42 protein-coding genes and 1 riboswitch (1 of these 43 cut by a window edge) are annotated in these 41,547 nt (G+C 40.9%); of the genes, 26 read left to right on the forward strand and 16 right to left on the reverse strand.

All coding sequences use genetic code 11. The features are described 5' to 3' along the window. The 4 genes from WFH04_RS01530 to WFH04_RS01545 form a co-directional block, all read left to right on the forward strand. Positions 1-815: the 3' portion of a carboxylate--amine ligase gene (locus tag WFH04_RS01530; protein ID WP_336822286.1), read on the forward strand. It extends 400 nt beyond the left edge of the window; only the last 815 of its 1,215 coding nucleotides appear in the window; the start codon falls outside the window, past its left edge; it ends in the stop codon at positions 813-815. 268 nt (positions 816-1,083) lie between these two features. Further along, positions 1,084-1,254: a Fur-regulated basic protein FbpA gene (locus WFH04_RS01535; RefSeq protein ID WP_336822287.1), complete on the forward strand. Its 171-nt coding sequence runs from the start codon at positions 1,084-1,086 to the stop codon at positions 1,252-1,254. Positions 1,255-1,283: 29 nt separating this feature from the next. Beyond that, on the forward strand, positions 1,284-2,744 hold the full coding sequence (locus WFH04_RS01540; RefSeq protein WP_336822288.1) for an amidase family protein: 1,461 nt from the start codon (positions 1,284-1,286) through the stop codon (positions 2,742-2,744). Between the two features lie 57 nt (positions 2,745-2,801). Further along, a complete protein-coding gene (locus tag WFH04_RS01545) occupies positions 2,802-3,974 on the forward strand; it encodes a DEAD/DEAH box helicase (protein ID WP_336822325.1) in 1,173 nt (390 codons plus the stop codon). A 319-nt stretch (positions 3,975-4,293) separates the two neighbouring features. Here WFH04_RS01545 and map read toward each other — a convergent pair whose 3' ends face one another. Beyond that, entirely contained in the window at positions 4,294-5,043 is a 750-nt protein-coding gene (map, locus tag WFH04_RS01550; RefSeq protein WP_336822326.1) for a type I methionyl aminopeptidase, read from the reverse strand. Positions 5,044-5,234: 191 nt separating this feature from the next. Then, positions 5,235-5,576 (reverse strand): magnetosome magnetite crystal formation protein family, encoded by a 342-nt coding sequence (locus tag WFH04_RS01555; protein WP_336822289.1) that lies wholly within the window; start codon positions 5,574-5,576, stop codon positions 5,235-5,237. Positions 5,577-5,761: 185 nt separating this feature from the next. After that, positions 5,762-5,862: riboswitch (TPP riboswitch) on the forward strand. 83 nt (positions 5,863-5,945) lie between these two features. Here WFH04_RS01555 and thiT point away from each other — a divergent pair. Next, on the forward strand, positions 5,946-6,503 hold the full coding sequence (thiT, locus tag WFH04_RS01560; RefSeq protein ID WP_336822290.1) for an energy-coupled thiamine transporter ThiT: 558 nt from the start codon (positions 5,946-5,948) through the stop codon (positions 6,501-6,503). Between the two features lie 105 nt (positions 6,504-6,608). Here thiT and WFH04_RS01565 read toward each other — a convergent pair whose 3' ends face one another. Beyond that, positions 6,609-7,340, reverse strand: a complete 732-nt coding sequence (locus WFH04_RS01565; RefSeq protein ID WP_336822291.1) for a tryptophan-rich sensory protein — start codon at positions 7,338-7,340, stop codon at positions 6,609-6,611. A gap of 161 nt (positions 7,341-7,501) precedes the next feature. On the opposite strand from WFH04_RS01565, the gene WFH04_RS01570 reads away from it, so the two are divergent. Further along, entirely contained in the window at positions 7,502-9,304 is a 1,803-nt protein-coding gene (locus tag WFH04_RS01570) for a M3 family oligoendopeptidase (RefSeq protein ID WP_336822292.1), read from the forward strand. A gap of 7 nt (positions 9,305-9,311) precedes the next feature. After that, positions 9,312-9,857: a GNAT family N-acetyltransferase gene (locus WFH04_RS01575; protein ID WP_336822293.1), complete on the forward strand. Its 546-nt coding sequence runs from the start codon at positions 9,312-9,314 to the stop codon at positions 9,855-9,857. Between the two features lie 276 nt (positions 9,858-10,133). Here the strand turns inward: WFH04_RS01575 and WFH04_RS01580 are convergent, their stop codons facing one another. From WFH04_RS01580 to WFH04_RS01590, 3 genes are all read right to left on the reverse strand, one after another. Beyond that, positions 10,134-10,697, reverse strand: a complete 564-nt coding sequence (locus WFH04_RS01580) for a beta-class carbonic anhydrase (protein WP_336822294.1) — start codon at positions 10,695-10,697, stop codon at positions 10,134-10,136. 72 nt (positions 10,698-10,769) lie between these two features. Then, on the reverse strand, positions 10,770-10,907 hold the full coding sequence (locus tag WFH04_RS01585; protein ID WP_336822295.1) for a hypothetical protein: 138 nt from the start codon (positions 10,905-10,907) through the stop codon (positions 10,770-10,772). Between the two features lie 155 nt (positions 10,908-11,062). After that, the gene (locus tag WFH04_RS01590) at positions 11,063-12,295 is read right to left on the reverse strand and encodes an aminopeptidase (RefSeq protein WP_336822296.1); all 1,233 of its coding nucleotides are present in this window, start codon (positions 12,293-12,295) and stop codon (positions 11,063-11,065) included. A 180-nt stretch (positions 12,296-12,475) separates the two neighbouring features. On the opposite strand from WFH04_RS01590, the gene motA reads away from it, so the two are divergent. Beyond that, positions 12,476-13,294, forward strand: a complete 819-nt coding sequence (motA, locus tag WFH04_RS01595; protein WP_336822297.1) for a flagellar motor stator protein MotA — start codon at positions 12,476-12,478, stop codon at positions 13,292-13,294. Continuing rightward, positions 13,272-14,030 carry a flagellar motor protein MotB gene (gene motB / locus WFH04_RS01600; protein ID WP_336822298.1) on the forward strand — a complete coding sequence of 253 codons (759 nt, stop codon included), beginning with the start codon at positions 13,272-13,274 and terminating at the stop codon, positions 14,028-14,030. Before motA ends, motB begins: the two co-directional genes overlap by 23 nt. A gap of 265 nt (positions 14,031-14,295) precedes the next feature. Here motB and WFH04_RS01605 read toward each other — a convergent pair whose 3' ends face one another. Both WFH04_RS01605 and WFH04_RS01610 read right to left on the reverse strand, forming a co-directional pair. After that, positions 14,296-14,517, reverse strand: a complete 222-nt coding sequence (locus tag WFH04_RS01605; protein WP_336822299.1) for a DUF1128 domain-containing protein — start codon at positions 14,515-14,517, stop codon at positions 14,296-14,298. Positions 14,518-14,558: 41 nt separating this feature from the next. Then, entirely contained in the window at positions 14,559-15,947 is a 1,389-nt protein-coding gene (locus WFH04_RS01610) for an alanine/glycine:cation symporter family protein (protein WP_336822327.1), read from the reverse strand. Positions 15,948-16,189: 242 nt separating this feature from the next. Between WFH04_RS01610 and WFH04_RS01615 the strand changes: the two genes are divergently transcribed. Together WFH04_RS01615 and WFH04_RS01620 are read left to right on the forward strand one after the other, a co-directional pair. After that, positions 16,190-16,567 carry a YtxH domain-containing protein gene (locus WFH04_RS01615; protein ID WP_336822300.1) on the forward strand — a complete coding sequence of 126 codons (378 nt, stop codon included), beginning with the start codon at positions 16,190-16,192 and terminating at the stop codon, positions 16,565-16,567. Positions 16,568-16,674: 107 nt separating this feature from the next. Further along, positions 16,675-17,574, forward strand: a complete 900-nt coding sequence (locus tag WFH04_RS01620) for a YihY/virulence factor BrkB family protein (protein WP_408020154.1) — start codon at positions 16,675-16,677, stop codon at positions 17,572-17,574. Positions 17,575-17,717: 143 nt separating this feature from the next. Here WFH04_RS01620 and WFH04_RS01625 read toward each other — a convergent pair whose 3' ends face one another. The 4 genes from WFH04_RS01625 to WFH04_RS01640 form a co-directional block, all read right to left on the reverse strand. Next, positions 17,718-19,625: a heavy metal translocating P-type ATPase gene (locus tag WFH04_RS01625; RefSeq protein WP_336822302.1), complete on the reverse strand. Its 1,908-nt coding sequence runs from the start codon at positions 19,623-19,625 to the stop codon at positions 17,718-17,720. 239 nt (positions 19,626-19,864) lie between these two features. Beyond that, positions 19,865-21,403, reverse strand: a complete 1,539-nt coding sequence (locus tag WFH04_RS01630) for a fumarate hydratase (protein WP_336822303.1) — start codon at positions 21,401-21,403, stop codon at positions 19,865-19,867. Positions 21,404-21,423: 20 nt separating this feature from the next. Beyond that, positions 21,424-21,591: an SE1561 family protein gene (locus WFH04_RS01635; RefSeq protein ID WP_381479914.1), complete on the reverse strand. Its 168-nt coding sequence runs from the start codon at positions 21,589-21,591 to the stop codon at positions 21,424-21,426. Between the two features lie 327 nt (positions 21,592-21,918). Continuing rightward, positions 21,919-22,305 (reverse strand): OsmC family protein, encoded by a 387-nt coding sequence (locus tag WFH04_RS01640; RefSeq protein ID WP_336822305.1) that lies wholly within the window; start codon positions 22,303-22,305, stop codon positions 21,919-21,921. A 79-nt stretch (positions 22,306-22,384) separates the two neighbouring features. On the opposite strand from WFH04_RS01640, the gene WFH04_RS01645 reads away from it, so the two are divergent. Then, complete coding sequence (locus WFH04_RS01645) at positions 22,385-23,548, forward strand: MFS transporter (protein ID WP_336822328.1); 1,164 nt, start codon at positions 22,385-22,387, stop codon at positions 23,546-23,548. Positions 23,549-23,744: 196 nt separating this feature from the next. Here WFH04_RS01645 and WFH04_RS01650 read toward each other — a convergent pair whose 3' ends face one another. Continuing rightward, the gene (locus WFH04_RS01650; RefSeq protein WP_336822306.1) at positions 23,745-24,548 is read right to left on the reverse strand and encodes a polysaccharide deacetylase family protein; all 804 of its coding nucleotides are present in this window, start codon (positions 24,546-24,548) and stop codon (positions 23,745-23,747) included. Positions 24,549-24,708: 160 nt separating this feature from the next. Here WFH04_RS01650 and recX point away from each other — a divergent pair, with 160 nt between their 5' ends. Both recX and WFH04_RS01660 read left to right on the forward strand, forming a co-directional pair. Further along, on the forward strand, positions 24,709-25,521 hold the full coding sequence (gene recX, locus WFH04_RS01655) for a recombination regulator RecX (RefSeq protein ID WP_336822307.1): 813 nt from the start codon (positions 24,709-24,711) through the stop codon (positions 25,519-25,521). Continuing rightward, positions 25,511-25,843 (forward strand): YfhH family protein, encoded by a 333-nt coding sequence (locus WFH04_RS01660; RefSeq protein ID WP_336822308.1) that lies wholly within the window; start codon positions 25,511-25,513, stop codon positions 25,841-25,843. Before recX ends, WFH04_RS01660 begins: the two co-directional genes overlap by 11 nt. Positions 25,844-26,075: 232 nt before the next feature. Here the strand turns inward: WFH04_RS01660 and WFH04_RS01665 are convergent, their stop codons facing one another. Next, positions 26,076-27,059 (reverse strand): metal-dependent hydrolase, encoded by a 984-nt coding sequence (locus tag WFH04_RS01665; RefSeq protein WP_336822309.1) that lies wholly within the window; start codon positions 27,057-27,059, stop codon positions 26,076-26,078. A gap of 117 nt (positions 27,060-27,176) precedes the next feature. Between WFH04_RS01665 and mutY the strand changes: the two genes are divergently transcribed. From mutY to nikC, 9 genes are all read left to right on the forward strand, one after another. Then, positions 27,177-28,226, forward strand: a complete 1,050-nt coding sequence (gene mutY, locus WFH04_RS01670) for an A/G-specific adenine glycosylase (RefSeq protein WP_336822310.1) — start codon at positions 27,177-27,179, stop codon at positions 28,224-28,226. A 68-nt stretch (positions 28,227-28,294) separates the two neighbouring features. Then, positions 28,295-28,498 (forward strand): gamma-type small acid-soluble spore protein, encoded by a 204-nt coding sequence (locus WFH04_RS01675; protein WP_336822311.1) that lies wholly within the window; start codon positions 28,295-28,297, stop codon positions 28,496-28,498. 163 nt (positions 28,499-28,661) lie between these two features. Further along, positions 28,662-29,198, forward strand: a complete 537-nt coding sequence (gene ntdP, locus WFH04_RS01680) for a nucleoside tri-diphosphate phosphatase (protein ID WP_336822312.1) — start codon at positions 28,662-28,664, stop codon at positions 29,196-29,198. Between the two features lie 101 nt (positions 29,199-29,299). Further along, a complete protein-coding gene (locus tag WFH04_RS01685) occupies positions 29,300-31,018 on the forward strand; it encodes an ABC transporter ATP-binding protein (RefSeq protein ID WP_336822329.1) in 1,719 nt (572 codons plus the stop codon). Between the two features lie 121 nt (positions 31,019-31,139). Next, on the forward strand, positions 31,140-32,159 hold the full coding sequence (locus tag WFH04_RS01690) for an ABC transporter ATP-binding protein (RefSeq protein ID WP_336822313.1): 1,020 nt from the start codon (positions 31,140-31,142) through the stop codon (positions 32,157-32,159). Next, a complete protein-coding gene (locus WFH04_RS01695; protein WP_336822314.1) occupies positions 32,131-33,144 on the forward strand; it encodes an ABC transporter ATP-binding protein in 1,014 nt (337 codons plus the stop codon). Before WFH04_RS01690 ends, WFH04_RS01695 begins: the two co-directional genes overlap by 29 nt. Further along, complete coding sequence (locus tag WFH04_RS01700) at positions 33,141-34,727, forward strand: ABC transporter substrate-binding protein (RefSeq protein WP_336822315.1); 1,587 nt, start codon at positions 33,141-33,143, stop codon at positions 34,725-34,727. The genes WFH04_RS01695 and WFH04_RS01700 overlap by 4 nt, the downstream gene beginning before the upstream one ends. Positions 34,728-34,849: 122 nt before the next feature. Next, positions 34,850-35,854 (forward strand): ABC transporter permease, encoded by a 1,005-nt coding sequence (locus tag WFH04_RS01705; protein ID WP_336822316.1) that lies wholly within the window; start codon positions 34,850-34,852, stop codon positions 35,852-35,854. 17 nt (positions 35,855-35,871) lie between these two features. Further along, on the forward strand, positions 35,872-36,768 hold the full coding sequence (gene nikC, locus WFH04_RS01710) for a nickel transporter permease (protein WP_336822317.1): 897 nt from the start codon (positions 35,872-35,874) through the stop codon (positions 36,766-36,768). Between the two features lie 45 nt (positions 36,769-36,813). Here the strand turns inward: nikC and WFH04_RS01715 are convergent, their stop codons facing one another. Together WFH04_RS01715 and WFH04_RS01720 are read right to left on the reverse strand one after the other, a co-directional pair. Then, positions 36,814-37,896 (reverse strand): FUSC family protein, encoded by a 1,083-nt coding sequence (locus tag WFH04_RS01715; RefSeq protein ID WP_336822318.1) that lies wholly within the window; start codon positions 37,894-37,896, stop codon positions 36,814-36,816. Positions 37,897-37,965: 69 nt separating this feature from the next. After that, positions 37,966-39,264 carry a glutamate-1-semialdehyde 2,1-aminomutase gene (locus WFH04_RS01720; RefSeq protein ID WP_336822319.1) on the reverse strand — a complete coding sequence of 433 codons (1,299 nt, stop codon included), beginning with the start codon at positions 39,262-39,264 and terminating at the stop codon, positions 37,966-37,968. A gap of 127 nt (positions 39,265-39,391) precedes the next feature. On the opposite strand from WFH04_RS01720, the gene bcp reads away from it, so the two are divergent. The 3 genes from bcp (at position 39,392) to perR (ending at position 41,407) form a co-directional block, all read left to right on the forward strand. Beyond that, on the forward strand, positions 39,392-39,868 hold the full coding sequence (gene bcp / locus WFH04_RS01725) for a thioredoxin-dependent thiol peroxidase (protein WP_336822320.1): 477 nt from the start codon (positions 39,392-39,394) through the stop codon (positions 39,866-39,868). A gap of 16 nt (positions 39,869-39,884) precedes the next feature. Continuing rightward, on the forward strand, positions 39,885-40,829 hold the full coding sequence (locus WFH04_RS01730; RefSeq protein WP_336822321.1) for a D-2-hydroxyacid dehydrogenase: 945 nt from the start codon (positions 39,885-39,887) through the stop codon (positions 40,827-40,829). A gap of 134 nt (positions 40,830-40,963) precedes the next feature. Beyond that, the gene (perR, locus tag WFH04_RS01735) at positions 40,964-41,407 is read left to right on the forward strand and encodes a peroxide-responsive transcriptional repressor PerR (RefSeq protein WP_336822322.1); all 444 of its coding nucleotides are present in this window, start codon (positions 40,964-40,966) and stop codon (positions 41,405-41,407) included. The last annotated feature ends 140 nt before the right edge of the window (positions 41,408-41,547 follow it).

The following is a 41,547-nucleotide window of genomic DNA, read 5'->3' on the forward strand; positions in this document are numbered from 1 at the left end:
TCGATGCGCCGACAACACATTTCTACTCTTGCTTAAGTGAAGAACCGTTTGAAGAAGAAATGAAATTTCCTGTCATTATTAAGCCAAGCAACGGCGTGCAATATTACAAGCATCCATTTGAAGGGATGCAGAAAGTGTATAAAGTCGATACGTACGAAGAAATTCAGCAAGTCATCGAAACGATTAAACGAAGCGGTTATACGGATGATTTGATCATACAGGACTTTATTCCGGGCGATGATACGTATATGTGGGACTCCGTCTTTTACATTAATAGCAAGGGAAACACAGAACTAATCACATTTGGACAAGTCGTCCTTCAAGAACATACGGTTACGGCAATCGGAAATTATACTGCTGTTATTACGCGTTACAATGAAGAAATGATGTTAAAGCTGAAAGGTTTCTTAGAAAAGTTGAATTATGTTGGTTATGCGAATTTCGATTTGAAATACGATCATCGTGACGGCAAATTCAAAGTGTTTGAAGTGAATATTAGACAAGGTCGTTCAAGTTATTACATTACTTCATGCGGCCATAATATGGCGAAGAATCTCGTTGATGATTTGATTTATGGAAAAGAGAAGCCATTGACGTTGTTAAAAGAGAAGTTTTTATTCACAGTCGTGCCGAAAATCGTGTTGAAGAAATTTGTTGCAAATCGTGATGTAAATGAAGAGATAAAAGGTTTATTGAAAGATAGGAAATACGCGAATCCGCTCTTTTATAAAAAAGACAAGAGCTTGAAGCGTAAGCTTTATTTGTTTTTAAGGCAAGTCAATTATTACAGGAAATATAAAAATCATCAATGGTAATGGATCGCGACCTTTGAAGCTCAGTAGGCTCTTAGGTCGTTTTTTTCGATGAAATAAGGCTGGTTATGCACAATTCCAAAGCTGTTATCCTCTTGTAGGCAAGGTATGTGTTTTAGTTGACTGTTGTTATACGCTTGTGTTGTTGGAAGCATCTATACCGTTTTCATTGAAGGTCTGTTTTTCATATTATGGCATACATATAGCTATTTACTTAGTTTACACTCCAGAAAAAAAAGGAATAGAAGAGGTGGTCAGGAGGAAAGACATCATGAGAAAATTTGAAGACGAACGATTGACTAATAAAAGAAACCGAATGATTGAAAACTTGGTAGATGCAGGTGTATTTAAAATAAATGAAAAACAATTATATGAATTATCCTTGTATGAATTAACGAAAAATTATATGATGCTGCAAAATGATCATAGAAAAACGATGTAGAAAGCTTAAGGAATGGCGGGGATTGGATTATGGGAGAATTGAATGGATTAGTAACTGATTGGCTTGATGAAATGACAGTTCGGGAAATGATGGAGAGAATGAATGCAGGAGAGCTTACTTCAGAAGAGCTCACCGTTGCTTATTTACAGAACATCGCCGTGAAGAACGCTAGTCATTTCGCGATTCTTGAAGTGAATCCGCAGGCAGTACAAATTGCGAAAATGCTTGATATGGAAAGACGGCAAGGGCTTGTAAGATCGCCGATGCATGGCATCCCTGTGCTGTTGAAAGACAATATGGACACAGGAGATTCCATGCATACGAGCTGTGGTTCATTGGCTTTATCTCATTATTATGCTGCTGATGATGCATTTTTAGTGAAGAAGCTAAGAGCAGCAGGAGCAGTTATTTTAGGAAAAACGAATATGACAGAGTGGGCAAATTTCATGTCGGATCGCATGAGGAACGGATGGAGCTCAAGGGGTGGTCAAGTTATGAACCCTTATGGACCATTTGACGTCGGTGGTTCAAGCTCAGGGGCAGCTGTAGCAGTTGCAGACAATTTAACGGCCGTATCGATTGGGACGGAAACGAGTGGTTCCATTATCAACCCATCTACCCAAAATTCAATCGTCGGAATAAAACCGACTGTTGGCGCAATAAGCCGCACAGGTATAATCCCGCTCTCATTCACACAGGATACGCCGGGACCGATGGCGCGTACAGTGGAGGATGCATTGTTCGCTTTTGAACAAATGATCGGTTTCGATGAAAAAGACCCGGTTTCTTATGGCGCTAACAAGTTTAAGGGGATTGACTGGCAATCCACATTGGATGTTCATGCATTGAAAGGCGTCAAGATCGGTGTTGCCCGGAAAATTTTTGAAAGGGAAGTATCCTCCGAAGAAATGCAGCTTTTCGATGATGCATTGAAAAAAATCGAAGCATTAGGTGGAGAGATTGTCGATCATATTGATTTAGGTACTATGGAAGACGACTTAGGCTATGATGTTTTATTACACGAATTCAAATCGGCATTGAACGGCTACTTAGAAAGGACTGCCGCTTCCAATCCAATTCGAACCTTAAAAGATATTATACAATTTAATAATGACCATGCTGAAGAGACGTTAAAGTATGGACAAGCGATGTTGGAGCGGTCGGAAAGAACGAGCGGAACATTGACAGATCCATCTTATATAGAGGCATTGCTTCGAAATCGTAGATTAGCAGGTGAGTTAGCGCTAGATCGGGCTTTTGATACGTATGGAATACAGGCCATTGTATTTCCGAAAGATCATGGGTGCAGCTTCAGCTCAGCGGTCGGTTATCCAGCGGTTGCAGTGCCAGCTTCTTTTACAAAAGAGGGAGAACCGTTCGGCATCACTTTTTGTGGAAAGGCATATGATGAACCGAAACTGATCGGCTATGCTTACGCTTTTGAGCAATTTACACGAGGTAGAAAAAGCCCTTCTATGAGAAACAGTTGAAATGAAAAGCAATACAGTTCATTATTAAAGGAAGGAAAAGTGAAAGCGGGGATGAGAATGTCCTTTTTAGAGCAAATGGACGAAGTGTTTAAGAGCAAGTGGAAATTTGAACGTGAAATGCCGATTCAATCACAAATGATACCACTATTATTAGAAGGAAAAGATGTAGTAGCTGAATCACCGACAGGGACGGGTAAAACTTTGGCGTATGTGCTGCCGATCCTACAAATGGTACAGGGCAGCAAACAGCAAACACAGGCATTGATCATGTCCCCTTCGCAAGAACTGTCGATGCAAATTGTAAACGTCATCCGTGAATGGATCAACGGAACCGATATTACAGTAACGCAATTAATTGGCGGTGCGAATATGCAAAGACAAATCGAGAAATTGAAAAAGAAACCGACGATTGTCGTTGGAACGCCTGGTAGAATTGTCGAATTAGTTAAGGCAAAACGACTTAAAATGCATGAAATTAAACATATTGTATTAGATGAAGGAGATCAGCTCTTATCGAGAGATTATCGAGTCATCGTCAAAGATTTGATCGATTCGGCTAATCCCGAGCGTCAGGTCGTTGTTGTGTCCGCTACTATTACAGATGAAATTGAGCTTGTAGCGAAGCGTATGATGGACGAGCCGGTACGCTTGAAAGTATCTCTTGATGATATGCCGTTAGTCGGAAATGTGACTCATTCATTCATTAAGACAGAAATTAGAAATAAGACAGATCTATTGCGGGGGCTTTCTCATCTGCCATCCATTAGGGCACTTGCATTCATGAATAACGTCGATCAGCTGCGCATGAAAGAACTAAAATTGCAATATAACGAAGCGCCAATTGCGGTGCTCTACTCAAATATGTCAAAGTTCGAGCGTCAGCAAACACTTGAGGATTTCAGAAAGGGCAAAATTCATATTTTAATTGCAACGGACTTAGCAGCACGAGGGCTTGACATTGAAGGTTTGACACATGTTATCCATGTCGATATTCCTCATACAATCGAGCAGTACTTGCATCGTTCTGGAAGAACGGGACGTGCAGGTCAAGATGGAGAAGTGCTGACATTGTTAACGTATCCTGATGAAAAAACATATCGAAAATTAACGAAAGGGCTTAAGCCTGTCCAGAAGATTTACTATAAGGGTAAGTTGATGGAAGGAAACGCGAAAACAAAAGATAGCAAACCGAATAGCCCGAAATCGAAAAGTAAAAAAGGGCGGAAATAAAAAGGAGGAGCCGTAAATGGCTCCTCCTCAGCTTGTTGACAAACGCTCGCATCCTGCGTTGAGGCCAGCAGGACGCTGGTCATGCAACCGTTGCTGCAGGATGCAGCGGACTTAGGTTGCCTTTCCTTCGCTCGTCCCCTCATGAACCTAAGTTCTATTCGGGTCTTCGCTCGACTTCGCTCCTTGTCTGACAAGCGTTTTCAAGCCAAGCTGGGCAAACACCTATCTCATGACTACAAACCTTAAAAGGACTGTAGACAAAGTATCTTTTTACTTTGTCTACAGTCTGAGGAGGAGCCGTAAATGGCTCCTCCTTTGCTTAATCCAACTGAGTTAAAATGATCGGTTCGTCTTTTGTAACGATGATAGTATGTTCAACTTGTGCAACGAGTGATTTGTCAGGCGTGACGAATGTCCAGCCGTCTCCCAATTCGATAATGTGCTCAGCTTTCTCTGAAATGAACGGCTCCACTGCTAAAACCATTCCTTCTTTCATTAATGTTTTATCCCAAGCATCGTAATAATTGAGGACATGCTGGGGCTCTTCATGTAACGAAGTTCCAATCCCGTGGCCAGTCAAGTTTTTAATTACTTTTAATCCATTGTCTTTTGCTTCACGTTCAACAGCTTTGCCAATTTGGTTTAAGCTTGATCCAGCTTTCACTTTTGTCATTGCCCGGTCGAAAGCGCTTTGTGCCACATCGCACAGCTTTTGTTTCCTTTCATCGGGTGTTCCGACTACAAATGATACGCCTGTATCTGCAAAGTAACCTCCAAATGACCCTGAAACATCTATGTTGACGAGGTCTCCGTCTTTTAACGTTTTGGAACCTGGAATGCCGTGTGCGACTTCATGGTTCACGCTAATGCACGTATAGCCGGGAAAATCGTATTGATCGATTGGGGCCGAGACTGCACCGTGTTCTTTGAATAGTCGCCCGCCTAATTCATCTAACTCTTTTGTCGTAATGCCAGGAACTGCAGCCTCTTTTAACGCTTCACGAATTTCAGCTACAATTTTGCCGATTTTTTTTAACGCTTCAATCTCTTCATTATTCTTTACAATCATTTTGTACTGGTCCCTTCTTTTTTTCAATCACGCATCGGTCTTCCTTTAAGGCAGAAAGCCGTTTTGCGTCAAGCCTTCCGATGATCGAGGATGACCTACTATAACCTGCGTTTTGTTCAGCTTTCTATACTATATCATATTTTTTTCCGATGTATGATGTGTATGCATTGCTCGTTTTAGACTCCTATTTATCACTTCAATACTTTAACGCCTTGATAGACATTCCAAATGACGATCGCTAAAAATAGCACTCCATAAATGAGCATAAATAGGAAAGGCGTAAAACTCCAAAAATTAATATCACCTGTCATCATGCCCATCAGTCTATTTTCGAAAGAGACAATCGAAAACGAAAAGAGCAAGAAGCCTGCCACCATAACGATAACGGGACATAGGTGGGAAATAAGAGATCGCTTCGCATGCGTTTTTACTTCATAATCATCCGTAACAAAGTAGACGATGACCGGTAAAAGCAAGGGAGAGAAAAAAACACTGAAATAACAGAGAGCAGACAATATTTTACTATTTGGCATATAAGAACCTCCTCGTTCACAGTCCACTTATTTATCAATTCCCATCCTATAGACTATCCAAAACGAATAATTTTCATAGGATGTTTGTCCAATAAAACAATATGATACGTATTTTCAATTAAAAAACTTGCCACCTATTGCTTCTAATAATTATTCCATATACAATAGTATCGATAATTGAATTACAAGACCACAAGGGGAGCCTTTTGGCTGAGAGTGGACAATGCGTCCTGACCCTTCGAACCTGTAAGTTCATGCTTGCGTAGGGATGTGGATGGAAACTGGCATACTACGATGTCTCGGTTCTATCCGGGGTGTCGTTTTTTGTTTCCTTATATCCCTCCTATTCCAAAGAAGGAGGAGAACTAGTTGGATCGTAAACGTCTTCAATTTTTGTTAGAGGTTGCTATTTTAGGTGCATTATCTTTTGTTTTGGACTTGTTAGTATTGTTCAAGTTGCCGCAAGGAGGATCGATCACGTTATCAATGCTTCCGATTATCGTCATGGCCTACCGTTGGGGAATTGGCGGAGGGATGTTAACGGGCTTCCTTTCCGGACTGCTGCAGCTTGTCTCAGGAGCTTTTGTGCTAAATGTTTACCAGGCGGCTCTTGATTATTTTGCTGCCTACACATTGGTTGGTGTAGCAGCCATTACAATCGGTTGGTTATTAAACGGTAAAAAATCGAATGATAAGAAAACAATGGGGATGGCAATTGTTGTTGGCACCGTTGTAGGCGGATCGTTACGCTTTTTGATTCATTTCATAGGAGGCATGATTTTCTTCGCAGAATATGCAGGAGACCAGCCTGTTTGGTTATATTCGCTTGTTTACAACGCTTCGTATATGGTTCCGTCCATATTGCTCTGTGCGATTGTAGCGGTGCTTTTATTCACGACTGCTCCAAGATTAATTGAACGTACGTAAACAACTATACTTCGGAAAATTTATAGAGTTCAATCCCTTATTTGATGAAATAAACCTTCGTCCCGATAAGTAGAAAACAGAATAGAAATAAAACGGACTGTTCTTTCATTTTGAAAGGACAGCCCGTTTTTTTGAATGATTTTCTCTGAAGATCATAAATGCTATGAGAACCGCTGTTAAAAATAATGCTGCAGCTGTTACAAAAAGTTCATCAGTTCCGTTTTTAAATGCAATGCCGATAAATGTCCAAATGAACACGAAGTTCATCATAAAATCGTGGTAATGAAACATAAAATGAAGGGCAAATGCTGTAGAAATCGTTAAATAGATGACAGTCCATAATGGAGCACTTAAACCGAAACCAGACCAATCATGCAGCAGTAAGTAATAGCTTACTGTTGAAATGAGAGTAAGAAAATTCCATCCAATTAGCAAACTATATGGCATCCTGCCTGATATATGGTTATCCGTCTTATGATAGCTAAAATACACTGAAAACAAAATGCATAGTAACAGGATTTTAGCGGCGATGCTTAAAGACAGGTAGCCATAGTGCCAACAGAAAATCCATACGATCGATAGTGCAATAGCAGTGAAGAAGCCGTACATCCGTAAATTTATAAATTTTTGTTCTTTTGCAAACGAAGGAATCCAAACAAATAACATTGCGTATATTACTATCCATAATAAAAAGACATAATTTGCTGGAATAAAAAGTAATGGCAGCCTATTTGCGATTTCACTAGTTGTTTGACCGTTCAAAGAGAAAAAAGTCGCGATGACATGTAAAATGATTAGCACTAAAAGTGAAAGAGTCATCATGATAATTCTTGACATAATAAATCCTCCCTTTGAACAGTATACCTATGAAATGCTCTTGGTGCGAAAGAAAGTATGAAATTTACGTCACAAAAACCATTATTTCGAACACCGAAGATTCGTGTTATAATAATATTCGTAGTTAACGAAAATTTTAAAAAAGAGTAGGGGGATTTGTTATGACGAAAGTGGGTTATTCACAAGTATGGGATTTAGATGTTTTTTTTGCAGGGGGTAGTGAATCACAAGAACTTCGGGCACATTTGGATGCTTCAAAAGAGGAGATCAATATCGTTGAAGAGAAAGTTGCGAAGTTCCATACACCTGTTTCCGCGGATGACGGAAAAAAGGTTTTTGAGCTAATAGAAGCGATAAAAGGCACTGCCATTAATTTACGAGAAGCAGGAGCAGTTATCGGCTGTTTTTTAGCTGCAAATACAAAAGATAAAAAGGCATTGATCCTGCAAGGGGAAATGGGAGCTTTATCTGCGAAGTTTGCAAACATTCAACTAAGATTCAAGCAAACACTTGCAAAAACCGATGCAGAGGTTTGGCAATCGTTACTTGAAACGGATGAACTTTCACAGTTTACATTCATTTTGAATGAATGGCGAGAAGAAGTGCAAATGAAGCTTTCCGAAGAAGAAGAAAGCTTGATTACCGCTTTAAGTGTTGATGGTTATCAAGGATGGGGACAATTATATGATCAGCTTGTCGGAGATATTGAAATTCAAATGACTGTTAACGGGGAAGAGAAGTCATTATCAGTAGGACAGGCAAATAATCTTTCATCAAATAAAAATGAAGAAATCCGGAAAGAAGCATTCGAAAAACTTACAGAGGCATGGAAATCGAAAGAAGACTTTTTCGCTTCTGCTTTAAATCACTTGGCAGGATTCAGGCTAGCCGTTTATGATAAGAGAGGCTGGGATTCCGTCCTTCAAGAGCCTCTAATGAGAAATCGCATGAGCCAAGAAACGTTGGATGCGATGTGGAGTGCAATTAGTGCCAACAAAGAACCATTTGTATCTTATTTAAGTGCAAAAGCCAAGATGATAGGCAAGGAAAAGATTGACTGGTATGATTTGGATGCACCCGTGACTGCTTCTACGAAGACGATGGAATATGAGGAAGGCGCTGAATTCATTTTAGAACAATTCGGCAAATTCGGTCCGGAGTTAGAAGCTTTCTCACGCAAAGCTTTCAATGAAAGTTGGATTGAAGCCGAGGATCGTCCGAACAAACGTCCAGGCGGTTTTTGTACGGGTATGCCAAAATCGGAGCAATCCAGAATCTTCATGACATATAGTGGTTCTATGTCGAACGTTGCAACTTTAGCCCATGAATTAGGCCATGCATTTCATTCATACGCGCTGCGCCCTGTACATTATATGAATCGGCAATATGCTATGGGCGTCGCAGAAACTGCATCCACATTTGCCGAAATGATTGTAGCGGATGCTGCGGTGAAAGCAGCGGAGACGAATGAGGAGAAAGTTGCGCTTTTAGAAGATAAAGTTCAGCGCAGCGTCGCATTTTTCATGAATATCCATGCGCGTTTCCTATTTGAAACAAGGTTTTATGAGGAACGAAAACATGGAGTTGTTCCTGCAGCACGTTTGAATGAATTAATGGAGGAAGCGCAAAGAGAAGCTTATGGGGGTGCGCTTAATACAGTCCATCCTCATTTCTGGGCATCTAAGCTGCATTTCTATATTACGAACACACCGTTCTATAACTTCCCGTATACATTTGGATATTTGTTCTCGCTGAGCATTTATGCGAAAGCATTGGCCGAAGGAGAAAACTTCGAACAGAAGTATCTATCTTTATTGCGCGATACTGCAGTTATGTCTGTCGAAGACCTGGCTATGAAGCATTTAGGAGAAGATATAACAAAAGTCGATTTTTGGGAGAAAGGTGTAGCTCTTTGTGTGAAGGACGTAGAAGAGTTTTTGAAAATAGCTTCCAAAGAAGGGTGAACAAGTATTGATTCTGCTTGAAGGAGAAACGATCTATTTACGAATATTGACAGAAGAGGACGCTTCGATTTTCACGGAGATGTTAATCGCCAATAAAGAGTTTTGGACAGTATTCGAGCCTCGTCATGAACCGAGTTATTATACCGTTTCTGTCCAGCGGGATAAAATCAGGGAATCCATCTATCAGATGAGGGACCGCAGGGAGTATAACTTCGGTATATTTGATTCGGAAACAAGCAGATTAGTTGGGCATATTTCATTGTATAGCATTAAAAGATTGCCCTTTTCGAGCGGTTTTATCGGATACTCGGTAGATGAAAGGGAGACGGGAAAAGGGATTGCGACTGAAGCGGTGAAGATTGTAACAAAATTTGCTTTCGAAACGATGTCCCTTCACCGTGTCGAAGCATTTGTTTCTCCTAAAAATACCGGTTCCGTAAAAGTATTGGAGAACGCAGGCTTTACTCAAGAAGGCTTGCTGCGAAAATTGTTGTATATTAACGGTGTTTGGGAAGATCATTACATGTATGCCATAGTGGAAGACGATTTTTGAAAGGGCAAGGCCGCATGGCGGAGATTAATGTCGAAAATAAAGAGCCGATTCCTTTAATAGGAATCGGCTCAGCTTGTTGAAAAACGCTTGCATACTATGAATTAATATTGCCGTATTTACGCGCCCTTTTCGGAAATGTTCTATGTGGCAAGCGATTTCAAGCCAAGATAGGCAAACACCTATTTCATGACTATTAACTATAAAAAGACTGTAGACATAGTAAAATTTACTTTGTCTACAGTCTTTTATGTATTTCCCGGGAAATGTGGAACGTCTTTATTGATCATAACCGTTAACGATAACGTCTAATTTTCCAGTATCTGGTTGTACGACGAGGCCGTGAACTGGCACTTTAGCGTCCATTAATGGATGATTTTTAATACTGTCCACACTTGATTTGACACTTTCTGTTACATCATTAAAACCATGTAGCCAGTCTTTCATATCAATTCCAGAATACTTTAAAGTTGTAAATAGGTTCTTATCGATTCCGCGATCGACCATTTTATTAATGATTTTTTCCGTATCGACTGAACTCATGCCACAATCATGGTGGCCAATGACATATACCTCGTCAGCTTGCAATTCGTATATTGCAACGAGAATGCTTCGCATAATGCCACCGAAAGGATGAGTTACAATTGCACCCGCACTTTTGATTATTTTCGCATCTCCATTTTTCAAGTTCATTGCTTTAGGAAGAAGCTCTGTTAAACGAGTATCCATACAAGTCAGAATGACAATTTTTTTATTTGGAAATTTTGTCGTAGCGTATTGTTCATATTTCTTTTCTTTAACGAACTCTTCATTGAATGTCATAATATCGGTTAAGATAGTCATAAACATGCCCCCAAATGATTTATGTGCTAATTTTACCGAAAAATAAAAGAGTTGCCAACTGGCAACTCTTTTTTATTTAGTTTCTGGCTTTGGATCTATCGTTTCTGCATCAGAAGAATTCAGAGCCTTACCAAGGTAATGCATTGTGAACAATGCTGCAATTAAAAGGACAATTGCATATCCGATTACTGTTGTAAACATCAAGCCCATCATCAAGACCCCTCTCTACATATATATTCTATATTTCGTATGAAATTTGGAAAAAGGTTTGCCCGTTTCTATTTCATATGAATGATTTTGCTATAACCATTATACTATATAACAAACTTTTTTAAAGACCTCATTTGAATTGATTGTGTCAATAATTAGAATGCCCAGTTGCCTTGACGGAAGACCGGTTCTACTTGGCCATCTGCTGTAATGCCATCGATGTCCATTTCAGCGGATCCAATCATGAAGTCAACATGCGTAATGCTTTGATTCAATCCATGTTTTTCAAGCTCTTCTGTCGACATTGTTTTGCCGCCCTCTATGCAGAAAGAGTATGCACTGCCGATCGCTAAATGGTTAGAAGCATTTTCATCGAACAATGTATTGTAAAATAATATTCCTGATTCAGAGATCGGAGATGCGTGAGGCACTAAAGCGACTTCACCTAAATACTTAGCACCTTCGTCGGTGTTGATAAGCTGGTTAAGGACTTCCTCGCCCTGTCCGGCTTCCACCGCTGTAATTTTCCCATCTTTAAACGTAACTTTAAAATCATCAATAATATTGCCGCCGTAGCTTAGCGGTTTTGTATTGGAAACATATCCGTTGACACCCGTTTTATGTGGAACTGTAAATACTTCCTCAGTCGGCATATTTGCCATGAAAGCATTGCCTGCAATATTTACGCTGCCGCCGCCTACCCAAATATGCCCTTCAGGCAGTTCAATCGTTAAATCAGTTCCTGGAGCAGTGTAATGAAGTTTTTTGTATGCTTTTTTATTCAAGTAATCCGCTTTATCATTTAATGTTCGATCGAGGTCCTTCCAAGCACTTACAGGATCCTCTTGATCAGCACGTACTGCTTTGAAGATTGCTTCCCAAAGTGCAGGTACTTGTTCTTCTTCCGGCAGATCAGAAAAAACCTTTGCTGCCCAAGCCTTTGATGGGGCAGCGATGACACACCAGCTGAATTGGTCAGCTTGCATCATTTGGCGATACTTGCTTAAAGCTTTGCCTGCAGCCTTTTGGAAATCAGCAATACGTGAAGTTTCTATCCCTTTTAGTAAGTCGGGGCTTTGTGAAGCGACACTTACGAAAGCCGCCCCTGCTTCTGATAGTTTTTCTTTTTCCATAACCTTCCACTCGGGGAATTCCGAAAAAGAATCAGCTGGTGCCATTTCGTATCGAGTTCTTGAAATTTGGTCGTCTGCCCAGTCAACTAAAACATTGCGTGCACCTGCTTCATATGCTTTTTTAACAACCATCCTAATAAAATCAGCAGTTTCAATGGATGCACTAATACATAAAATTTGATTCGGCTGAATATTGGCCCCTACTTTAACGACCAATTCCGCATAATTTTCCAACTTCTTTTCGAATGTAGACATACGATCTACTCCTTTCAACGTATGTATTCATACTACTTCAATCGCATTCCTCAGGCAATTAGAAAAAATGAAATATAAATTTCTGTCACATCGAATTCTTATTTTATTTACAATATAACTCTAAAGAAATGCCTATTTCTGTCGAAATAAAAAGAAGTAGACTGACATGGAGGTAGTCAAATGGATTTATCAACGGTTTTTGGGCTTATCCTTGGCGTTGTCGCATTGTTTGTCGGTATGGTCATGAAAGGCGTATCGCCGGATGCTCTTTGGAATATCGCTGCAATCCTCATCATTATCGTTGGAACGGTAGCAGCTGTTGTCATTGCGTTTCCAATGAAAGAACTGAAACGCGTGCCGAAATTGTTCGGAATCATTTTCCGTGAACAAAAATTGACATCTGATGCAGACTTGATTCGTATGTTTTCAGGTTGGGCAGATATCGCGAGACGAGAAGGATTGTTATCGCTGGAAGCAAAGGCGGATGAAATTGATGATCCATTTTTGAAAAATGGATTAGGTTTGGCGATAGATGGACAAAACGCCGATTACATCCGTGATGTACTAACTGAAGAAGTCGATGCTATGGAAGATCGGCACTCATCAGGAGCCCTAATCTTTTCACAAGCAGGGACATATGCTCCGACTTTAGGGGTATTGGGTGCGGTTGTTGGTTTAATAGCAGCACTTGGAGATATGAATGATATTGAGGCATTGGGGCATGCAATTTCTGCCGCATTCGTCGCAACGTTATTAGGAATTTTTACAGGGTACGTGTTATGGCATCCGTTCGCAAATAAGCTGAAAAGGAAGTCAAAAGAAGAATCACGTCAAAAGATGATGATGATCGAAGGCATTTTATCCGTCTTAGAAGGTGAAGCGCCACGAGTGATAGAACAGAAATTATCTTCTTACTTGTCAATGGAAGAACGTCGTAAGCTCGCAAATGCTGGCGGAGGCAAGGAGGCGGGACAGGTTGTCGAGGAAACGCAAGCGTAAAAAAGATGACGGGCATATTGACGAATCATGGCTATTGCCGTATTCTGATTTGCTCACGTTACTATTAGCATTATTTATCGTTTTATTCGCATCAAGTTCATTGGATGAGGCGAAATTTAGTCAAATTTCCTCTGTTTTCAACCAAATCTTTGACGGGGGAAAAGGGGTAATGGATGACGCTGCGCCGACTTCTGTTCCTGTACCGAAAGATTCGTCAGGGGAAGAAAATGAAAACTCATCCTATCTTGAGGATCAGAAGTCATTAGAAGGCATCCAAGAAAAATTGGATGACTATATTGCGGTCCATGAGTTGGAAAATCAATTCGAGACACAATTGACAGACGAAGGATTGCTTGTAACGATTCGTGATAGCATCCTTTTTGAAACAGGGAAGGCGACAATCAGTCCGCAATATGAAAACATGGCAAAGGATATTGCAAATCTTCTAATATTCGAGAAGCCACGGCAAATAGTAATTACCGGACATACGGATAACGTCCCGATCCATAATGCGGAGTTTGAGGATAACTGGGAACTTAGTGCGAAACGTGCTTTAAATTTCTTAAAGATTATTATTAGCAGCAACGGGCTAGACCCTAAGTTGTTCAGCGTAAAAGGCTATGGAGATACGGAGCCGATTGCATCGAATGATACTTCGGAAGGCAGAAGTAAAAACCGTCGTGTCGAAGTGTTAATACAACCGTTAGTTATGAAAGATGGAACAATGGTAGAATAAAAAAGCCAGCTTGTTGACAAACGCTCGCATACTGCGTTTACAAGCCAAGCCAAGCTGAGCAATCATCTAATTCATGACTAAAAACCTTAAAAAGACTGTAGACAAAGTGAAAAGATGCTATGTCTACAGTCTGAGGCTAATTAAAGGAAAAATCCTTTAATTAGCCTTTTTATTTTGTTTTATCTATCCGAATTAAAGAAAAGGCGCCTAAACCTTAAACCGATCAAAGAAGATCGATTGGTGAGGCACCTTTTCCTGCATAGGATCAATTGCGCAATGAACCCAATTCCGCTGCAATCGCTTGCATTTCATTAGGACTGATCGTTTCTCTTTTCATGACCATCTCATAAATGTAAACCAAATCCTCATAATGAGAAGTATTGAAGCTTTCTGCCTTCATTGCATCGACATTGACCATGCGAAGCTTGTCTTTAATTTTATCAATCATATACGCCACGTTTTCTGTGGATGGTTGAGTTAAATCCATTGATTCGTCCGCCTTTCGTTAACATAGAAACTATCATTTCATTATTTGGCGGATGTGTCAACTGAAGTTTGCTTGCCCAATCGTTCCGCTTCTTTTTCTTCTTGGACTTTCGCTTGGAAACGCTTTGTTTCCATTATAATTATACCGGACAGCCCTAACAGTCCAATCAAGTTTGGAATCGCCATTAAGCCGTTCAGTACGTCAGCAAGTGCCCAGACAACATCGAGGGAAGCAACTGCTCCAACAAAAATAAATGCTACGAAGATGATTCGATAAGCTAAGACAAAACCGTGTTTTGGGAATAAATATTGGAAACATTTTTCCCCGTAATAGCTCCATCCTAAGATCGTTGATGTAGCGAAGAAAATTAATCCGATTGCTACGATAAGTGGACCTGCTGAACCAAGGAATGATCCGAATGCTTCTGCAGTCAGTGCACCTGCGTCAATTGATTTGTCTTGCCATTTACCAGACATGACAATCGTAACTCCTGTAATGGAGCAAATGATTAACGTGTCGAATAATACTTGCGTCATGGAAATTAACGCTTGCCGTCCAGGATAATCCGTTTTAGCTGCAGCTGCGGCAATCGGTGCAGATCCTAACCCGGCTTCATTCGAGAACAATCCACGTGCGACCCCAAATCGGATGACGGCACCGATTGCTCCTCCGGCAGCAGCTTGTCCAGTAAAGGCATCTTTGAAGATGAGAGCGAATGCTTCAGGAACTAAATTTAAGTTCATAATAACGACAATCGCTCCTGCAATGAAATAAAAAAGTGCCATGATCGGAACGAAAAATGCGGTAACCCGGCCAATTGATTTTATGCCCCCTAAGATAACGAGTGCACCGAAAACGACAAGTGCAATTCCCGTAATGTAGTGCGGCACGTTGAACGTGTTATTCATAACGTCAGCGACAGCTTTGGATTGAGTACCGTTACCGATACCAAAAGCAGCTAATGCGCCGAAAACAGCAAATAACACACCGAGCCATTTCTGTTTCAAGCCATGCTCCAAATAATACATCGGCCCCCCAGCCATTTTACCTTTGGAATCTTTGACCCGATACTTAACAGCAAGAATGGCTTCCCCGTATTTTGTTGCCATTCCAAAAAATCCGGCTAGCCACATCCAGAAGATTGCTCCCGGTCCGCCCATAAATACAGCAGTCGCAACTCCGACAATATTACCTACTCCAACAGTAGCAGCCATAGCAGTCATCAGCGCCTGGAATTGGGAGATGTCACCATCGGCTTTTTTATCATGCTTTCTTGTAAAAATCTGCTTTAAAGAATAGGGCAATAAACGGACTTGTATAAATGACAAACGAAAAGTAAGAAAAATCCCGGTCCCTACAAGCAGGACTAATAGCGGTACTCCCCAAACAAAACCGCTTACCTTGTCCAAAAACTTTGCAATTGCATCCATATCCATACTTTTCCCCCCTAATTAATTTGTCGAATAAGACTTCTTTTCATCCCTTTGCAAACAACACTCCTTCCACAACACTATATAGCTACTGATTTTAAAAGATAAATAGTGTTATTGTTAATATTCCGAAACTTAAACAGTTTAGTCAAGTACTTTTTTCATTTTCGTCATGATTGTTTGTTTTTCACTGTTAAGGGTATAATATGGTATGCAAATTAGATGATATTGGAGGGTTTAGAGTGGGAAATAGCAAATTTGGAAGATTTATTATTTTGGGGGCGATTGCTGGCGGGCTTTTAAGTATGTTGGATAGAAGTACACGGCAACATGTCGTGAAAAAGTCGAATGATCTTGCAGCGCAAATCAGTCATTATTCAAAAAATCCCGATGACTTAAAACAAAAAATTATGGAAACGAAAGATAAGTATATGTCCTTATATGAACAAGTAGCTGGAGACGCTACCTATATTAAAAGTCAAGTGGATGAATTGAAAACGTTAACTCCACAAGTAAAGGATATTGTCGTCAACACGAAAGAAGCTTTTGTCGATTCTAAGGAAGAGATCAAGGATATTGTCTCTGAAAGTGACAATTCGCCATCGGCAAAAAAGTTGTAATTTCCGAAAGGAGTGAGTCAAATGTGAATAAGGATAAGCAATTGACTCCAAAAATGAAACAACGAAAAAATGAAGGCAAAGATGGCTTTTTGAAGGATAGCAGGTTAATGAATTTCTTTGAGGATGTCAAAGAAGGTGATTTGGAAAAGTTTGATGTTACGACAGCTAATGGGTTTTGGAAAGAGCTATTAGTTAGAATAAAGAAAGTCGATATAACGGGATTAGGATCCCAATTGGCCTTCTTTTTTCTAATGTCTCTTTTCCCGCTATTAATCTTTATAATAACCCTTTTACCTTATTTGCATTTAGACCAATCGCAAATCTTTCTCTTCATACGTGATTACGCTCCTGAAAGTGTATATAACTTAATTCATGATACATTAGGTGAAATATTGGAAAATCGCAATGGGGGATTGTTGTCTATTGGAATACTGGCAACAATATGGTCTGCTTCTAAAGGGATGAATGCCTTAACAAAAGCGTTGAACAGGTCGTATTTTGTCGATGAAACAAGATCGTTTCTCGTTGCCCGAGGGATGTCGATTGTCTTCACTGTCGCACTTATCGCTGTTTTGATAGTTGCTTTACTACTACCTGTCTTCGGTCAACAGATTGGTAGTCTTGCTTTTTCATATTTTGGTTTGGAAGAAGGCTTTTTGAAACTTTGGGGCAGTTTACGATGGCTGTTGCCCCCAATACTCATATTTGTTGTATTTTCAGCAATTTATTGGGTAGTGCCCAACTTGAAAATCCAATTGAGGAGTGTTCTCGGAGGGGCTTTATTCGCCACTGTAGGGTGGATATTGACTTCATTGGCATTTTCGTATTATGTCGGTAATTTTGGGAACTATTCAAAAACGTATGGCAGTATTGGTGCAATTATTGTTTTAATGCTTTGGCTTTATTTTTCCGCTATCATTCTAATGTTGGGCGGACAGTTAAATGCAGTAATGACGGAAAGAAAACAAGCTAAATTGGCGAAAGAAAAGAGCAATGCCGTTTCATAGGCATTGCTCAGCTTGTTGATAAACGTACGGCCATTCGAGCTCTTCGTGGTTCGATTGGCTCATCGCCCGCTTCCCGGAAAGTTTGCACCTATAACGGAAAGAGGCGTTTCAAGGATGATACCATTACTAATTCCCATACAATCTCAATCGATTTTATTTAACATCCTTAAGCCGTTTAAAATGACGAGTATTGTGCTTCCTTCATGGCCAATTACTCCGAATGGCAAATCAACTGCTTGTAGGAAGTTTAAAATGATTAAAAGTACAATCACTGATATTGAGAAGATCATGTTTTGTTTTACGATTCTCTGCATTTTTCTTGATACTTTGATAGCATAGGAAATTTTCGTTAGATCATTTTGCATAAGCACAACGTCAGCAGTTTCAAGGGCTACATCCGTCCCTTTTCCCATTGCGATGCCCGAAGTCGCCGTTGCTAAAGCGGGTGCGTCATTTATGCCATCCCCGACCATTCCAACCGCATCTTTTTCGTTCATTAACTTCTTCAATTGATTCACTTTCATTTCAGGGAGACATTCCGCAACATACCGATCCATTCCTGCTTCCCCTGCAATGACATTCGCAGTTTTTTCATTATCGCCCGTCAGCATGATGGATTGGATTCCTAATTTTCGCAAGTCCATTATTGCGCGAGCCGCTTCCGGTCGCAGGCTGTCTTTCAAGGCAATTAATGAGTGAATGCCTTTATCATCTTTCATGAATACGACTGTTTTCCCATCCAATACGAGTTCTCCTGCAATGCCGTCTGCAAAATGATCAACCAATTCCTTGCCTACGAATTTCGGGCTGCCTATATAGATGACGCCTTTTTCTGTTGTTGCACGAATTCCATGGCCAGGTATATCTTCAATTAAAGGAATTTCTGACGATATGACATTTTTGCTTTTTGCAAAATCTACAATTGAAACCGCAAGTGGATGGTTGGACTGGCTTTCAATTGCAGTCCACATAGCCAATGCTTCATTTTCATCCACGCCTTCTCGAACAAGAAAATCTGTCACGACTGGTTGACCTGTCGTTAAAGTACCTGTTTTGTCAAAAGCGATAGCTTTTAATGTAGCCAAATGTTCGAGATGAACGCCACCTTTAAATAGAATGCCGTTTTTCGCACCATTTGAAACGGCTGATAGAGTTGCCGGCATAATAGATGCAACGAGAGCACATGGAGAGGCGACGACTAATAACACGATTGCACGATAAAAAGTAGTAGTCCAATCCCAGCCCAAAAGGAAGTGAGGGAGAAACATCATAGCAAGTACTGTAAAAATTACAACTTTCACGTAAGTTCCTTCAAATTTTTCAATAAATTGTTGGGAAGGGGACTTTTCACTTTGTGCAGTTTGAACGAGAGCGATAATTTTTTGGAACAGCGTTTCTGAAATAGGCTTTGTCATTTTCATACGAATGGCGCCGGTCAAGTTGACTGTACCAGCATACAACTCATCGTTAATATGTTTTTCAGCAGGAATTGACTCTCCATTAATGGCTGACATGTCTACGGAAGTAGAGCCATGTATAATTACGCCATCAGCGGGAATCCTTTCGCCGGGTTTTACTAAAAGCTCGGCTCCGACCTTTAATGAAGAAGTGGCAACTCGAATTGTGGAACCGTCAGCTTGGATGACAAATGCTTCTTCAGGCTGTAGTTCCATAAGTGCAGATATTTCTTTATGGCTTTTATTGAGCGTATACGTTTCTAAAGCACCGCTAATTGCGAATATAAAAATAAGAATAGCTCCTTCCGCCCAGTAGCCAATAATGGCGGAGCCAATTGCAGCGAAAATCATAAGCATTTCAACGTTCAATCTTCTATCTTTTATCGTTTCTTCGATTCCTTCTTTCGCTTTAGCGAATCCACCGATTAGGAAAGCAGTGATATATAGAAAAATGGATATTGCTTCAATTCCATCTCTTCCTAACCACCAGGCAACTGCGATCAGTATTCCTGACAAAAGGGCAGCGATCAATTCATAATGCTCTTGAAGAGAAAACTTTTTAGATGGTGAGAATTCTTTCGAAAAAGTTGTCATTTATATCCCTCCTAAATGATAATGAATCTCAAAATCAATAAGATTACAATTCCTCATCGAATTAAATTATGTTGATAAGACACATTTTGTTCTCCTTTACAATATTAATTACTAAGTAATAATTATTATTGTTTGTATTATAGCATCCAAAATGAAAAGGTGTTACTAAAAAACACTTAAAATAGAAAAAACCTTGGATAATTGTTATCCAAGGGTAGTTTTCTTGATAAGCTATGAACTTAGTTAAATACTTTTTCTTTGAATTGAGACAGTTTTTCCAGAGAGGATTTATCAACATCTGCATGAAGGCTATTGCCGTGCGAGTCCATTGTTACGACTGCGGTGAAATCTTCAACCCGTAAATGCCACATAGCTTCGGGAATGCCGAATTGAAGCAAATCGACACCTTCAACAGCTTTTATGCAATCTGCATAATATTGGGCTGCACCACCGATTGCGTTTAAATAAACGCCACCATGTTCTTGTAATGCTTCAAGCGTTTTCGGTCCCATTCCGCCTTTTCCGATGACAGCGCGAATGCCAAACTTTTTCATAATATCGCCTTGATAAGGCTCTTCGCGAATGGATGTTGTCGGTCCTGCAGCTTTAATTTCATAGCTGCCGTCTTCATTTTTCAATACGACGGGTCCACAATGATAAATGATGTGGCCATCAAGATCGACAGGGGCATCGTTTTCGGTCAAATATTTATGGATCGCATCACGGCCAGTATACATGCGACCGCTAATTTTCACGACATCTCCGACCTTTAATTCACGAATTTGCTCCTCTGTTATTGGGGCTTGCAATTCAACTGTACGAGAAGTTTGGACAGCTGTTCCCTTTTCTTCTGACTGTTCAAAGGATAATTTATCGCCATCATTATAATGCCATCTTATCACTTCTCCTGTATTTGAATCGATGTCTATTGCCATCCGGCGGTAAGCCCAGCAATTGTATGCAACGGAAACATAGAAGCTTGCAGGGATACGGTGCATGACTCCAATTTTACAGCCTAATAGAGTTGCTTCTCCGCCGAACCCCATTGTGCCAATCCCTAATTTGTTTGCATTTTCCATAATGTAGCTTTCTAATTTTGCGAGATCGGCATTCGGGTTTACGTCATCAACTTCCCGGAACAATTGCTCTTTCGCAAGATCGTATCCCGAAGAACGGTCGCCTCCTATACCTACCCCGATGAACCCAGCAGAGCAACCTTGTCCTTGCGCTTGGTAAACTGCATGCAGTATGCATTTGCGAATCCCATCTAAGTCTCGGCCTGCGCGTCCTAACCCTTCAAGCTCTGTAGGCAAGCTGTATTGAATGTTTTTATTTTCGCAACCGCCGCCTTTTAGAATTAGTTTAACTTCGATATGGTTTTCTTCCCACTGATCAAATTTTACAACGGGCAATCCTATTCCTAAATTATCGCCACTGTTTTCCCCGGTAAGGGAGTCAACTGAATTCGGTCGTAGCTTGCCGTCTTTCGTCGCTTGGGCAATTGCACGTTTAATTGCGGCTTTAATTTCAAGCTGATTTACTCCGACAGGCGTTTTAATTTTGAAGGTGGGCAAACCTGTATCTTGGCAAATAGGAGACAGCTTATCATCTGCCATATTAATATTTTTTGCGATCGTATCAAGGCTCATTGCTGCACGAGTGCCTGCGTCCTCTTGCTCACGTGCCGCTTTAACTGCGCGGCGGACATCTTTCGGCAGGTTTGTGGAAGTTTCGCAAATGAGATCGTACATGCTTTTCTCAAGTTGTTCTATGTACATTTTATTTCCCCCTACAAGAATCATCTTTCTTCTTTTAAATTGTTCATTTGATTTTCCAGTTCATCGATCAATTCGATGAGCTGATCAATTTCTTGCAAATCTGCTGTTTCTGGTTCGATCGATTCCAATCTTTCAAGGAATTGATGCAAACGAATTTTTAAATCTTCTACTTGTTGTCTTTTCTCCAAGACGCACACCTCTTTTCATCATTGTAATCGTATAGTATAAAGTGCATTATTTCAATGTCTTCCATACCTTTACAATTTAAATGAATATTCCATGAAACAAAATATTTGCAATTGATAAATATCATGCTATAATGACAATAACCTATTCGCAAAGGAGGCCGTAGAGTAGTGACGAATCACATCCTGAAATGAAGGAGGGGATCCGTGAACGTTTAACGGCGAACGCCGAAAGACGCCTACGACTTATATGCAAATGGAAAGTGAAAGTTCATTTTATACGTAAAGGGCCCAGCCATTCTCTTAAGACAGATATGGACTGGGCCTTTTTTAATTTTGTAATTCATATGTTTTTACGATTTCGATCGAACCTGCTACCGATTGTACCATTGAACAGTTATTGCTCGTCAACTCCATCACTTTATCCATGACCGTCTCTTTTGCTTGGATGCCGTCGATCAGAAAATGAAGATGAATCTTTTCAACCCGATCTGCGATTTCAGGATTCCGTTTCACTTCTCTTACTTCAATTGAAATATGTTTTGCAGGCATCCTTTTTTTGTCCAATATTTTCCTCAGTACGCCACCGCTACATACAGCGATAGAAGACACGAGTAGTTGATATGGCCTGAAGCCATATGCTTCATCGGAGGATACTTCCAACTTGCCAAACGAAGTGCTCGTTACAAAACCGTTTTCAGTCATTTCGAAAATCATTCGTTAATCGCCTCCTTATGCTACTATATATATTGAATTTTAGCAGAAAATCTGAGGTGTTTGTGTGAACAAGGTTAATATGAATGAACGGAAGCGTTTTTGGATACTCGTTATCATTGTTTCGATTTCAGGGTTTTCACAGGGAATGTTATTGCCGCTCATCTCAGCCATCTTCGAAAAAGATGGCGTGTCGAGTGCGTTGAACGGCTTAAATGCGACTGGATTATACATAGGAACGCTTCTGATTTCACCTTTCATGGAAGCTCCCCTGCGGAAGTATGGTTATAAGCCGGTTATTATTACAGGAGGCATTTTAGTATTTTCTTCATTATTGCTTTTCCCTTTATGGAAACATGTGCTTTTTTGGTTTATCCTTCGATTGCTCATAGGCATAGGAGACCATGCATTGCATTTTTCAACACAAACATGGATTACGAGCACTTCGCCACAACATCGTTTAGGTCGCAACATTGCCATTTACGGCCTGTCCTTTAGTTTAGGGTTTGCAGTCGGTCCATTATTTACTCCACTTATCAAAATATTTATGGGATTGCCTTTTATTATTTCGGGTCTGCTATGCATGTCTGCATGGCTCTTAGTTTTTTTATTGAAAAATGAATTTCCGGATCTTCCGCAAAGTACGAAAACCGATGGCAATTTCATGAAGCGTGCCAAAGTGACGATTGCCATTTCTTGGGTCGCATTTTTAGGTCCGTTCGGATACGGCTTTTTGGAGTCTTCTTTAAATGCAATGTACCCTGTTTATGCATTGCGAAGCGGCATCGATTTAACAGCAGTCTCCTTTATCTTAGCGACTTTCTCTATTGGAGGTATCGTTTCGCAGCTGCCATTAGGTATGTTGTCTGACAAAATTGGTAGGCGTTCGGTGATTCTTATAGCATTCGCGGGGGGAGCAGCAGGATTTGGCATGGCTGGTTTCGTAGGCAATGCAGTGCCGCTTATTATAGCAACCGTGTTTGTCGCTGGGTTATTTGTAGGGTCCGTATTCTCTCTTGGTATATCCTATATGTCGGATTTGACACCAAAAGAGTTATTGCCGACCGGAAATCTTCTATGCGGCATTTTCTTCAGCATCGGCAGCTTGACTGGTCCTTTGGCGGGTGGATTGTTTTTGGAGTACATGGAAGGAGTCAGCTTTTTATTAATTATTGCAGTCATTTTCTCTGTGCTGTTCATTGTCGCTTTAGTAGGCGGGAGAAGGAAAGCTGTTCAAATACCTTAAAAGAAATGATGTTTTGAAACAGGCATAAGATCAGTTATGGGCGGTTAAATTCCTATTTCGCATTAAGTTGTTTATGAGTGACAATGGAGAGTCATGTGTTGGGTTGAGTATTTCATAAAAATTATGCGCCAATCTTTTTTTCCGTTCTTTCAAAATCAGTCCCGGCAAATGAAACTGCCGGGGCTGCTTAATTCATTCATCTTAAAACCGGACTAACATTTTCGTATTCAAGGACTAAATCATCTAAAGAACGGAATTCGTAGCCTAATTTCTTTGCATCTCTAATGAAATCAGGAAGTGCTTCTGCGTTATCCGGGGAAACAGTATGCATAAGAATAAGCGCTCCTGGGTGCAACTGATCCATTAACTCGTTATATGCATACGCTTTACCCCTCGGTTTGTCTGCATGCCAATCGATGAAAGCGATAGACCAAAACATATGACGGTAGCCTAATTCATTTCCTTTTGCCAATAGCCTTTCATTGAAAATGCCTTCCGGAGGCCGGGCATACGTAGTTCTTTCTACGCCGGCAGTTGCTTTGAGCAGCTCATCAAACTTCTTCCACTCTTCTTCCATTTTCTCTTCAGATAAGTTCGCCATATTCGGATGGCCGTAGGAATGGTTGCCAATTATATGGCCATCTTCCACCATACGTTTCACTAAAGGTGCAGCGCTTTTTAAGTAATGGCCTGTAAGAAAGAATGTGGCCGGCGCTTCTTCTTTTTTCAATGTATTTAAGATGCTCTCAGTGTAGCCATTTTCATATCCGTTATCAAAGGTTAAATAGACAACTTTTTCATTAGGGCTTCCTTTGTAGATTGCCCCATACTTGTTTAGTAAGTCATCCAAAGCAGATCCTGCGTTTGGCGGTACACCGTCTGTCGCTTTCTTGAATCCCCAATGGAATTCTTCTGCTTTGGCCGTGAATGGATTAAATAAAATTCCAACTACGATTATGAAAGCTGCCATTAATATACCAGGGCCATGTTCTTCAACCATTGTCGCACAACTCCCTTTTTAAACAAAGGATGACCTTCAATAGGAAAAATATACACGCTTCAAGTACCGTTCTTTTTTCGACTGGAAAAAAAAGAAGCCGACAAGCTGACCAGCTCATAGAGAACATGTATACTATATAGAAAGGCAAGGAGGCAGTACAATGGCGGTCATAACGAAAATTACCCGGCAAAAACGAGATCAAGAGCGATATAATATTTTTCTTGACGAACAATATGCGTTTAGTGTCCATGAATCCGTTTTAGTGAAATATGGCCTAACGAAAGGAATGCCGATGGATGAATGGGCGTTAGGCGAAATTACATATGAAGACCAAATTGAAAAAGCATTTAATCGCGCCCTCCATTACTTGTCTTTTCGAATGAGGAGCGAGCACGAAGTAAAAAAGAAGCTATCTGAGCTTGAGTATGGGGAAGCGGTGATTTTGGAAGCACTCGCAAAGCTTCGTAGATTGGGTTTTTTAAATGACGAAGCGTTTACAGAGGCATTGGTGCAAACACATAAAAATACGAGCTATAAAGGGCCACAAGCGATACGGCAAGAGCTTCGCAAAAAGGGCGTGGAGAAGGAGCTACAGGAAAAGGTCCTTGAAAATTATTCTGAAGATGAGCAGTTTGCAAATGCAAAGAAGTTAGCTGAAAAGTCAGCCGCTTCAAATCGAAATTCAACACCTTCCCAGACGAAGCAAAAGATACAAAACGCTTTATCACGTAAAGGCTTTTCATTCGACTTGATTCAACAAGTATTAGAAACAATTGACATCGACAGAAATGAGGATGAGTGGGAAGCAATTACAGACTCTGTCGGTGAAAAAGCTTGGCGGCGCTATCAAACTAAGCATAGCGGCTATGAGCTCCACAACCGTGTTAAGCAAACGATGTATCAAAAGGGGATACCGATTGTTCGAATAGAACAATTCATTGAAAAAAAGGAGAACGAAACAGATGACGAATGAGAAGAAATATAGTGAGATGAATGAACATGAATTACGATCGGAAATCGGAAGACTAATGGAGAAAGCCCGAAAAGCTGAACAGTTAGGCATTATAAACGAGTATGCGGTTTATCAAAGGAAGGCGGTTATGGCCCAGTCATACTTGATTGACCCAGCGACAATTAAAAAAGGTGAAATTTATAAAATTGATGGTGATGAAGGCGTCTTTTTCAAGGTTGATTATTTGAAAGGCCGTTTTGCATGGGGATACCGTCTGGGCGGAGAACGTTCAGAAGAGGCATTGCCGATTGCGATGCTAAAGCCTGTAAAGGAAGGGAAATAAAACTGTAGACAAAGTATCTGTTCACTTTGTCTACAGTCTTTTAAAGGTTTGTAGTCAGTTTGCCTAGCTTGTCTTGAGGACGCTTGTCACATGGTAGGTCGTATAGGTGCGCGACTTCCAAAGTGTCTTAATTTCCACAAGGCGCAGAAATATGGCAAATCGAACCCTTCTTAGTACAATTCGCAGCGTTTGTCAACAAGCTGAGAGCTTGATAAGCAAGCTCTCTCTTCACTTATGAATTCGGTATGAATTTCAATTTTTTTCGCAATTTAGCTTCTGAGAAAATCCATCCAGTATAGGAATTAACGACTTTTAGATTTTGATCGATATGGGCGACCGCCACAAAAGGATAATATTCTTTGCTGCGATAGCGAAGGTCTATGAGACGCACTTCATATAAGTCGTCAATATACGAGACAGACCAACGATAAATTGGCGAAAAAGATACAAACGCTTGGATGTTTGGATCTTCCATCGCCGCATCAATATATGGCGATTCCGGCATAGGCTCTCTGTCGAATCGATCGTAAATCGTCACTGAGCGTCCATAGGCACGTCCAACGTAATGGCATGATGCATCTGAAGCGGCGACTCGCCATTGAAAGAAATGCATCGTTGGTGCAATGAAGATGCTTTCCGCATTTGGCACTGTGTGGCGGACGGCATTTTTCACCGCTGCCTTTACCGCGAAGCGCAACAAGTAATAAACAAAAAGGACCCCATATAAAATCAAAAATGTAAGAATCGGGTCTGCTCCGAATAGCCAAAATGCAATGGCAACGATATGCAGTGAAAAGATGATCGGGTCAAACGTATTAATGACCCCTAAGGCGACCCAATGGTTCGAGAAGGGCCGAAGTGCTTGAGTGCCATAGGAGTTGAAAATATCAACAAAAACATGGAGAAAAACCGCAAGGAATGTCCATGCCCAAACGTGGAAAAATGCTGCGCTTGGAAAAATAAATGACAACAACACAGCAATAGCCAAAGGCCAAAGTAAAATGGCGGGGATCGAATGTGTAATTCCCCGATGATTGCTTATATAGACAGCGTTATTTCGTAACTTTAAGACTGTATCAATATCGGGAATTAAAGATCCTGATACTAAACCGATAAATACGGCAGTCATTGTGACCGAATCTGAGGAAACGACAGGATCTGCAAGTGATAGGCCGCAAAGTGCGGTTCCCATAACAATATGTGTTCCTGTATCCAATAGATCACTCCTCTAATGTGGTGTACTCATGACGTAAGGTGCTAAAACTATTGTATGCAATAAGTATATACCCTTTTTGCCGAGAACGAAAAGCAAATGCAATTTTTGGAGGCTTTCATGCGATTATTTAAACAGAAAGAAGAATTTAGGAAAGTATTGATATCATGGTATTTACGGGAAAAGAGAGATTTGCCGTGGCGCCGCACTTCCGATCCGTATCATATTTGGGTCTCTGAGGTGATGCTGCAACAAACACGTGTAGAAACTGTCATTTCTTATTTTGAGCGTTTTATTGACAAATATCCGACAGTGTTCGACTTAGCTACAGCAAATGAAGAAGAACTGCTAAAAGTATGGGAAGGTTTAGGCTATTATTCGAGAGTTCGCAATTTGCAAAGTGGGGTCAAAGAGGTGGCAGCAAATTACGGAGGCATTGTGCCCTCGACGAGAGGTGAGATCTCAAAACTGAAAGGTGTCGGTCCATATACCGCAGGTGCTGTTCTGAGCATCGCATATAATATTCCTGAACATGCTGTTGATGGAAATGTCATGCGTGTCTTATCGAGAATTTTATTAATAGAAGATGATATTGCACAGCCGAAAAACCGGAAGATATTCGAAGAAGTCGTAATGGAATTGATCGACAAGGAAGATCCGTCATCATTTAATCAAGGTATGATGGAATTGGGCGCGTTAATTTGTACACCGAAACCGAAATGTTTGCTTTGCCCAGTCCAACAATTTTGCGGTGCATTTCATGAAGGCAAGCAAGAAGAATTGCCTGTGAAATTAAAAAAAGTGAAGAAAAAAATTGTTCCAGTTTTTTCTTTTGCTTTGCAAAATGAAAAAGGGGAATGGCTGCTTATGAAACGTCCCGAGACTGGGTTGCTGGCAAATATGTGGGAATTCCCGATGATTGAAATGGAAAAGAACATTTCAGCAGAACAAGCACTATACGAAAAATTCGGCGTGAAAATAAAGCATCTTAGCCCTGAAATCCGTTTTAAACATATCTTTTCACATTTGACGTGGGAAATACAAAGTTTTCACGGAATTATTAACGAGTTACCTTTAAAGCAATTTCAATTCTTTTCAGAAGAGGAAGTAGAAGCATTGCCAATGCCAGTGCCTGTATTAAAAATTTGGACTGAATTGAAAAGTAGGTAATGTCGAAAATTCCCAATGGATAATACCTTCTTTTTTGCACACCATATTGTTCACGGAGGTGAAAATCCATGACAAACAAAAATCGCAACAACTACAACAACAAAGCCCCGCAAGCTTCGTTCACAGACCCAAACCAAGTGAAAAAGCAAAACAGGGGTGAAGAGTTTGGATCTGAAACTGATGTGAACGAAGTTCGCAAACAAAACCAGCAATCAGAAATGAACAAACAAAACAATTCTGGAGCTGGCGGTTTCGGAAATCAAACAAAGTAATGGATCTTCATCACCTACCGGCAGCTTAAGCTGCCGGTTTTCCTTATGAAATGAATGTTCTAAAACCATCTTTACATTTTAAGGGTAATCGTTTCAATTTTATATGTCCAATTGGTATAATGTACGAATATTAAGGTTTCGAATTTAAAGGTGGTTTTTTTCCGTGACAATACCAAGAGAAGGGGAAACGATACAAGTACATAGCTACAAACATGACGGCCATATCCATCGCGTATGGCAGGAAACAACAGTTTTAAAAGGTACTAGGAATATAGTAATCGGTGCGAATGAACGAACTCTTGTAACAGAGGCGGATGGTCGCACATGGCTTACAAGGGAGCCATCCATTTGTTATTTTCATGCCGAACATTGGTTCAACATCATATGTATGCTTCGTGAAGACGGGGTCTACTATTACGTGAATATGAGCTCGCCATTCGTTTTCGACAATCAAGCGTTAAAATATATCGATTATGATTTAGATGTAAAGGTCTTTCCAGATATGAGCTATATGATTTTAGATGAAGATGAATATGCAGATCATAAACGTAAAATGAATTATCCAGACGTAATTGATCAAATCTTAAAACGGAATCTTGAAAAATTGCTCACTTGGATTAAACAGCGAAGAGGGCCATTTGCTCCTGATTTTATCGAAGTTTGGACAAATCGCTACAAGTTTTATAAGCAAATGAAATAAGCAGTTTCCGAATAGCCGCCTGTGACCATCGCAGTTGGCTTTTTCAATTTTATGGATTGATAGGAGGACAACAACTATTGGGTGACAGTATAAAGCGTTATATGAAGTTTGTGAAACCGTATAATTGGCTAATTATTTTGACGGTGTTAATCGGAGTAATTAAGTTCGCTATTCCGCTTTTTATTCCGTATTTGATTAAAATTGTGATCGATAATATTATCGGCTCCGATCTCTCTGCACAGGAAAAGACGAATCAGTTATTCATTTGGCTTGGGGGCACCGTGCTGCTGTTTTTCATCATCCGGCCACCAGTCGAATATTATCGGCAATATTTTGCGCAATATGTGAGCAATAAAATTTTATATGATATACGCGAAAATTTATATGCTCATTTACAACGGCTTAGCTTAAAGTATTATTCCAATACACGTGCCGGAGAAGTCATATCACGTGTCATCAATGATGTTGAACAGACGAAGAACTTCGTCATGATCGGCTTGATGAATGTATGGCTTGACCTAACAACGATTATTATTGCTGTCATTATTATGTTAACGATGGACGTTCCTTTGACGATCGTCACATTGCTGGCCTTTCCGTTTTATGCATATAGCGTGAAACATTTCTTTGGAAAGCTTCGGGAATTGACCCGTAAACGTTCTCAAGCTTTAGCAGATGTGCAAAGCTATTTGCATGAGCGTGTCTCGGGTATTAGCGTCATTAAAAGCTTCGCATTGGAAGAGAAAGAGGAAAAGCGCTTTAAGGAGACGAATGGAAATTTTTTAGAGAAGGCGCTGGATCATACGAAGTGGAATGCGAAGGCGTTTGCGGTCGTCAATACAATTACAGACATTGCTCCATTGCTTGTTATAGGCTATGCGGGTTATCAGGTTATCCATGGACATTTATCGGTCGGAACAATGGTCGCTTTTATCGCGTATATTGACCGCCTCTATAATCCACTCCGACGGTTGGTGAATGCTTCTACTTCATTGACACAATCTTTTGCATCGATGGACAGGGTTTTTGATCTTATGGAGGAGCCTTATGATATTACGGATCGACCAAGCGCTTCTTCGATGCCAAGGATTGAAGGGGAAATTGAGTTTGACAATGTGAGTTTCTCCTATGATGAGGACGATCAAAAAGTATTAAAGGCGATCGATTTTACAGTGAATCCTGGAGAAACCGTTGCGCTTGTTGGTATGAGCGGCGGCGGGAAATCAACGATCGTTAGCCTGATCCCAAGATTTTATGATGTTACGGATGGAGCGATACGAATAGATGGCCATGATTTGCGCGATGTCCAAGTGAAAACGTTGCGCGAACAAATCGGCATCGTCTTGCAGGATAATATTCTTTTCAGCGATTCGGTAAAAAGCAATATTTTAATGGGGAATCCTGATGCGACTGAAGATGAGATGATCGCTGCAGCTAAAGCAGCGAATGCACATGATTTTATACAATCATTGCCCGACGGTTATGAAACGACTGTTGGAGAGCGAGGCGTAAAATTATCAGGAGGGCAAAAGCAACGAATTGCCATAGCTCGTGTATTCTTGAAGAATCCACCGCTGCTTATTTTGGATGAAGCGACATCGGCGTTGGATTTGGAAAGCGAAGCGTTGATTCAAGAATCTTTAGAACGGTTGGCTCATGATCGGACAACGATCATTGTCGCCCATCGTTTATCGACGATTACTCATGCCGATAAAATATTTGTTATTGAGCACGGTGAATTGCAGGAAACGGGAACCCATGAACAGTTAATGGAGAAGAAAGGTGTATATTATAACCTTTTCCAAGTTCAAGGATTTTAATAGAATAATTACCAAACTATCGGAAATGCTTCCGATAGTTTTTTTATTATTGCGTTTTAAAGAATTGAAAGTATAATAGGTATTATCTACTGTTTCAGAAAATAATAAAAAAGGTGATCTGATGATAGGAAAACGTGTTCTTGAAGTAAAAGATTTGCAGACTACCTTTTTTACGGATGATGGAGAGGTGCCTGCAGTAGACCATGTAGACTTCCATCTTGAAGAAGGAGAAATATTGGGCATTGTAGGGGAGTCGGGATGTGGAAAGAGTGTGACATCGCTTTCCATAATGGGGCTTGTACCGAACCCTCCCGGAAAAATTGTCGGCGGGGAAATTTTATATGATGAGAAAAACCTTGTTCATCTATCTGAAAAGCAGATGCGGCAAATAAGAGGAAATGATATTGCGATGATTTTCCAAGAGCCGATGACGTCCTTAAACCCACTTTTTACAATTGGCAATCAAATGATCGAGGCCATCTTGCTCCATGAAAAAGGATGGTCGAAGAAGCAAGCAGCTGATCGGGCTGTCGAAATGTTGAAATTGGTTGGTTTGCCTCGTGCTGATGAATTATTGAAAGAGTATCCCCATCAATTGTCTGGTGGGATGAGGCAACGTGTCATGATCGCAATGGCGTTAGTGTGCAATCCAAAAATTTTGATTGCCGACGAACCGACTACAGCGCTCGATGTGACGATTCAAGCCCAAATTCTAAAATTAATGAAGGAATTGAATGATCGATTTGGAACAGCGATATTGATGATTACGCATGACTTAGGAGTCGTCGCAGAGACATGCAAGCGAGTCATTGTTATGTATGCAGGACAGGTAATTGAAGAAGCTCCTACGAAGGAAATCTTTGATAATCCCCAGCATCCATATACTAAGGGGCTCATCCAATCGGTGCCTGATATGAGAGAAAAGAAAGATCGTCTTTACTCCATACCGGGCAATGTTCCGAAACCGGGTTCGATCAGAAGCGGTTGCAGGTTTGCGGCGCGTTGTGAATTTGCTTTCGACCGATGTAAGAAAGAGGATCCTGAACTGTATCAAACTGCAGATGTTCATCAGACCCGATGTTTCTTATACGATGAAGAAAGGGTGAAAGAAGATGAGCACAAAGCCGTTGTTGAAAGTTGAAAATTTAAAAAAGCATTTTCCTGTTAAAAAAGGTTTATTCGGGAAAACGGTTGGCTATGTCAAGGCGGTCGATGATGTTTCATTTTACGTAAATGAAGGGGAAACGCTTGGCATCGTAGGGGAAAGTGGATGCGGTAAATCTACGACTGGCAGAGTTCTGATGAGGCTGCTTGAACCTACCGAAGGGGAAGTGGAATTCGATGGTAAAAGTTTAACATCCTTGTCCTCTGAAGAAATGAGGAAAACGAGACGGGATATTCAAATGGTTTTCCAAGACCCTTATGCGTCCTTGAATCCGCGCCATACAATCGGAAAGATATTGGAAGAACCGCTCATCGTCCATGGCGTGAAAGACCAAAAGGAACGAAAAAGAAAAGTGCGCGAGTTTTTAGAGATTGTTGGCTTGAGCGAGTTCCACGCGAAACGGTATCCACATCAATTCAGTGGAGGGCAAAGACAGCGCATCGGCATTGCCAGAGCGTTGATGACAAATCCGAAATTGATCATTGCGGATGAGCCGGTTTCCGCGTTAGATGTTTCGATTCAAGCACAAGTATTGAATCTGATGCAAGATTTGCAGAAGGAGTTCAATTTGACGTACATTTTCATCGCCCATGATTTAGGGGTAGTGCGTCATATTAGTGATCGGGTGGGCGTCATGTATTTGGGCAAGATGGTTGAAATTGCGGATAGCGAGCAATTGTATGACAAACCTTTGCACCCATATACACAGGCGCTGCTTTCTGCCGTGCCTGTACCTGATCCAGACTATCAAAAAGAGCAAATACCGATCGAGGGGGATATACCGAATCCAGCCAATCCTCCAACAGGCTGCACTTTCCATACGCGCTGTCCATTCAAAATGGATATTTGCACGAAAGTGGTGCCGAAACTAGTCGATCATTCAAAAGGTCATTCTGTCGCCTGTCATTTATATACGGAGCAGGTCGACGATGATATAAAACAATTGGAGGGGTCAATATGAAAAAAAGGGGAATGTGGACGATTGCGTTCATGTTGCTTCTAAGCTTATCTGCGATTTTAGCCGCATGCGGCAGTGAAGGCAGTAGCGGGGAAGGCAAAAGCGATACGTTAGTCTTTGGACGTGGGGGAGATTCCACTTCACTCGACCCGTCTAGGGTTACTGAAGGAGAAACATTTAAAGTAACAGTGAACATATTTGAAACGTTATTGAATTTTGGAGAGGAAGACACGACGGTTCAGCCAGGGCTTGCGGAAGAATGGAACACGGAAGACGGTTTGACGTACACGTTCAAATTGCGTGAAGGCGTCAAGTTCCACGATGGTACGGATTTCAATGCGGAAGCTGTCGTTAAAAACTTCGAACGCTGGGCGAATGGCGATGCTGAAAAGTTCCCTTACTACAACTCGATGTTCGGAGGGTTTAAAGGGGATGAAGGGCATGTTATCGAATCGGTGACTGCAGATGGAGATTATACGGTCGTTATTAAATTGAAGCGCCCGCAAGCTCCTTTCCTGAAAAATATTGCGATGAGCATGTTTGCAATTGCAAGCCCGACAGCATTTGAAAAGGGCGATGATCAATTTGAGCGGAACCCTGTCGGAACAGGTCCATTCAAATTTGTAGAGTGGAAAGCGAACGATACGATTACAATTGAGAAATTCGATGATTATTGGCAAGAAGGATTGCCGAAATTGAATAAAGTCATCTTTAAGTCAATCCCAGACAACTCGGCGCGTCTCAATGCTTTGATTGCGGGAGATATCGACCTTGCTGATGGCATTAACCCAGCGGATGGTGAAAAGATTGAAGCAGACGATAAACTGCAATTGATCGAACGCCCGTCCATGAACGTTGGTTACTTAGGGCTTACTGTAACCCGTCCGCCATTCGATAAAAAGGAAGTCCGCCAAGCGATTAACTATGCAATTGATAAAGAAGCGATTATCGAGTCATTCTTCGAAGGGCGTGCGGACATCGCGAAAAACCCGATGCCTTCATCAATCTCAGGGTATAACGATGAAATTGAAGGATATGAGTACAATCCTGAAAAAGCGAAAGAATTGCTTGCAGAAGCGGGCTTCCCGGATGGATTTGAGATGGAGTTATGGGCAATGCCTGTTCCACGTCCATACATGCCAGACGGTGCAAAAGTTGCAGAAGTGATCCAAAGCAACCTTGCCGATATCGGGGTAAAAGCAAATATCGTTTCCTATGAGTGGGCTACTTACCTTGATAAGGCGAGCAAAGGTGAAGCGGATGCCTTCATGTTAGGTTGGACTGGGGACAACGGAGATGCCGATAACTTCTTGTACGTCTTATTGGATGAAGACAATATCGGCAGCAACAACTATACGTACTTCAAAAACGATGAAATGCATGATTTGTTCATCGCGGCTCAATCGGAAGTAGATGAAGACAAACGGATTGAAATGTATAAAAAAGCGCAGGAAATCATCCATGAAGAAGCGCCATGGGTTCCGATCGCACACTCTACGCCTTTATTAGCGGCGACAAAAAATCTGACGGGCTTTAAACCACATCCAACGGGATCGGATTTATTGTCAAAGGTAGAATTTGAATAACGATTGATCGTTTCACTTTTCACCTATCAATAATATGAAGGGGGGAGGTCTTCTGATTCCCCCCTTTTATTGATTTTCGGAATTAGTATTTTTTATTAGTACAGATTGGGCGAGGTGAGAAAATGCTGAATTATATTGGAAGAAGATTGCTTCAGCTTGTTCCTGTACTATTGGGAATGGCTTTTATTGTATTTATGATGATTCGGGCGATTCCCGGAAACCCAGCTCAAGTTATATTAGGACAGCAAGCGACTGCAGAAGCGGTAGCTGCAATGAATGCGAAATTAGGATTAGATAAACCATGGTACATACAATTCTTTCTCTATTTAGGAGGAATTTTTAAGGGAGATTTAGGAGAGTCGATGCGCACAAGAATGCCTGTCGCAGATGAAATATGGCCACATCTTGCCGCAACGATTGAACTTGCATTATTTGCAATTATTATTGCAGTAGTTATTGGTATAAATGCTGGTATTATTTCTGCTTGGTTCCAAAACTCCTGGTTTGATTATATTGCAATGATTTTGGCGTTAGTCGGTGTTTCTATGCCGATTTTCTGGTTAGGATTGTTAGGGCAATGGGCATTTGCGATTGAGTTTCAATGGCTACCGACAAACGGCCGCGATCCGGTGAGGGATCCCGTTCAGGCAATCACCCATCTGTATTTAATCGATACGTTAATACAAGGAAGGTTCGATCAGTTTTTGCAAGTGATCAGGCATCTTTTGTTGCCGGGGATCGCATTGGCTACGATACCGATGGCAATTATTGCACGAATGACGAGGTCGAGCATGTTAGAAGTTATGCGCTCCGATTATATTCGCACTGCTCGTGCGAAAGGACAAAAAATGTTTTGGGTTGTTTACAAGCATGCGTTTAAAAATGCTGTTATCCCTGTCCTTACAGTAATCGGCTTGCAAATGGGCATGTTGTTAGGCGGTGCAATATTAACTGAAACAATTTTTGCATGGCCGGGAATCGGAAGGTATATATACGAAGCGATCAATTTCAGAGACTACCCTGTCATTCAATCAGGTATTTTAGTAGTTGCATTTATATTCGTCATGATTAACCTCATCGTCGATTTACTTTATGGATTTATTGATAAGAGGATCAAATATGACTGAGAGGGGAGGGGACGGATATGTCTGAGTTTACACCAAAAGTGGATGGAATCGCAGAAGTAGAAATTGAAAAGACAGCTGGTCCTTGGCGGGAAGCGTGGCGAAGTTTCAGCAAGAATAAAGTAGCCGTCGTCGGTGCAATCATCGTCCTTTTCTTCATCCTGTTAGCAGTCTTTGCACCTCTAATTGCTAAAGAAGGTCTTAACGATCAGTTGCAATCGGATCGTTTGCTTCCTCCTTCAGCGCAATATTGGTTAGGGACGGATGACTTTGGAAGGGATATTCTTTCGAGAATCATCTATGGGGCACGTATTTCCTTGTCAGTCGGATTTTTCTCCGTCATCGCGTCAGTTATTGTTGGAAGTATATTAGGAATTATCGCTGGCTATTACGGACGCTGGGTCGATATGATCATCTCACGAATTTTTGATATTATGTTGGCCTTTCCTTCAATATTGTTAGCGATTGCAATAGTTTCTGTGTTGGGGCCAGGACTTGAGAACGCGCTCATTGCAATTGCGATCATTAACGTGCCGAACTTTGGAAGGTTAATTCGTTCAAAAGTGTTGAGCATAAAAGAGGATGAATATATTACAGCTGCCAAAGCAATTGGTATGAAAGATGCACGGATTTTATTTTCGCATATATTGCCGAACTCTATGGCTCCGGTAATTGTGCAGGGAACACTTGCTGTTGCAACTGCAATCCTTGAAGCGGCAGCATTAGGATTTTTAGGTCTTGGTGCGCAAGCCCCTGCCCCAGAGTGGGGGAAAATGTTGGCGGATTCGAAGTCTTATCTTCAATCAGCTCCATGGACGATGATTTTTCCGGGTCTCGCTATTATGTTGACCGTCTTAGGATTTAACTTGATGGGGGATGGACTGCGGGATGCATTAGATCCAAAAATGAAAAATTAAAAAGAAACCTCGAAGCTTATGCATTTCTTTAGCTTCGAGGTTTTATTAATAAATTTCGTCCTGCAACTCATCACTCACTTGATAGCCATGCCTTCTTTGGTTAGAAATGATTAAGCGGTCAAGATGCTCTAATTGTTCTTCATAATTCAAAATTGCCGATAGAACATGCAATAAATGGTATGCAGAAAATTCCTCTTCTTCCTTCGTTAAGGCGATTTCTTTGACGAAAATCTCCATCACTTCTTGTCGTTGGATGAATTCGTCTGCTGTCGTATCGCCCATCTTTTCCGCCTTTAATTTACCGACGAACTTCAAATGGATTTGTTCATGATACGTCAACAGGACATCTAAACGTTCTTGGATCATCATTCTGAAATGTTCTGGCAAATTGATTAGTTCGTTTTCAAACTTATGAAGTCGATTCAATACTTCATAGCTGCTCTGGGAAGTGGCAATCAATTGCCTGTAGACAACTAACTTTCTCGCTTTTGCCAAAGTATTCTTTTTGAAATAACTTCGCTCTTCCTTAAATAAAAGATAGAGCTGATCGATATGTGTTAGCCGTTCTTTTAGCTTGTCGAGCGACTTTTTAGTAGCGACATGTTCGGAAGCCTGTCTGCCGGCTAAGCGTATCCATCGAATGATCTCATCTTGTGTTTGATGAATCGCTTGGAACAATTTTGTTTCATATTTCGGCGGCATGAAAAGTAAATTGACGACAAATGATGCAACAACACCGATGACGATCGTTACGAAGCGAAGAGATGCGAAGGACAGAAACGCGTCTCCTTTTATTTCCATGATCGCAATCATTGTGACAAGGGCTAATGATATTGACTTCTCAAGCCCTAATTTTAACATGATTAAAATAATGATCATTGCAGCCAACCCAACAACGACCAATTGGTGTCCAAACAATAAAACAAATAGGATGGCCGTTATGGCCCCGATCAAATTTCCTTGGATTTGTTCAATGATCGTTAAATAGGACCGGTAAATAGAAGGCTGAATCGCAAAAATCGCTGCAATACCGGCAAATACTGGATTTGGCAAGTTCAGCAACTGTGCAATGAACAGGGCGAATACAATTGCAATACCCGTTTTAAAGATGCGGGCACCAAGTTTCATAGGATTATCCTTTCTTAAATAAATGATGATTTGTAAGGACTTCTTGCGTGATCAATAAAGTTTACAATTTCAGAGTAAAGCTTGCAGCTTGCTGAATGAATTTTCGACTGCTTTCAATGTTTGTTTCACATCTTCCTCAGTATGGGCAATTGTTAAGAACCAAGCTTCGTATTTGGATGGCGCAAGGTTAATACCGTTTTCAAGCATTAGCTTAAAGAATTTACCAAAAATCTCTCCGTCGGTTTTCTCGGCTTGCTCATAGTTTTCCACTACTTCATCTGTGAAAAATAAAGTAAGCGCTCCACCGAGACGGTTAATCGTCATCGTAATACCATATTGTTCTGCAAGACGGGAAATGCCATCTTCTAACATGGCGCCTAAACGATCCATCTCTTCATAAATGCCCGGTTGCTGCAATACTTCCAAACAGGCAATTCCAGATAACATGGACGCCGGATTGCCTGCCATTGTTCCCGCTTGGTACGCGGGGCCTAAAGGTGCGACAGTTTCCATAATCTCTTTTTTACCGCCGTATGCACCGATCGGCAAGCCGCCACCAATAATTTTGCCGAATGCAGTTAGGTCAGGTGAAGTTCCTAATAGTGTTTGAGCAGCTCCGTAGTGGAAACGGAACGCAGTAATTACTTCATCGTAAATAATGAGTGCACCTTTTTCTTTCGCAAGACGATGAACCAATTCTAAAAAGCCTTCTTTCGGTTCAACAATTCCGAAGTTCCCTACAATCGGTTCCACTAAGATACAAGCAAGCTCATCTCCCCATTTTTCCATTGCCTGTTTGTACGTTTCCAAGTCGTTGAATGGAATCGTAATGACTTCTTCTGCAATGGAAGCTGGAACACCTGCAGAATCCGGCGTTCCTAATGTTGCTGGGCCAGAGCCGGCAGCTACTAAAACAAGATCCGAATGGCCGTGATAGCAACCTGCGAATTTCATGATCTTTGTACGGCCAGTATAAGCGCGAGCAACCCGAATCGTTGTCATGACTGCTTCTGTCCCCGAGTTGACAAATCTCACTTTATCTAATGAAGGGATCGCTTCTTTAATCATTTTTGCAAATTTCACTTCATGGGGTGTCGGTGTTCCGTAAAGAACGCCAGTTTGTGCAGCTTTCGTTATCGCTTCTGTTATATGTGGGTGAGCATGACCAGTAATGATCGGGCCATATGCTCCTAAATAATCGATATATTTATTTCCATCCACGTCCCAAAAATATGCGCCTTCCGCACGTTCCATGACTGTAGGCGCACCACCGCCGACAGCTTTATATCCTCTTGAAGGGCTGTTTACTCCGCCTACTATATGTTCGCATGCTTCTGCATAAATTTGTTCTGACTTTGTTCTATTCATGTAAATTCCTCCGATCAAATCGTTACATTCTCTATTTTAAACAAAATATGTGCAATACGCCAAAGAAATTGAAAGTAGGGCTCCTCTTCGGTACGATGGAAAAAAGAAAACATGGGAGGAATTAAGCATGGAACAACTTCAAGGAATGAAAGCGCCGCAATTTTCTTTGCCAAATGAAAATGGGGAAATCGTCTCTTTAACGGATTTTGAAGGAAAAAAATACGTTGTCCTTTATTTTTACCCGAAAGATTTAACGCCTGGCTGTACGACACAAGCATGTGATTTTAGAGATTCACATGAGGATTTCTCAGATTTGAACGCAGTTATTTTAGGCGTCAGTCCAGATAGTGAAGAGTCTCATAGGAAGTTCATTGAAAAGAAAGGACTGCCATTCTCCTTATTAATAGATGAAAATAAAGAAGTGGCAGAGCGCTATGGCGTATGGAAAATGAAAAAGATGTTCGGTAAAGAATATATGGGCATTGAGCGTTCTACATTTTTAATTGACCCAACGGGGACGGTTGTTAAAGAGTGGAGAAAAGTAAAGGTGAACGGTCATATAGAGGAAGTGTTGAACACGTTGCGCCAATTGACAAACTCATGATGAAGCGGGTGGACAAATGGATATTTTATTCACATTTAAAATAAAAGACGAGCAGATAGCGCAATTGAGATCGGATTTTCCGTCGATCCAGTTTTCGTTCACAAAGGATATACGAGAAACGAACATAGAAAAATACGAAGTAATCGTCACATATGGGGAAGATATTGATAACGCTATCTTGGAACGTGCAAAATCATTGAAATGGGTAATGGTCGCATCCGCTGGGGTGGATCAAATGCCGCTTTTGGAAATGGCTGATCGCGGCATTGTTGTGACGAATGTAAGCGGTATACACAAAACTCCGATGGCGGAATCGGTCTTAGCCCATATACTGTCATTATGCCGAGGATTATTGGCTTTGTATAAGCAGCAAGAACGGAAAGATTGGAATACACGAATCCGACTAAAGGAATTGCGTGGTTCTACGGCATTGATCTTAGGACCAGGTGCAATCGGTTCAGAAATCGGAAGGTTACTGCAAGCATTCGGAGTGAAAACGGTCGGTTGCAATCGTTCGGGAAGACAAGCCGAATTTATAGATGAAATGATTGTGTTTGATGCACTATTGGAACGGCTTCCTCAAGCTGATTACGTCATTTCAGTTTTGCCGAGCACGAAAGAAACGAAAGGTTTATGGACAGAGGAACATTTTAAAGCGATGAAAGAGACAGCTGTTTTCATGAACTTCGGCAGAGGCGATCTTGTTAGTGAAGAAATAATTGTTTCAGCATTGCAAGAAAATTTGATAGCACATGCGGTATTGGATGTTTTTGAGAATGAACCGCTCCCGGAAAGCAGTTTACTTTGGGATTTGCCTAATGTAACTGTTTCACCGCATATTTCGAGTCATTCAGGAAAATATATAGAGAGATCTCTTGATATTTTTACTTATAACTTGAGGAAATGGATTGCGGGTGAGAAAGACATGAAGAATGGCATCGATGCTGAAAAAGGATATTAAGTATTTGTGGAATGGTAGCGAAAAGTATTTGAGAAGCTTGAAAACAGTACTTATGTTGACAAATCAGCATCTTTCTTAGTAAACTGATTATAATCATTATAAAGAGATAATCTTTACGGATTGGAGTGTTGGCGATGTCTGAAGTAGCATTGAAAGACGCGCTGGTCACATTGAAGGAAAGTGGTGTGCGAATAACACCACAAAGACATGCCATATTAGAATTCATTATTTCTTCCGAAACGCATCCAACTGCTGATGAAATATATAAGGCGCTTGAATCTGACTTTCCAAATATGAGTGTAGCGACTGTTTACAATAATCTTCGTGTCTTCCGGAATGCGGGGCTTGTCAAGGAACTTACCTATGGCGATGCGTCGAGCCGTTTCGATTTTGTGACACATGATCATTACCATATCATTTGCAATGAATGTGGCAAGATTGTTGATTTTCATCATCCGGGGCTTGAAGAAGTCGAGCATTTGGCTTCCCATGTGACTGGGTTTGAAGTTACTTCCCATCGTTTGGAAGTATACGGCATATGTCCGGAATGTACGGCGCAATCTGCAAAGGCAAAATAAACGGGCCCCTGTAAATGACAGGGTCCCGTTCAGACTGTAGACAAACACCAGGAATTTTTGGTGTTTGCCTACAGTCTTTTTTCTTTTAAAATAGAAGTAATACTAGAAAAGTTGATTTCCACTGCGGTCGGACGCTTTCC

The organism is Sporosarcina sp. USHLN248, assembly GCF_037144575.1.
GTDB lineage: Bacteria > Bacillota > Bacilli > Bacillales_A > Planococcaceae > Sporosarcina > Sporosarcina contaminans.

Excerpts from the sequence above, each read along its gene's own strand:
- WFH04_RS01535 (WP_336822287.1), top strand. The coding sequence starts at position 1,084 with ATGAGAAAATTTGAAGACGAACGATTGACTAATAAAAGAAACCGAATG.
- WFH04_RS01540 (WP_336822288.1), top strand. The coding sequence starts at position 1,284 with ATGGGAGAATTGAATGGATTAGTAACTGATTGGCTTGATGAAATGACA.
- WFH04_RS01545 (WP_336822325.1), top strand. The coding sequence starts at position 2,802 with ATGTCCTTTTTAGAGCAAATGGACGAAGTGTTTAAGAGCAAGTGGAAA.
- map (WP_336822326.1), bottom strand. The coding sequence starts at position 5,043 with ATGATTGTAAAGAATAATGAAGAGATTGAAGCGTTAAAAAAAATCGGC.
- WFH04_RS01555 (WP_336822289.1), bottom strand. The coding sequence starts at position 5,576 with ATGCCAAATAGTAAAATATTGTCTGCTCTCTGTTATTTCAGTGTTTTT.
- WFH04_RS01565 (WP_336822291.1), bottom strand. The coding sequence starts at position 7,340 with ATGTCAAGAATTATCATGATGACTCTTTCACTTTTAGTGCTAATCATT.
- WFH04_RS01570 (WP_336822292.1), top strand. The coding sequence starts at position 7,502 with ATGACGAAAGTGGGTTATTCACAAGTATGGGATTTAGATGTTTTTTTT.
- WFH04_RS01580 (WP_336822294.1), bottom strand. The coding sequence starts at position 10,697 with ATGACTATCTTAACCGATATTATGACATTCAATGAAGAGTTCGTTAAA.
- WFH04_RS01585 (WP_336822295.1), bottom strand. The coding sequence starts at position 10,907 with ATGGGCTTGATGTTTACAACAGTAATCGGATATGCAATTGTCCTTTTA.
- WFH04_RS01590 (WP_336822296.1), bottom strand. The coding sequence starts at position 12,295 with ATGTCTACATTCGAAAAGAAGTTGGAAAATTATGCGGAATTGGTCGTT.
- motA (WP_336822297.1), top strand. The coding sequence starts at position 12,476 with ATGGATTTATCAACGGTTTTTGGGCTTATCCTTGGCGTTGTCGCATTG.
- WFH04_RS01605 (WP_336822299.1), bottom strand. The coding sequence starts at position 14,517 with ATGGATTTAACTCAACCATCCACAGAAAACGTGGCGTATATGATTGAT.
- WFH04_RS01610 (WP_336822327.1), bottom strand. The coding sequence starts at position 15,947 with ATGGATGCAATTGCAAAGTTTTTGGACAAGGTAAGCGGTTTTGTTTGG.
- WFH04_RS01620 (WP_408020154.1), top strand. The coding sequence starts at position 16,675 with ATGAATTTCTTTGAGGATGTCAAAGAAGGTGATTTGGAAAAGTTTGAT.
- WFH04_RS01625 (WP_336822302.1), bottom strand. The coding sequence starts at position 19,625 with ATGACAACTTTTTCGAAAGAATTCTCACCATCTAAAAAGTTTTCTCTT.
- WFH04_RS01630 (WP_336822303.1), bottom strand. The coding sequence starts at position 21,403 with ATGTACATAGAACAACTTGAGAAAAGCATGTACGATCTCATTTGCGAA.
- WFH04_RS01640 (WP_336822305.1), bottom strand. The coding sequence starts at position 22,305 with ATGATTTTCGAAATGACTGAAAACGGTTTTGTAACGAGCACTTCGTTT.
- WFH04_RS01645 (WP_336822328.1), top strand. The coding sequence starts at position 22,385 with ATGAATGAACGGAAGCGTTTTTGGATACTCGTTATCATTGTTTCGATT.
- WFH04_RS01650 (WP_336822306.1), bottom strand. The coding sequence starts at position 24,548 with ATGGTTGAAGAACATGGCCCTGGTATATTAATGGCAGCTTTCATAATC.
- recX (WP_336822307.1), top strand. The coding sequence starts at position 24,709 with ATGGCGGTCATAACGAAAATTACCCGGCAAAAACGAGATCAAGAGCGA.
- WFH04_RS01660 (WP_336822308.1), top strand. The coding sequence starts at position 25,511 with ATGACGAATGAGAAGAAATATAGTGAGATGAATGAACATGAATTACGA.
- mutY (WP_336822310.1), top strand. The coding sequence starts at position 27,177 with ATGCGATTATTTAAACAGAAAGAAGAATTTAGGAAAGTATTGATATCA.
- WFH04_RS01675 (WP_336822311.1), top strand. The coding sequence starts at position 28,295 with ATGACAAACAAAAATCGCAACAACTACAACAACAAAGCCCCGCAAGCT.
- WFH04_RS01685 (WP_336822329.1), top strand. The coding sequence starts at position 29,300 with ATGAAGTTTGTGAAACCGTATAATTGGCTAATTATTTTGACGGTGTTA.
- WFH04_RS01690 (WP_336822313.1), top strand. The coding sequence starts at position 31,140 with ATGATAGGAAAACGTGTTCTTGAAGTAAAAGATTTGCAGACTACCTTT.
- WFH04_RS01695 (WP_336822314.1), top strand. The coding sequence starts at position 32,131 with ATGAGCACAAAGCCGTTGTTGAAAGTTGAAAATTTAAAAAAGCATTTT.
- WFH04_RS01700 (WP_336822315.1), top strand. The coding sequence starts at position 33,141 with ATGAAAAAAAGGGGAATGTGGACGATTGCGTTCATGTTGCTTCTAAGC.
- WFH04_RS01705 (WP_336822316.1), top strand. The coding sequence starts at position 34,850 with ATGCTGAATTATATTGGAAGAAGATTGCTTCAGCTTGTTCCTGTACTA.
- nikC (WP_336822317.1), top strand. The coding sequence starts at position 35,872 with ATGTCTGAGTTTACACCAAAAGTGGATGGAATCGCAGAAGTAGAAATT.
- WFH04_RS01715 (WP_336822318.1), bottom strand. The coding sequence starts at position 37,896 with ATGAAACTTGGTGCCCGCATCTTTAAAACGGGTATTGCAATTGTATTC.
- WFH04_RS01720 (WP_336822319.1), bottom strand. The coding sequence starts at position 39,264 with ATGAATAGAACAAAGTCAGAACAAATTTATGCAGAAGCATGCGAACAT.
- bcp (WP_336822320.1), top strand. The coding sequence starts at position 39,392 with ATGGAACAACTTCAAGGAATGAAAGCGCCGCAATTTTCTTTGCCAAAT.
- WFH04_RS01730 (WP_336822321.1), top strand. The coding sequence starts at position 39,885 with ATGGATATTTTATTCACATTTAAAATAAAAGACGAGCAGATAGCGCAA.
- perR (WP_336822322.1), top strand. The coding sequence starts at position 40,964 with ATGTCTGAAGTAGCATTGAAAGACGCGCTGGTCACATTGAAGGAAAGT.